Source organism: Gaiella sp. (assembly GCF_035710885.1).
Taxonomy (GTDB): Bacteria; Actinomycetota; Thermoleophilia; order Gaiellales; family Gaiellaceae; genus Gaiella.
On record NZ_DASTCS010000060.1, the window covers coordinates 1 to 41,039 of the forward strand.

The 41,039-nt window shown below is 71.4% G+C and carries 41 protein-coding genes; 10 read left to right on the forward strand and 31 right to left on the reverse strand.

The features are described 5' to 3' along the window. From metK to VFO26_RS14655, 8 genes are all read right to left on the reverse strand, one after another. Positions 1-1,081: methionine adenosyltransferase (metK, locus tag VFO26_RS14620; protein WP_325115781.1), on the reverse strand; the 1,081-nt coding region annotated here is incomplete at its 3' end. Between the two features lie 46 nt (positions 1,082-1,127). Next, positions 1,128-2,084, reverse strand: coding sequence for an NAD(P)H-dependent glycerol-3-phosphate dehydrogenase (locus VFO26_RS14625; RefSeq protein ID WP_325115782.1), 957 nt, complete (start codon positions 2,082-2,084; stop codon positions 1,128-1,130). Between the two features lie 13 nt (positions 2,085-2,097). Beyond that, positions 2,098-3,444 (reverse strand): ribosome biogenesis GTPase Der, encoded by a 1,347-nt coding sequence (der, locus tag VFO26_RS14630; RefSeq protein ID WP_325115784.1) that lies wholly within the window; start codon positions 3,442-3,444, stop codon positions 2,098-2,100. Then, on the reverse strand, positions 3,441-4,106 hold the full coding sequence (locus VFO26_RS14635) for a lysophospholipid acyltransferase family protein (RefSeq protein ID WP_325115785.1): 666 nt from the start codon (positions 4,104-4,106) through the stop codon (positions 3,441-3,443). Before VFO26_RS14635 ends, der begins: the two co-directional genes overlap by 4 nt. Continuing rightward, entirely contained in the window at positions 4,103-4,729 is a 627-nt protein-coding gene (gene cmk / locus VFO26_RS14640) for a (d)CMP kinase (RefSeq protein ID WP_325115786.1), read from the reverse strand. Before cmk ends, VFO26_RS14635 begins: the two co-directional genes overlap by 4 nt. Positions 4,730-4,740: 11 nt before the next feature. Beyond that, positions 4,741-6,072 (reverse strand): 3-phosphoshikimate 1-carboxyvinyltransferase, encoded by a 1,332-nt coding sequence (aroA, locus tag VFO26_RS14645; RefSeq protein ID WP_414653105.1) that lies wholly within the window; start codon positions 6,070-6,072, stop codon positions 4,741-4,743. Positions 6,073-6,232: 160 nt separating this feature from the next. Further along, complete coding sequence (locus tag VFO26_RS14650; protein WP_325115788.1) at positions 6,233-7,330, reverse strand: prephenate dehydrogenase/arogenate dehydrogenase family protein; 1,098 nt, start codon at positions 7,328-7,330, stop codon at positions 6,233-6,235. Positions 7,331-7,372: 42 nt separating this feature from the next. Then, the gene (locus VFO26_RS14655; RefSeq protein WP_325115790.1) at positions 7,373-8,725 is read right to left on the reverse strand and encodes a class II 3-deoxy-7-phosphoheptulonate synthase; all 1,353 of its coding nucleotides are present in this window, start codon (positions 8,723-8,725) and stop codon (positions 7,373-7,375) included. A gap of 174 nt (positions 8,726-8,899) precedes the next feature. On the opposite strand from VFO26_RS14655, the gene trpS reads away from it, so the two are divergent. Both trpS and VFO26_RS14665 read left to right on the forward strand, forming a co-directional pair. Continuing rightward, on the forward strand, positions 8,900-9,883 hold the full coding sequence (gene trpS, locus VFO26_RS14660; RefSeq protein WP_325115791.1) for a tryptophan--tRNA ligase: 984 nt from the start codon (positions 8,900-8,902) through the stop codon (positions 9,881-9,883). Between the two features lie 138 nt (positions 9,884-10,021). Further along, positions 10,022-10,921, forward strand: a complete 900-nt coding sequence (locus tag VFO26_RS14665) for a PASTA domain-containing protein (RefSeq protein WP_325115792.1) — start codon at positions 10,022-10,024, stop codon at positions 10,919-10,921. Positions 10,922-10,961: 40 nt separating this feature from the next. On the opposite strand, the gene VFO26_RS14670 is transcribed toward VFO26_RS14665, so the two are convergent. Beyond that, positions 10,962-11,654 (reverse strand): pseudouridine synthase, encoded by a 693-nt coding sequence (locus VFO26_RS14670; protein ID WP_325115793.1) that lies wholly within the window; start codon positions 11,652-11,654, stop codon positions 10,962-10,964. 35 nt (positions 11,655-11,689) lie between these two features. On the opposite strand from VFO26_RS14670, the gene VFO26_RS14675 reads away from it, so the two are divergent. Further along, entirely contained in the window at positions 11,690-12,895 is a 1,206-nt protein-coding gene (locus tag VFO26_RS14675; RefSeq protein WP_325115794.1) for an aminopeptidase, read from the forward strand. Positions 12,896-12,911: 16 nt separating this feature from the next. On the opposite strand, the gene VFO26_RS14680 is transcribed toward VFO26_RS14675, so the two are convergent. Then, entirely contained in the window at positions 12,912-13,553 is a 642-nt protein-coding gene (locus tag VFO26_RS14680) for a TetR/AcrR family transcriptional regulator (RefSeq protein ID WP_325115795.1), read from the reverse strand. Positions 13,554-13,627: 74 nt separating this feature from the next. Here VFO26_RS14680 and VFO26_RS14685 point away from each other — a divergent pair, with 74 nt between their 5' ends. Continuing rightward, on the forward strand, positions 13,628-14,443 hold the full coding sequence (locus tag VFO26_RS14685) for a class I SAM-dependent methyltransferase (protein ID WP_325115796.1): 816 nt from the start codon (positions 13,628-13,630) through the stop codon (positions 14,441-14,443). 98 nt (positions 14,444-14,541) lie between these two features. On the opposite strand, the gene VFO26_RS14690 is transcribed toward VFO26_RS14685, so the two are convergent. Genes VFO26_RS14690 through VFO26_RS14710 form a run of 5 tightly spaced genes read right to left on the reverse strand, consistent with a single transcriptional unit; the run spans position 14,542 to position 17,854 of the window. Then, entirely contained in the window at positions 14,542-15,129 is a 588-nt protein-coding gene (locus VFO26_RS14690; RefSeq protein WP_325115797.1) for a DJ-1/PfpI family protein, read from the reverse strand. Further along, positions 15,126-15,743 carry an SMC-Scp complex subunit ScpB gene (scpB, locus tag VFO26_RS14695; RefSeq protein ID WP_325115798.1) on the reverse strand — a complete coding sequence of 206 codons (618 nt, stop codon included), beginning with the start codon at positions 15,741-15,743 and terminating at the stop codon, positions 15,126-15,128. Before scpB ends, VFO26_RS14690 begins: the two co-directional genes overlap by 4 nt. Further along, positions 15,722-16,504 carry a segregation and condensation protein A gene (locus tag VFO26_RS14700; RefSeq protein ID WP_325115799.1) on the reverse strand — a complete coding sequence of 261 codons (783 nt, stop codon included), beginning with the start codon at positions 16,502-16,504 and terminating at the stop codon, positions 15,722-15,724. Before VFO26_RS14700 ends, scpB begins: the two co-directional genes overlap by 22 nt. 9 nt (positions 16,505-16,513) lie before the next feature. Beyond that, positions 16,514-17,392 carry a prolipoprotein diacylglyceryl transferase gene (gene lgt, locus VFO26_RS14705; RefSeq protein ID WP_325115800.1) on the reverse strand — a complete coding sequence of 293 codons (879 nt, stop codon included), beginning with the start codon at positions 17,390-17,392 and terminating at the stop codon, positions 16,514-16,516. 12 nt (positions 17,393-17,404) lie between these two features. Further along, positions 17,405-17,854 carry a VOC family protein gene (locus VFO26_RS14710; protein ID WP_325115801.1) on the reverse strand — a complete coding sequence of 150 codons (450 nt, stop codon included), beginning with the start codon at positions 17,852-17,854 and terminating at the stop codon, positions 17,405-17,407. 100 nt (positions 17,855-17,954) lie between these two features. Here VFO26_RS14710 and VFO26_RS14715 point away from each other — a divergent pair, with 100 nt between their 5' ends. Further along, positions 17,955-18,317, forward strand: coding sequence for a hypothetical protein (locus VFO26_RS14715; RefSeq protein ID WP_325115803.1), 363 nt, complete (start codon positions 17,955-17,957; stop codon positions 18,315-18,317). A 239-nt stretch (positions 18,318-18,556) separates the two neighbouring features. Here the strand turns inward: VFO26_RS14715 and VFO26_RS14720 are convergent, their stop codons facing one another. Continuing rightward, positions 18,557-18,973 (reverse strand): cyclic nucleotide-binding domain-containing protein, encoded by a 417-nt coding sequence (locus tag VFO26_RS14720; RefSeq protein ID WP_325115804.1) that lies wholly within the window; start codon positions 18,971-18,973, stop codon positions 18,557-18,559. Between the two features lie 183 nt (positions 18,974-19,156). On the opposite strand from VFO26_RS14720, the gene VFO26_RS14725 reads away from it, so the two are divergent. After that, positions 19,157-19,357, forward strand: coding sequence for a hypothetical protein (locus VFO26_RS14725; RefSeq protein ID WP_325115805.1), 201 nt, complete (start codon positions 19,157-19,159; stop codon positions 19,355-19,357). Positions 19,358-19,371: 14 nt separating this feature from the next. Here VFO26_RS14725 and VFO26_RS14730 read toward each other — a convergent pair whose 3' ends face one another. Then, positions 19,372-22,761: a DNA polymerase III subunit alpha gene (locus VFO26_RS14730; RefSeq protein ID WP_325115806.1), complete on the reverse strand. Its 3,390-nt coding sequence runs from the start codon at positions 22,759-22,761 to the stop codon at positions 19,372-19,374. Between the two features lie 221 nt (positions 22,762-22,982). Here VFO26_RS14730 and VFO26_RS14735 point away from each other — a divergent pair, with 221 nt between their 5' ends. After that, complete coding sequence (locus VFO26_RS14735; RefSeq protein ID WP_325115807.1) at positions 22,983-23,870, forward strand: SDR family oxidoreductase; 888 nt, start codon at positions 22,983-22,985, stop codon at positions 23,868-23,870. Between the two features lie 234 nt (positions 23,871-24,104). Then, positions 24,105-25,184 carry a ribosome small subunit-dependent GTPase A gene (gene rsgA / locus VFO26_RS14740; RefSeq protein ID WP_349259090.1) on the forward strand — a complete coding sequence of 360 codons (1,080 nt, stop codon included), beginning with the start codon at positions 24,105-24,107 and terminating at the stop codon, positions 25,182-25,184. A gap of 212 nt (positions 25,185-25,396) precedes the next feature. Here rsgA and VFO26_RS14745 read toward each other — a convergent pair whose 3' ends face one another. The 4 genes from VFO26_RS14745 to VFO26_RS14760 form a co-directional block, all read right to left on the reverse strand. Then, positions 25,397-26,209, reverse strand: a complete 813-nt coding sequence (locus tag VFO26_RS14745) for an isocitrate lyase/phosphoenolpyruvate mutase family protein (protein ID WP_325115809.1) — start codon at positions 26,207-26,209, stop codon at positions 25,397-25,399. Positions 26,210-26,213: 4 nt separating this feature from the next. Next, on the reverse strand, positions 26,214-28,874 hold the full coding sequence (aceE, locus tag VFO26_RS14750; RefSeq protein ID WP_325115810.1) for a pyruvate dehydrogenase (acetyl-transferring), homodimeric type: 2,661 nt from the start codon (positions 28,872-28,874) through the stop codon (positions 26,214-26,216). A gap of 138 nt (positions 28,875-29,012) precedes the next feature. Then, on the reverse strand, positions 29,013-29,519 hold the full coding sequence (locus VFO26_RS14755) for a hypothetical protein (protein WP_325115811.1): 507 nt from the start codon (positions 29,517-29,519) through the stop codon (positions 29,013-29,015). After that, positions 29,519-30,013: a hypothetical protein gene (locus tag VFO26_RS14760; protein ID WP_325115813.1), complete on the reverse strand. Its 495-nt coding sequence runs from the start codon at positions 30,011-30,013 to the stop codon at positions 29,519-29,521. The genes VFO26_RS14755 and VFO26_RS14760 overlap by 1 nt, the downstream gene beginning before the upstream one ends. Positions 30,014-30,097: 84 nt before the next feature. On the opposite strand from VFO26_RS14760, the gene VFO26_RS14765 reads away from it, so the two are divergent. Continuing rightward, positions 30,098-31,072, forward strand: a complete 975-nt coding sequence (locus VFO26_RS14765) for a YafY family protein (RefSeq protein ID WP_325115814.1) — start codon at positions 30,098-30,100, stop codon at positions 31,070-31,072. A gap of 71 nt (positions 31,073-31,143) precedes the next feature. Here the strand turns inward: VFO26_RS14765 and VFO26_RS14770 are convergent, their stop codons facing one another. From VFO26_RS14770 to VFO26_RS14815, 10 genes are all read right to left on the reverse strand, one after another. Beyond that, positions 31,144-31,848, reverse strand: a complete 705-nt coding sequence (locus VFO26_RS14770) for a haloacid dehalogenase type II (RefSeq protein WP_325115815.1) — start codon at positions 31,846-31,848, stop codon at positions 31,144-31,146. A 52-nt stretch (positions 31,849-31,900) separates the two neighbouring features. Beyond that, positions 31,901-32,374: a zf-HC2 domain-containing protein gene (locus tag VFO26_RS14775; protein ID WP_325115816.1), complete on the reverse strand. Its 474-nt coding sequence runs from the start codon at positions 32,372-32,374 to the stop codon at positions 31,901-31,903. Next, positions 32,374-32,712 (reverse strand): hypothetical protein, encoded by a 339-nt coding sequence (locus tag VFO26_RS14780; RefSeq protein WP_325115817.1) that lies wholly within the window; start codon positions 32,710-32,712, stop codon positions 32,374-32,376. Before VFO26_RS14780 ends, VFO26_RS14775 begins: the two co-directional genes overlap by 1 nt. Next, positions 32,709-33,794, reverse strand: coding sequence for a dipeptide ABC transporter ATP-binding protein (locus VFO26_RS14785; RefSeq protein WP_325115818.1), 1,086 nt, complete (start codon positions 33,792-33,794; stop codon positions 32,709-32,711). The genes VFO26_RS14780 and VFO26_RS14785 overlap by 4 nt, the downstream gene beginning before the upstream one ends. Before the next feature lie 106 nt (positions 33,795-33,900). Continuing rightward, entirely contained in the window at positions 33,901-35,055 is a 1,155-nt protein-coding gene (locus tag VFO26_RS14790) for an ABC transporter ATP-binding protein (RefSeq protein ID WP_325115819.1), read from the reverse strand. Further along, complete coding sequence (locus tag VFO26_RS14795; protein WP_325115820.1) at positions 35,052-36,023, reverse strand: ABC transporter permease; 972 nt, start codon at positions 36,021-36,023, stop codon at positions 35,052-35,054. Before VFO26_RS14795 ends, VFO26_RS14790 begins: the two co-directional genes overlap by 4 nt. Before the next feature lie 66 nt (positions 36,024-36,089). After that, on the reverse strand, positions 36,090-37,733 hold the full coding sequence (locus VFO26_RS14800) for an ABC transporter substrate-binding protein (RefSeq protein WP_325115821.1): 1,644 nt from the start codon (positions 37,731-37,733) through the stop codon (positions 36,090-36,092). 37 nt (positions 37,734-37,770) lie between these two features. Beyond that, on the reverse strand, positions 37,771-38,853 hold the full coding sequence (locus tag VFO26_RS14805; RefSeq protein ID WP_325115822.1) for an ABC transporter permease: 1,083 nt from the start codon (positions 38,851-38,853) through the stop codon (positions 37,771-37,773). After that, positions 38,850-39,380 carry a hypothetical protein gene (locus tag VFO26_RS14810; protein ID WP_325115823.1) on the reverse strand — a complete coding sequence of 177 codons (531 nt, stop codon included), beginning with the start codon at positions 39,378-39,380 and terminating at the stop codon, positions 38,850-38,852. Before VFO26_RS14810 ends, VFO26_RS14805 begins: the two co-directional genes overlap by 4 nt. 294 nt (positions 39,381-39,674) lie before the next feature. After that, positions 39,675-40,160, reverse strand: a complete 486-nt coding sequence (locus tag VFO26_RS14815; protein WP_325115824.1) for a LysR family transcriptional regulator — start codon at positions 40,158-40,160, stop codon at positions 39,675-39,677. A gap of 363 nt (positions 40,161-40,523) precedes the next feature. Here VFO26_RS14815 and VFO26_RS14820 point away from each other — a divergent pair. Next, positions 40,524-41,039 (forward strand): PspC domain-containing protein (locus tag VFO26_RS14820; RefSeq protein ID WP_325115825.1); only part of this gene is annotated, 516 nt, incomplete at its 3' end.

Genomic DNA, 41,039 nt, shown 5'->3' on the forward strand with positions numbered 1-41,039 from the left:
GGTCCATGACTCCCGCCACCGCCTTCTCGATCGCCGCCTCGGAGACCTCGCCGGTGCCGAAGGTGTCGGCATAGATCGACAGCGGCCGGGCGACGCCGATCGCATAGGAGAGCTGCAGCACGCAGCGCTTCGCGAGCCCGGCCGCCACCACGTTCTTGGCGAGATACCGCGCCGCATAGGCGGCCGAGCGGTCGACCTTGGTCGGGTCCGTGCCCGAGAACGCGCCCCCGCCGTGGGGCGCAGCGCCGCCGTAGGTGTCGACGATGATCTTGCGCCCGGTCAGGCCCGTGTCGCCCATCGGCCCGCCGATGACGAACTTCCCGGTCGGGTTGACGAAGAAGAAGTCCTTGGAGCCCAGCTTGTCCGGGTCGTAGAGGTTGCGGTAGTCCGCGTGCAGGATCGGCTCGACGACGTGCTCGAGCAGGTCGGGCTTGATCAGGGACTCGGCGTCGAGCCCGTCGCGGTGCTGGGTGGAGATGAGCACGCGCTCGATCTCGACGGGCCGCTGGATCCCGTGCGCGTCGACCTCGTAGCGCACCGTCACCTGGGACTTCCCGTCCGGGCGCAGGTACGGCAGCACGTCGGCCTTCCGCACGGCGGCGAGCCGCTTGGCCAGCTTGTGCGCGAGCATGATCGGGAGGGGCATCAGCTCCTCGGTCTCGTGGCTCGCGTAGCCGAACATCATCCCCTGGTCGCCGGCGCCGATGCGGTCGAGCGGGTCGGTGTCCCCGTGCTGCGCCTCGAACGACTCGTCGACTCCCTGCGCGATGTCGGCGGACTGGTCGTCGATCGCGACCATCACCCCGCACGTCTCGGCGTCGAAGCCGTACTTCGCGCGCGTGTACCCGATGCCGGCGATCGTCTGGCGCACGATCGAGCGGACGTCGACGTACGTCTCCGTCGTCATCTCGCCCGCCACCACGACCAGCCCCGTCGTGATCAGCGTCTCGCAGGCGACGCGACCGTTCGGGTCGTCCCGGAGGACGGCGTCCAGCACGGCATCCGAGATCTGGTCGGCGATCTTGTCGGGATGACCCTCGGTCACCGACTCCGACGTGAACGGGAACGTGCGGGCGCTCATCGCGCGTCGAACCTTAGCCACGATCCGCGCAACCGCCAGAGGCGTCTCATTCGACGGTGGGGTCGCGCTGCATCAGCTGCGCGACCAGCTCGGTGAGCGGGATGCCGTCCAGCACGGCGCAGACGCCTTCTGCGATCGGCATCTCGACGTCCAGCCGGTGCGCGAGGTCGCGGAGCACGGGCGCCGTCGTCAGGCCCTCGACCACCATCCCGATCGAGCGGGCGGCCTCGGCCGGCGTGGCGCCCTGGGCGACGAGCTCCCCGCAACGGCGGTTGCGACCCGACTTCGACCAGCAGGTGACGATCAGGTCGCCCATCCCGGCGAGCCCCGCGAACGTCTCCGGCCGCGCCCCGGCGACCTCCGCCAGGCGCCCCATCTCCGCAAGCCCCCGTGCGACGAGCGCCGCCTTCGCGTTGTCACCGAGGCCGAGGCCGTCCGCTCCGCCCGCGGCCAGCGCGATGACGTTCTTGGCGGCGGCGCAGAGCTCGACGCCCACGAGGTCGTCGTTGACGTAGACGCGGAAGACCGTCGAGTTGATCGCCAGCTGGAGCTGCACCGCGAGGGGGAAGCTCTCGCACGCAATCACGGCCGCGGCGGGGAGGCCGCGGACGATCTCGTCGGCGATGTTCGGCCCCGAGAGGACCGCGACCGGTCGATCGCGAACGAGGGTCGAGAGCCGGTTGCCGGTGCCCGGATCGAGTCCCTTCGTGAGGCTCAGGATGGGGGCCCGGCCCGGAAGCTCGGCGACGACGCTCGCGAAAGCCGCGCTGGGCACGGCGACGACGACGAGGTTGGCGTCTTCGATCGGCGCGGCGCCGACGGTGGCCGCCTCCACCCCGGCGAGGTCGACCGACTGCACGTAACGGGGGTTGTGGCCGGTGTCGTGGATCGCGGCTACCTGCCCGGGATCGCGGCAGGCGAGTGTGACCGCATGCCCGTGGTCGGCGAGGAGCCTGGCGAAGGCGGTACCCCACGAGCCGCCTCCCACCACGACGACGTTCATCGGCCGCCCCGGGTCACTCGGAGCGCTGGAAGTCGATGGACACGGGGACCCCCTGGAGCTCGAACCGGGCCCGCAGCTCGTTCTCGACCCAGTAGCCGTAGTCGCGCGTCACGAGCCGGGGGTCGTTCACGTAGACGCGCAGGCGCGGCGGCCGGGTCCCGGTCTGGGTCGCGTAGAGAAGCTTCAGGCGCCGCCCCCGCTCCCCCGCAGGTCCCGGGCGCGCCTGCTTCAGCTCGGCCAGCGCCTTGTTGAGCGCCGGCGTGGGGATGCGCGCGACGTGCTTCGCGAAGAGCGCCTCGACGTGGTCCAGCAGCCGCCGGAGCCCGCGGCCGGTGGCCGCGGAGACGGCGACCGCCGGCGGGCGCTGGCGCAGGCGCCTGTTCAGGAGCCCCCGTACCTCCTGCAGGTCGACCGTGGTGATGTCCCACTTGGAGAGGACGACGAGGGTCGAGCAGCCGGCCTTGCGCGCGACGTCGGCGACGGCCAGGTCCTGCTCGACGACCCCCTCGGACGCGTCGACGAGGACGAGCGCCACGTCGGCGCGCTCGGCCGCTTCGAGCGCCCGCAGCTCGGAGTAGTACTCGATCCCCTGGCGCTGCCGGCGCTTGCGCCGTAGGCCGGCCGTGTCGACGAGCACGAACGTCGAGTCGGCCCGCGTCAAGACGGTGTCGATCGTGTCACGTGTCGTGCCAGGCACCTCGGAGACGATCACCCGCTCCTCGCCCAGGAGGGCGTTCAGGAGCGACGACTTGCCGACGTTCGGGCGCCCGAGGATCGCGACGCGAATCGCCTCGTCCCCGACGACGGCCTCGTCCCGTCCCGGAAGCCGGGCGACGATCTCGTCGAGAAGGTCACCGGTGCCGTGGCCGTGCAGAGCGGAGAGAGGCACCGGGTCGCCGAGCCCCAGACGGTGGAACTCGACCGCCTCCAGGTCGCGGCGCGGGTCGTCGATCTTGTTCGCGAGCACGATCACCGGCTTCCCCGAGGCGCGGAGGATCTCGGCGAGCTCCTCGTCCCCGGGCGTGATCCCGGCTCTCGTGTCGACGACGAAGAGGACGAGGTCGGCCTCACCGATCGCCGCGCGCGCCTGGCCGGCGACGTGACGGCCGAACGGCCCTGTGTCCGCCTCGTCGACACCCCCCGTGTCGACCAGCCGGAAGGTGACGCCGTTCCAGTCGCAGAGAAGCTCCTTGCGGTCGCGCGTGACGCCCGCCGTCTCGTGCACGACCGCCGCCCGGCTCTCCGTGAGCCGGTTGACGAGGGTCGACTTGCCGACGTTCGGGAAGCCCACGATCGCGACGGTGCCCGCGCTCTTCAGGCGCTCGGAGCCGGATGCGCTGGAAGTGACCTCGTCCGTCATCGTCTTCGGCGTCCCGCCTCGGGCGGGACGCCATCCGGGCGGCCGAGCCGGTGCACGTCGGCGAGCCATGCCCAGAGGCGGTGGATCTCCTCCTGGAGCAGCACCGAGGCCTCCTTGTAGCCCCGCCCTCCCTTCGGCAGCCCGTCGAGGGTCATCGGCGTGCCCCAGGCGAGCGACACCGGCTGCCGGCTCCCCGGCCTCCAGCCGTGGCTGCCGTGGATCGCGACGGGGATGATCGGAACGCTCTCCTGGAGCGCGACCATCGCGGCCCCCGGCTGCACCTCGCCGGGCACGCCCGAGCGCTGCCGTGTCCCCTCGACGAAGAGGCCGAGCGCGTGCCCCTCCGCCACGACCCTTCGCATCGTGCGTACCGCCTCGCGGTCCGACTCGCCGCGACGGACGGGGAAACAGCCGAACGCGCGGATGAAGGCGCCGAGCCCAGGCACCCGGTGCGCCTCGATCTTCGCCATGTAGTAGATGACGCGTGGGCTGGCGCCGCCGAGCACGACGGGGTCGAGCCAGCTGAAGTGGTTCGAGGCGACCACGAGACCGCCGTCGCGCGGGACGCGGTCCTTCCCGTAGACCTTCAGTCGGGAGGCGAGGCTCGCCGCGACGCCGATCGTGGGACGTCCCAGCGCCCAGGTCAGGTCCGGGAGGCTCATCGCGCAGCCTCGACGAGCGCCACGATCCGGCCCACCACGTCCGCGAGGGTCAGCTCGGTGGTGTCCACCTCGATCGCGTCGTCCGCCCGGTGCGTGTTGACCGCGTCGCGCTCGTCACGGCGGCGGAGCTCCTCCGACAGCTCGTCCATCGCGAGCCCGTCCCGCTCGGCGTGCCGTCGGCGCGCGCGCACGGCCGGGTCGGCCACCAGCCAGATCTTGACCTCGGCCTCGGGCACGACGACGACGCCGATGTCGCGCCCCTCGATCACCGAGTCGCCCGACCGCCCGAGCTCGCGCTGCCTTCCTCGCATCACCTCGCGCACCTCGGGATGCCTGGCGACGACCGGCACGGCGGCGTCGATCTCCGGCTCGCGGATGCGCGCGGTCACATCCTCGCCGGCGATCGACACCGTGCCGTTGTCTCCGAAGGCGACCGGGTGGGCCGCCGCGAGAGCCTCCAGCGCGGGCCCGTCGTCGAGCGCGACGCCATCGTGGAGCGCGAGCCACGTGAGCGCCCGGTACATGGCGCCCGTGTCGAGGTAACGGAACCCGAGCCGCTCGGCGAGCGCCCTTGCCACGGAGCTCTTCCCGGCACCCGCGGGCCCGTCGATCGCGACGATCATCGCGCTGGAGGCTACCGCCGGTCGTCCTCGACCACGGCCGAGGTGCGACGGAGCTGGTCGAGCATCTCGAAGAAGCCCGGGAAGCTCACGCCGACGGCGTCGGCGTCGTCGATCCGGACGCCGTCTCTCGAGGCGAGCCCGGCAACGGCTCCCAGCATCGCGAGCCGGTGGTCGCCGCGGCTCGAGATCCGCCCGCCGCGAATGCGGGTGGGCACGCCCGTCACGACCAGGCCGTCGTCGGTCCCGCGGGCTCGCACCCCCATCGCCCGCAGCGCGTCGACCGTCGCCTCGATCCGGTCGGTCTCCTTCGCGCGGAGCTCCTCGGCGCCGCGGAGCACGCTCTGGCCACGGGCGCACGCAGCGGCGAGGGCGAAGAGAGGCAGCTCGTCGATCGCGAGCGGCACCTCCTTCGCGCCGACCGTCGTCCCGACGAGCGGCGCCGAGTGAACCTCGAGGTCGCCGCCCGGCTCGCCCCCGATCGGCCTTCGGTTGTAGACGTTCACGCTCGCGCCCATCCGCTCGAGGATCACCAGGAGCCCCGTGCGACGGGCGTTGAGATTGACGCCGTGGATGTGCAGCTCGGAGCCCGGGACGAGCGTGGCGGCGACGACGAACGGGGCGGCGGAGGAGAAGTCGCCCGGCACCTCGACCTCGCCGAGCGACAGCCGGGCCGGGGGTCGAACCGTGGCGCTCGTCGGGTGCACCGTGACGCTCGCGCCCGCCGCCTGCAGCAGCCGTTCGGTGTGGTCCCGGGTCGGGGCGGGCTCGACGACGGTCGTCGACCCATCGGCATAGAGCCCGGCGAGGAGGATCGCGGACTTCACCTGCGCGCTCGCTACGGGCAGTACGTAGTCGATCCCGTTGAGCCCTCGACCCTCGATCCGGAGCGGGAGATGCCCCTCGGTCGTCTCGATGCGCGCGCCCATGCGGCGAAGCGGCTCCGCGACCCGCTCCATCGGCCGTCGCGAGAGGGACGCGTCGCCGGTCAGCTCGAACGTCTCTCCAGCTTGCCCGGCGAGCATCCCCGAGATCAGGCGTACGAGCGTGCCCGCGTTCGCGCAGTCGATCGCGCGGCCCGGCGAGGAGAGCCCGGTCATCCCCTTCCCGAACACGCGGAGCGTCTCCTCGCCGTGCTCGTAGACCTCGACTCCGAGCGCGCGGACGGCAGCGATCGTCGCCTCCGTGTCCGCCGAGCGCCCGAACCCGGAGATCCGCGTCTCGCCGTCGCAGATCGCGCCGATCAGGACGGCGCGGTGGGAGATCGACTTGTCGCCGGGGACGGCGAGATGCCCGACGAGCCGAGGCACCGGCTCGACGTGGAGGCCGGAGTCGCCGGCGGTCATGCGAACGGCCCGCGCGGACAGGGCCGGAGCGGCCATCTTGACAGGAAGCGGTGTCTGACACCGATCCTGTCAAGTGGCCGTTTCGGACCGCCGGAAGCCCTGCGTCCATCCCAATCCTCGTCGCGCGACGGCTCCGCCAGCCGTCCACAGGGCCGGTGGGTCATTCCTCGATCACCGGCGCGGCGACGACGCCGTAGCCCTGGTGCTCGAGCAGCTCCGCGGCCCGGCGGGCCTCCTCCTCGCCCGTCACGAGCATCGTCAGCGTCCCCCCACGCTCGGCCGAGACGTGATCGAGCTCGAAGTCCTCGACGTTGATCCGCTCGGCGCCGAGCGCCTGGAAGATCCCCGCGAGCACCCCGGGGCGGTCGGAGATGTGGATCCGCAGCCGGTGCAGCTGGCCGGGATCCGTGAACGCCGTCGCCAGCATCCGGCGGCGGTGGCCGCTCGCCTCGCCGATCCACCGGGCGAGAAACCCTGCGTCGCCGGACGCGAGCGCCCGCTCCACCTGCTCGAGCAACCGCCGCTGCTCCGCCAGCGCCCCCGCGAGGGCCTCGCGGTTGTCGAGGAAGATGTCCACCCAGATCCTCGGATTGGCACCCCCGATGCGGGTCATGTCGCGAAGCGATCCGCCGGCTCCGTGGAGCGGGTCGTGGCCCTCGATCCGCGTCGAGCCGGCCTGGTTGAGGAGAACGTTCGCGAGCACGTGCGGCAGGTGGCTCGTCACCGCCACGAGGCGGTCGTGCGCCTCCGGCCCGATCGCGACGGGCCGTGCCCCGAGCGAGCCGACGAAGCCGTGGAGGAGCCGCAGCCGCTCCGGCGGCGTCGCCGCGGTCGGTGTGATGAACCAGGTCGCGCCTTCGAAGAGCTCCGCACTCGCGCGACCGGGGCCGCGCGTCTCAGCCCCGCAGATCGGGTGACCGCCGACGAAACGGGGATCGTCGCCTGCGGCGGCACATACGGGGCCCTTCGTCGAGCCGACGTCCGTGACCGTGCACCCTTCCGGCGCACGGTCCAGGACTTCCCGCACGACCGGCGGGAGCTCGCCGACCGGGGCGGCGACGAGAACGAGAGCAGCGTCCGCCACGACCGCGGCGAGACTGTCGAGGGGCTCCACCGCACCACGCTCGGCCGCAACCGCCAGGTGCTCCGCGTCGGGATCCCACCCGACGACCTTCGGGATGCCCGCGCGCTGCGCGCCGAGCGCGGCCGAGGCGCCGATCAGCCCGGTCCCGACGACCCCGATACGCTCGATCATCATGAGGGGGCCCTAGCCGCAGGATCGCCGGAGGCGATCCGCGGATCATGCGGCCCGCATCAGCTCCGCGACGCGAAACGCGAGGTCGAGCGACTGACGGGCGTTCAGGCGTGGGTCGCAGAGGGTCTCGTAGCGGTGGTCGAGCTGCTCCTCGAGCACCTCCTCCGACCCGCCGAGACACTCGGTCACGTTCTCGGCGGTGATCTCGAGATGGACTCCGCCGGGCCACGAGCCGACCTCGCGGTGGGAGGCGAAGAACCCCTCGATCTCCCGGAGCACGTCGTCGAACCGGCGGGTCTTGTGACCCGAGGGGGTGACGAAGGTGTTCGCGTGCATCGGGTCGCAGGCCCACAGGACGGGAACCCCCGTCTCGCGCGCCGCGCGCAGGAGCGGCGGCAGAGCCTCCCTCACGCGATCCGCGCCGAGGCGGGCGACGAACGTGAGCCGGCCGGGGATCCGCCGGGGATTGAGCCGCTCGCAGAGTGCCGCGACCTCCTCCGGCGTCGTGGCCGGCCCGATCTTCACGCCCACGGGGTTCTCGACGCCGGTGAGGAACTCGACGTGCGCGCCGTCGACCTGGCGCGTCCGCTCGCCCACCCAGAGGAAGTGCGCCGAGCACGCGTACCAGTCGCCCGTCGTCGAGTCACGGCGGACGAGCGGCTCCTCGTAGTCGAGCAGGAGCGCCTCATGGCTCGTCCAGACGTCGACCTCGTGGATCGTCCGCTCGTCGCCGAGATCGATGCCGATCGCCTGCATGAAGCGGAGCGCGCGTCCGATCTCGTTCGCGATCACCTCGTAGCGCCGCCCCTGGAGCGAGCTCGAGACGAACTCCTGGTTCCACGTGTGCACCTGCGTGAGGTCAGCGAACCCGCCCTTCGTGAACGCGCGCAGGAGGTTGAGCGTCGAGACGGCCTGGTAGTAGGCCTGCACCATCCGCTCGGGGTCGGGCACACGCGCCGCCTCGGTCTGCTCGTCCGAATGAACGGCGTGCCCGCGGAACGACGGCAGCTCCACCCCGCCCACCCACTCGGTCGGCGCCGAGCGCGGCTTCGTGAACTGTCCTGCGATCCGCCCCACCTTGACCACGGGGAGGGTCGCGCCGTAGGTCAGCACCGCGGACATCTGCAGGAGCACCTTCAGCCGCTCCCGGATCGCGACCGCCGAGACGTCCCGGAACGACTCCGCGCAGTCGCCCGCCTGGAGCAGGAACGCACGGCCCTCTCCCGCCTCGCCGAGCGACCGGAGCAGCGCCCGTGCCTCGCCCGCGAACACGAGCGGTGGCAGCTGGCCGAGTCGCCCGCGCACCGACTCGACGACGGCGGAGTCGGGCCAGTCGGGCTGCTGGAGCGCGGGGCGCGACCGCCACGAGGACGGCGTCCAGGGCTGGGCAACGGCCATGCGTCGAGTGTATCCCGCGGCCGTTTTGGCGCCTCGCGCCGGAAAACGCTTAGATAGGGAGATGCCGAACCTCGACCGCCTCACCGTCTTCTGGCGCGCGAACGCGTCGAATGTCGTGGCGGCCGGGGGCGCGATTGGGTTCCTTCCGGCCGCGTAGCGGACGAAAGGAGCCCCATGAAGATCTTCTCCGGCATCCAGCCGACGGGTGACAAGCACCTCGGCAACTACATCGGCGGCTTCCGCCAGTACGCTGCCACACAGGAGCTCGGCGAGGCGTTCTTCTGCATCGTCGACCTCCACTCGATCACGGTCGAGTACGACCCGCGCGACCTGCACGACCGCACGCTCGACCTGTTCGCGATGCTGATCGCAACCGGGCTCGACCCGGACCGGTCGACCGTCTTCGCGCAGAGCCACGTCACGGCGCACGCCGAGGCGAGTTGGCTGCTGTCGGCCGTCACGAGCTTCGGCCAGCTGGGCCGGATGACGCAGTTCAAGGACAAGGCCGAGAAGCGCGAGTTCGTCTCGGCCGGCCTGTTCACGTATCCGGTCCTGATGGCGGGCGACATCCTGCTCTACCGCACCGACCGCGTCCCGATCGGCGACGACCAGCGCCAGCACCTCGAGCTCGCCCGCGACGTCGCCGAGCGGTTCAACGCGCGCTTCGGCGAGACGTTCGTCGTCCCGGAGGGGATCTACCCCGAGGTCGGGGCGCGGATCATGGACCTGCAGGAGCCGACCCGCAAGATGTCGACCACGGGGGGCACGGAGCAGGGCACCGTCAAGCTGCTCGAGGAGCCCGACGTGATCCGCAAGAAGTTCCGCTCCGCCGTCACCGACTCGGGCCGTGAGATCCGCCGCGGGGACGACAAGCCCGGCGTCTCGAACCTCGTCGACATCCTCGCCGTCGCCACGCAGCGCACGCCGGGTGAGATCGAGGTCGCATACGACGGCGCCGGCTACGGCGACCTGAAGCGGGACGTCGGCGAGGCGGTCGTCGAGCTGCTCGCCCCGGTACGCCAGCGCTACCTCGAGCTCCGTGCCGACGAGCCCGAGCTCTTGCGCCTGCTCTCCGTCGGGGCGGAGAAGGCGCGTGCCGCCTCCGCGCCGACGCTCGAGGCGATGTACGACCGGATGGGCTTCGTGCGGCTCGGTTGAACGGGGGCACGGCCCGGCCGCGCCCCCGTCGACCGGAAGGGCAGCCGTCGACGCGGCAGTTTGGCGCGCCCCGCCTCGGGGTATCCCGTTCCGGCGTGCGGCGCACCCCGCCGCACCGACACCGAGGAGGGGAACGAGATGCGCGACGATCGCGACGAGCACCGCGTGGAATCGGACGTCACCGTCGACCAGGTCGACGTGGAAGAGCGGGTCGTGCCGCCGGGAGAGCCGATGGGGCCGCCGCTGGGCGAGCCCGAGCTCGAGCAGGCCGTCGTGCACGAGACGGAGACCGTGCGGCAGCGCGAGGACGGCGCGCTCGAGCGCGAGACGGTCACGCAGGAGCGACGCAGACGCTCGCGGGGCAACCAGATCGGCGCGGCGCTCGCCGTGCTTGCGCTGCTCCTGGCGGCGGGCGCGGGCGCATGGTGGTACTTCACCCAGGAGGACACCGCGCAGGTCCCGGCGGTCGAGGGCCTTCCGCTCGACCAGGCGGTGAGCAGGCTGCAGGAGGAGGGCCTCAAGGCCGACATCGTCACGCAGGCCAACGACGCCCCGAGCGGCACCGTCTACCAGCAAGACCCCGCCGCGGGGTCCGAGGTCGACGAGGGCGCGTCCGTCCAGGTCCTGGTCTCGGGCGGGCCCGCGACGAAGCCGGTGCCGAACGCCGTCGGCCTGGCCGAGGCCGAGGCGCGCGACCGGCTCGTGGACGCGGGGTTCCAGGTCGACTCCCGTGAGGTCTTCGCCGAGCAGGAGCCCGGCACCGTGGTCTCCCAGGATCCGGCCGCCGGAGCGGACGCCGAGGACGGCGCGAACGTGACGATCGAGGTGTCGAAGGGGACGGGCATGGTCGACGTGCCGAACGTCGTCGGCCTCACCAGGGCCGAGGCCGAGGCGGAGCTCTCGTCCGCGAAGCTCGAGGCGAACGTCGTGGAGGTGCCCTCGACCGAGCAGGCCGGGACCGTCGTGGCCCAGAACCCCGTCGGTGGGCAGGCCCGCGAGGGATCCTCCGTCCGGCTCAACGTCGCGCAGGGAACCTGAGGAACGCGAGCGTCCGGGCGGCAGCGGCGCCGCCCGGACGCTACAAGCCCACGAGACTTCGGAGGGCCCGCACCTCGTCCCGCGTCAGCTCGCGCCAGTCGCCGGGTCGCAGCCGCCCCGGCCCGAGGCCGGCATAGCGCGAGCGGCGAAGCCGCGTGACCGGATGACCGACGGCCTCGAGCATCCGCCTCACCTGGCGGTTCCGGCCCTCGTGCAGCACGAGCTCGAGCTGCGACGGCCCGAGCCGCCGGACGCGTGCCGGGGCGGTAGGCCCGTCGTCCAGTTCGACCCCCTGTGCCAGTGCGGCGACGATCTCGTCGCCTGGCTCGCCGACGACGTCCACGACGTAGGTCTTCTCGACCCCGTAGCGCGGATGGGCCAGGCGGTGAGCGAGAGGGCCGTCGTTCGTGAGCAGGAGCACGCCCGTCGTGTCGCGGTCGAGCCGGCCGACGGGGACGACGCGGACATCGCCGCCGACGAGGTCGACGACGGTCGGCCGGCCCCTGGGGTCCCGCGCCGTCGTGATCGTCCCGCGAGGCTTGTTCAGGAGCACGTGACGGAGCGCCTGCCTCCCGACCTCCCGGCCGTCCACGCGGACCGCGTCGGTTGCCGTGACGAACGTGTTCAGCTGGCCCGGCGCGCCGTTGACCGTCACGCGCCCGGCCTTGATCAGCTCGTCGGCCCCGCGTCTCGACGCGACTCCGGCCCGGGCGAGGTAGGCGTTCAGGCGCACATGCGCATTCTGTCCTCGCTACCCTCCTGCGGCCGATGGCCGACCACGCCGAACTGACGCGCCGCCTCGCGGATCTCGTGGTCGGGTACGGGGCCAACGTGCAGCCCGGGCAGATCGTCGGCGTCACCACGTATACGGGCAAGGAAGCGCTGACCCGCGAGGTCGCACGCGCCGCGTACCAGCGCGGCGCCAGGTGGGTCGACGTCCTCACGTTCGACCCGTGGGTCAAGCGTCAGCGTCTCGCGTACGCCGACGAGTCCACCCTCGACTACGTCCCGGGGTGGATGGTCGACCGGCTGGAATGGCTCTCGGACGAGCACGCAGCGCGCGTCACGCTGACCGGTCCCGCCGCGCCGGAGGCGCTCGACGGCATCGACCCCGCCCGGGCCGGGCGCGACCTGCTCCCCTACCTCCGGAACACGGGTGACGTCATCAACCGGTCGACGACGAACTGGTGCGTCGCCCCCGCGCCGACGCCCGGCTGGGCCTCCCTCGTGTACCCCGACCTCGACCCCGACGAGGCCCTCGACCGGCTCTGGGACGCGATCGCGCACGTCTGCCGCCTCGACGAGGACGACCCCGCCGCCGCCTGGCAGCAGCGGGCGGGCACGCTCGAGGGCGTGGCGGCGCGGCTGACGGGGCGGCGCTTCGACGCGATCAGGCTCCACGGCCCGGGGACCGACCTCACGGTCGGGCTCCTTCCCTCCTCGACGTGGCACGCGGCGGACTTCACGACCGTCGACGGGCTGCGCCACTTCCCGAACATCCCGAGCGAGGAGACGTTCACCACGCCGGACCCGGCCCGCGCCGAGGGCCACGTGACGGCGACCCGGCCGCTCGAGGTGTACGGCGCCATGATCGATGGGATCCGCGTCGAGTTCTCCGGCGGCAAGGTGACCAGGATCGACGCCGACCGCGGCGCAGACACGCTCCGCTCGATCGCGGCGAAGGACGAGGGCTCTGCCCGCCTCGGTGAGCTGGCGCTCGTCGACAAGGAAGGACGGATCGGACCGCTCGGTACCACCTTCTACGAGACCCTGCTGGACGAGAACGCGGCGAGCCACATCGCGCTGGGCAACGGGTACGAGCTCGGGGTCGGCGAGGACGCCGATCGCGCGAAGGTCAACCAGAGCCAGGTCCACGTCGACTTCATGATCGGCTCGCCGGAGCTCGACGTCGACGGCATCCCCTCGGCCGGCGAGCCGGTGCCGCTGCTCCGCGGCGGCGCCTGGCAGCTCTGAGCGGCCGCTCGGCCGCCTACGCGCCGGCCGGGACGAGCGCGCGGTCGAGCCGGTCGGCGATCGCGCGCCGTGCGACGGCGAGCGCTTCGGGAGAGCCGCTCGCGACGAAGTTCGCGTTCGCCAGCAGCAGGTAGGCGTTGACCTCGAACGCCAGCTGTGAAGCCTCGGTGTCGTGATCGAGCAGTCCGTCGGCCTGCGCATCGCGCACAGCCTGCTCGAGCAACGCCCTCCAGTCATCCGCCACACCGAGCGCGAGGTCGCGTACGGGCCCCGTGCGTGTGTCGAGCTCGGCAGCAGCCGAGGCGAAGAAGCACCCTCCGGGGAAGACGCCATCTTCGACGTGCCGCAGGAAGCCCTCTGCCAGCGCGCGCAGTCGCCCGAGCCCGTCGGTGGCCGTCAGCGCCGGCCGCACCACGATCTCTTCGAATATCTCCCTCGCCGTCTCGACGGTCGCGAGCTGGAGCTCCTCCTTCGAGCCGAAGTGCGCATAGAGCCCGCTCTTGCTCATGCCGACCTCGTCGGCGAGGCGCGCCAGCGAGAGGCCGTCCAGGCCCTCGACGGTCGCGAGCCGTGCCGCTTCCTCGAGGATCGCCCGCCGCGAGCGAATGCCGTCACTGCGAGGTGTCCGCCGAACGCGGGCTGTCGCCTGCGAGCTCATGCTTGACAAGTTAGCACGACCGGTCGTATAGTGCAATTGGCACGACCGATCGTACTAACTAGAAGGAGAGAACGATGACGACCACGACCGAACGCCCGAGCGACCTCGCGGCGGTCAAGCAGCGGCAGCAGACCGTCTGGGCGAGCGGCGACTTCGCCGAGATCGCCACCCTGATCGTCCCCGCCGCCGAGCGGCTGGCGGACGCGGCCGACCTCCGGGCCGGCTCCGACGTCCTCGACGTGGCGACGGGAAGCGGGAACGTCGCGATCGCCGCAGCGCGCCTGGGCTGCCGCGTGGTGGGGATCGACTACGTCCCGGCCCTGCTCGAGCGGGGACGGGAGCGCGCCCGGGCAGAGCGGCTCACGATCGAGTTCGTCGACGGCGACGCCGAGGCGATCCCGTTCGGCGACGGCTCGTTCGACGCCGTCGTCTCGGCCTACGGGTCGATGTTCGCGCCCGACCACCGCCGCACCGCGGCCGAGATCCTCCGCGTGACCCGCCCGACCGGCAGGGTTGCGCTGGCGAGCTGGACGCCGGAGGGGTTCCTCGGCGCCCTGTTCGGAACCGTCGCCGGTCACGTCCCACCGCCCGCCGGCGTCCAGTCCCCGATGCTCTGGGGAACGGAGGAGCATCTGCTCGAGCTGTTCGGCGACGACGTCGCCTGGGAGCACCACCGCCGTCGCACGTTCACCTTCCGGTTCACCTCCCCGGAGGCGTTCGTCGAGACGTTCGTCCGCTACTACGGGCCGACGCTGAAGGCGGCCGAGGCGGCCGGGCCCGCGCTCACCGAGGACCTGCAGGCGCTCGTGCGACAGTGGAACCGGCTCCACGAGGGCGGGCCGATCGCGGTCCCCGGGGAGTACCTCGAGTCCGTCGGGACGAGACGGTAGGCGGGCCGGTATGACGGGCGCCGCCAGACCACCTCCGCTCTCGCGCTTCGCCGTGGCCGGCGACCGGCCCGGCCACGGGACGCTGGGGCCCGCCGCCCTCAGACGGGAGGCTCGGGGTCGTACTGGATGTACCGCCGCACCTCACGCGCCCGCTCGGGTGAGTGGAGCCGCGCGACGAGGTGCAGGGCCATGTCGATCCCTGCCGAGACACCGGCCGCGGTGACGATCTCGCCGCTGTCGACGAAGCGGTCGTCGGGTCGGACCTCGATCGTCGGGTCGAGCTCCGCCAGCACGTCGAGGCTGCCCCACCAGGTGGTTGCTGGCCGGTTCCGGAGCAGCCCGGCCGAGGCGAAGACGAGCGCCCCCGTACAGACGCTCGTCATCAGCGTCCCGGCCTCGCGGAGCGAGCGGAGCCGACCGAGTACCTCGTCGTCCGCGAGCTCGCGGCGCGTGCCACGGCCGCCGGGATAGACGAGCACGTCGATCGGCGGTGCCGACGCCCACGTGTGGTCGGCGAGGACGCGCAGCCCCTTCGCGGAGCGCACGGGCTCGGGCGAGTCGGCGACGGTGAACACCTCGACCCCGTCGTCGGGCCACTGCGTCGCCCACGCTGCCAGCACCTCCCACGGCCCGGCATAGTCGAGCTCCTCCGCGCCGTCGAAGAGGACGACGGCGACCACGGTCACGACGCGCGCGCCTCCGCGACGGCGAGCAGCCGCTCGCGGATCGCCTCGCGCTCGCCGCCGAGATCGTCGAGCCGTGGCAGCTCCGCGAGGGTGTCGAGCCCGAACACACGCTCGAAGAGCGGCGTCACGCGATAGCGGACGGCGCCGCCCGGTGCGCTCTCGCGCCCTGCCTCGGCGACGAGCCCTCGCTCCACCAGCGAGGCGACGGTCGAGTCCGCCGCGACACCGCGGATCCGGGCGATCTCGGGCCGCGAGACCGGGCCCATGTAGGCGACGATCGCGAGCGTCTCGAGCGCCGCCTGCGAGAGGCCCCGCTCCACCGGGCGCTCGAACAGCCGTCCGCACGCTTCCGCGGCCTCCCGGGCGGCGCGAAACGCGTAACCGCCCGAGACGCGCTCGAGCACGATGCCGCTGCGCCCCTCGGCGTACCGCTCCCGCAGCAGGCCGAGAGCGGTCTCCACGCGCTCGGCGTCGTCCCCCGCGGCCGCGCTCAGCTCCTCGACGGAGAGCGGCTGCGAGGCGACGACCAGCAGGGCCTCGATCGTGCGGGCGAGGGCGTCGATCGGGGTCCCGACGATCGCGTCGGTAGAGATCAGGCGGAGCGGACGGTCCACTGGGTCATCCTTTCTTGCTCGTCGCGCGAGACGCGGATGGGGGCGAACGGCGCGGCCTGCGCGAGCGCAACCTCACCCGCCTTGCGGAGCTCGAGCAGGGCGAGGAAGGCGACCGCCTGCTCGACCCGGGACAGGCCCGCCACCTCGCCGTCGAAGTCGAACACGCGCCGCCGGCGGAGGACCGCGCGAAAGCGCTCGAGGAACTGGGCGACGGGCGGGAAACGGAGAGCCATGTGCGAGAGGGAGACCTTCGGCGGCGGGACAGCCAACCCTCTCAGGGCCGTCGCGAGGCCCTGGGGGTCCTGAGCCGCGAGGCGGCGCTCCGCACGCGGAGCGAGCGGGGCCGGCCCCAGGCGGAAATAGCGCTCCAGCTCGCCCTGCAGGCGCTCCCGCAGCCAGGTCGCAGCCTCCTTCATGCGCCGGTACTCGGCGAGGCGGCGGGCGAGCTCTTCCGCCGCCTCCTCGGGCTCGAGCTCGGCCAGCTCGGCACCCTCCTCCGGGAAGAGCTGCCGGGCCTTGATCTCGAGCAGCGCTGCGATCAGGACGAGGAACTCGCCGCAGGCGTCCAGGTCGATCTCCTCGCGGCCCTCGCGTCCCAGCGGCGTGGGGCGCGAGAGGCGCTGAACGAACGCCACGACGATCGCCGCGATGTCGATCTCGGCAGGCTCGAGCTGCTCCTTCAGGATCAGCGTGAGGAGGAGGTCGAACGGCCCCTCGAACGCGTCGAGGTCCAGCTCGAGGTCGCGAACCGCCGACGCCACCGCCTGAATCTAGCCGGGGGGTCGGACGCGCCTCTGGCCCGGCACGGCCATCTTGCGGCGCGTGGGCTCGGGCCGCGGACGGGCCGGACGGCGCGGCCGTCCCCGCCGCTGGGAGAGGACGTACCAGGTGACGCCGGCGACGATCCCGAGCAGGGAGACCCACGCGTTGAGCCGGAGGCCGGCGATCTCGTGGGCCGGGTCGATCCGGAGCAGCTCCATCACGAAGCGGCCGACGCAGTAGAGCGCGATGTAGGCGGCGAAGAGGCCCGGCGGCTTCGGCCGGAGCCTCCGCTCGATCACGAACACGAGGACTGCCGCGACGCCGAAGTCCCAGAGCATCTCGTAGAGGAACGTCGGGTGGAACGTCGCCTGGTCGAGGTGCTCCAGGGGCCGGTTGAGCGGGTCGATCTCGAGTCCCCACGGAAGGTCGGTGGGCTTGCCGAAGAGCTCCTGGTTCCACCAGTTGCCGAGCCGCCCGAGCCCCTGCGCGAGCAGCAGGCCGGGCGCGAGACAGTCGGCCAGGAGCCAGACGTCGGCGCCCGCCCGCTTCGCGACGATGCCACCGACGAGACATCCGAGGGCGATGCCGCCCCAGACGCCGAGGCCGCCGCGCCAGATCGCGAAGGGGCCCCACCACTCGTCCGGGACCTCGTCCCAACTCGTCGCGAGGTGATACAGCCGCGCGCCGATGATTCCCGCGGCCACCCCCCACACCGCGCAGCGGAAGATGAGGTCCCAGTCGCCGCCGCGGTTGACCCAGCGGCGGCCGGTCACCCAGGTGCAGAGCGCGATCGCGGCGAGCAGCGTGAGGCCGTACATGTGGACCGTGAACGGCCCCAGGTCGAGCGTGCCGGAGCTCGGCGAGGGAATCGAGGCCAGGAGGCTCACAGCCGGGGCATTCTACGAATGCCCCGGCTGGGCCAGGCCCTTGGCCCGCAGCTCGGCGAGCGCCGCGTCCGTCTTCCCGAGCCCCGCGAGGCCCATGCCCGCGAGGATCTCCGGCGCCTTCGTGAACTGGACCTCGCGGTAGTCGACGATCTGGAGGAGGTTCCCCCAGGGATCGTGGAGGTCGAGCGCCGGAGGCGGCGAGACGCCGATGTCGGCCGCGACGGCCGCGGCGCGGACGGCTTCCTTGTCGTCCACGACGATCCCGACGTGACGGTGCACGTCGCGCGACTCGGGTTCGCGTCTCATGAGCGCGACGAACTGGTCGCCCATGTCGACGAACGCCATCGAGCGCGAGCGCCCGCGCAGGGTCAGCGGCCCGAACAGGCGCTCCCAGAACGCGAGCGCCTCGTCGATCGAGCCCACCTCGAGCGCAACGTGGTTGATGCCGACGAGGTGCCCCACGGGCCGAGCTTAGAGAACGGAGCCCTCCCGAACCGACGTCGCGGGAACCGGGTCGAGGCGCGCGGTGTACGGATGACAAAATCGGAGAGAAAGGAACGACATGCGCAAGCTCGTTGCTGCACTCGCGCTCGTCGCGGTGCTCGCCCCCGCAGCACACGCCGGTGGCTGGGCGACCGTGAAGCTGAGCTCGACTCCGAACGGCGCCCGCGCGGGCGCCCCCTGGATGGTCAACCTGACCGTCCTGCAACACGGCGTGACCCCGCTCGACGGCATCCAGCCATACGTGCGGATCTCGCAGGGGACGGTCGCCCGTTCGTTCATGGCCCGCCCGACCGCCACGACCGGCGTCTACCGCGCCCGTGTCGTGTTCCCGAAGGCCGGCATGTGGAAGTGGTCGATCTGGGACGGCTTCTCGCGGACGCACACCTACAAGCCCGTGAAGGTCACCCGAGCCGCGGTCTGACTCTCGGTGGGGGGAACCCGCGTTCCCCCTACCTCTTTCCCTGCGGCGCACGGGTTACCGCCTCCGCCTCCGGGAACGCCTTCAGGGCCAGCTCGGGGCTCGTGAACGTCCGAGTCGACATGACGCGGTCGTTGCGGCCCGCGAAGCGGGACGCCTTTAGGGATGTGCCCCCGCCGTAGGCGGGGGATCAGCGGCGGGAATCCGCTCGGCGGATTCCCGCTTCGCGGGACAAGTCTCGGTCATACGGCGTCGGCGTGCAGGCGCTCGCCGAGGCTCTGCAGCACCTTCGTCGCGATCGAGGGCATCTGCTCGACGAGGCCGCGGAACGCACGATCCGTCACGACGAGCAGGCGGACCGGAGAGGTCGCCGTCACGGTCGCCGTTCGGGGGACGTCGGAGACGAGGGCGATCTCGCCGATGAAATCCCCCGCCCCGAGCGCCCGGATCTTCTTCCCCTTGCGAGTCACGTCGACGGTCCCCTCGACCACCACGATGAACTCGCGGCCGCGCTCGCCCTCGCGGATCAGGGTTGCGCTCTCTCCGAGATCCAGCTCGTCGGCGAGCGACGCGATCCGCTGGAGCTCGGTCTTCGAGCAGCCCGCGAAGAGAGGCACCGCCTTCAGCAGGTCGATCTTCGTGTCCTTGTGCAGGCGCATCCGCCGATCCTATGAACCCGCACGGCCATGCCGCAAGTCGAGCGGCGGGCCGATGATTTACACCTCCTTCACCGGGGTACCTCAATTCCCAGACCTCCGTCGCGTACAACCTGACAACCGGAGACGACGTTCGTGCGAATACACGGGCGAGGCACGACGTTCGAAGAAGAAGAGACACAGACGATGTCGACGATCAACATCACCGAGACGAGCTTCGAGTCCGAGCGTGTCGAGCTGTGGCGCCTCGACTCCCTCGAGCGCGCCGGCTACGACGCGGAGTCCGCGGCCGTCCTCGCCGCCTCGCCCGAGGTCGACCTTCACCGCGCGGTCTCGCTGCTCGAGAGCGGCTGCTCGGTCGAGCTCGCGCTGCAGATCCTGCTCTAGAGCTCTCGTGTCGGCTAGGAGAGGAGCGCCGAGCCGCCGAGCACCGAGCGGGCCTCTGCGATGAAGTCCGGGTCGGGCCGCACCCGGAACTCGGGCCCGAGCGCGTAGGTCTTCGGCCCTTCCGAGGTGTCGAGCGACAGGTAGACCGGCGACTCGCCGGGGAACTCCCGCACGAGGCGGGCGAGCTCCCGGACGACGCCGGCCGGAGCTTCCCGTGCATCGAGCGAGAACCTGACCTCGCGGCGCTCCGCGACGGCCTCGAACGGCGTCACCTCGGAGGCGATCACCTTCGTCTCTCCCTGCTGCTTGTGGTCGACGCGGCCCTTGACGACCAGGATCCGGTCGGCGACGCAGAGCTCCCTCGCGGCCTGGTACGCCGAGTTGAAGACGACGACCTCGGCCGAGCCGGTGGGGTCGTCGAGCGTCAGGAAGACCATCGGATCGCCTCGCTTCGTCGTCAGGTGCTTCACGTCCGAGACGATCCCGCCCACGGTCACGACCTCTCCGTCGCGTCGGCGCTCGAGCTCGGCGAGGGTCGCGTCGGTCTTGCGTCGAAGCTGGTCGCGCACGCCCGAGAGGGGATGCTCGGAGACGTAGAGGCCGAGCGTCTCCTTCTCGAGGCGCAGCAGCTCCTGTTTCTCGAACTCGCCCGCAGAGATCGTCGGATGGTGCGTCGGCACGTCGGGCGAGGACGGCTCGCCCAGGTCGAAGATCGACGCCTGCCCCATCAGCCTGTCGGCCGCGAGCTTCTGGCCGTGGGCGAGCGCCTGCTCGAGTACCGCGAGCATCCCCATCCGCGTGGCACCCGTCGAGTCGAGGGCGCCGCACTTGACGAGCGACTCGAGCGAGCGCTTGTTGACGACTTGCGGGTCGACGCGCTCCGTGAACTCCCAGATCGAGGTGAACGGACCTCCGTCCTCGCGCGCGGCGACGATCCGCTGAGCGGCCGTCTCCCCCACGTTCTTCACCGCGTTCAAGCCGAAGCGGATCTTCCCCTCGACCACGGCGAAGTCGACCGCCGAGGAGTTGACGTCGGGCGGCAGCACCTGGATTCCCATCTCGTCGCAGGCGTTGACGTAGAGCGGGACGCGGTCCTTCGTGTTCATCACGCTCGAGATCAGCGCGGCCATGTACTCGCACGGGTAGTTGGCCTTGAGCCAGGCCGTGCGGTAGGCGATCAAGGCGTAGCACGCGGAGTGCGCCTTGTTGAAGGAGTAATCCTGCGACGACTCCATGTCCTTCCAGAGCTGATCGGCGACTGCGGGCGACACGCCGTTCGCCGCGCAGCCGTCGAGGAACTTGCCCTTCAGCGAGGCCATCAGCTCGTGGATCTTCTTCCCGATCGCCCGCCGCAACGTCTCGGCCTCGGCGGGCGTGAAGCCCGCGAGCTGCTTGGCGATCTGCATGTACTGCTCCTGGTAGATGCAGATCCCGTAGGAGTCGCCCGTGATCGGCTCGAGCCGCCGGTCGATGTACGTGACCGCCTCGCGCCCGTTCTTCCGCGCGGCATAGGTCGGGATGTACTGCATCGGGCCGGGGCGGTAGAGGGCGACGAGCGCGATCATGTCCTCGAACTGCGTCGGCTTCACCGCTCGGAGGGCGTCGCGCATCCCCGAGGACTCGAACTGGAAGACGCCCGCCGCGTCTGCGCGCGAGAGCATCTCGTAGGTCTTTCGGTCGTCGAGCGGGATCGCGCCGATGTCCAGGCCGCCGATCAGCTCGACCGCCTTGTCGATCACGTCGAGGTTGCGCAGGCCGAGGAAGTCGACCTTCAGGAGCCCGAGCGCCTCGACGTTCTTCATCGAGAGCTGCGTGACGACCTCGGCGTCCGCTCCCTTCTGCTGGAGCGGGACCAGGTCGATCAGCGGCTCCGCGCCGATCACGACGCCCGCCGCGTGGATCGAGTCCGCGCGGGTGAGGCCCTCGAGCGGGCGGGCGAGCTCGACGATCTCGCGCGCGACCGGATCCTCGGCGACGGCGCGGGCCAGCTCACCACCGGGCTTGAGCGCCTCCTCGAGCGTCTGCCCAGGGCCCTCGGGCACGAGCTTCGCGATCCGGTCGACGGCGCCGTAGGGGATCTCGAGCACCCGGCCGGCGTCGCGGAGCGCGGCGCGCGCGGCCATCTTCGAGAAGGTGATGATCTGTGCGACCCGGTCGCGGCCGTACCTCTCGGCGACGTAGTTGATCACGCGCTCGCGCCCCTCGACCGCGAAGTCGATGTCCATGTCCGGCATGTCCTTGCGGGCCGGGTTGAGGAACCGCTCGAAGAGCAGGCCGTAGCGCAACGGGTCGATGTCGGTGATCTCGAGGCAGTACGCGGCCAGCGACCCGGCGGCCGAGCCGCGTCCCGGGCCGACCGAGACTCCGTTCCGCTTCGCGAACCCGATGAAGTCGGCGACGATCAGGAAGTAGTCGGCGAACCCCATCTCGCGGATCGTCTTCAGCTCGAACCGCAGCCGCTCGTCGAGCTCCGGCGTCGAGGCGCCGTACCTCTTCACGAGCCCTCGCTCGCAAAGCTCGACGAGGTAGTCGAACGCGTCGCGCCCCTCCGGGACAGGGAACCGCGGCAGCCGGATCCGGCCGAGCTCCAGCTCCACGTTGCAGCGCTCGGCGACCTCCAGGCTGCGGCGGAGAGCGTCCTCGTGGCCCGGAAAGTCGAGCACCATCTCCTCGGGCGTCTTGAAGTAGAACTCGTCGGCGCCGAAGCGCCAGCGGTTGGGGTTCTTCAGCGAGTCGCCCGACTGGATGCAGAGGAGCGCCTCGTGGCTCGACGCGTCGGTGGCGTCGAGGTAGTGCACGTCTCCCGTCGCCACGAGCGGCAGCTGCCGGCGCGCGGCGAGGCCGGGAAGCGCGCGGAACGCCGCCTGCTGCACCTCCAGCCCCACGTTCTGGAGCTCGACGTAGGTGTTGTCCTGCCCGAAGATCTGGGCCAGCCGGTCGAGCTCGGCCTCGGCGTCCGACTCGCGATGCTCCGAGAGCGCCCGCGACACCCGTCCCGAGAGGCACCCGGAGAGCGCGAGCAGGCCCGGCGCGTGCCGCTCCAGGAGCTCCCAGTCCACGCGGGGCTTGTAGTAGTAGCCCTCGAGGTAGCCGAGCGAGCAGAGCTTGATCAGGTTCCCATAGCCCGTGTTGTCCGATGCGAGGAGCGTGAGGTGCGCGTGGCCCTTCGTCTGCACCCTGCGGTCATCGACGACGTACACCTCGCAGCCGAAGATGGGCTTGATCCCCTGCTCGCTCGCGGCCTTGTGCAGGTCGATCGCGCCCGCCATCGAGCCGTGGTCGGTGAGCGACACAGCCGGCATCTCCAGCTCCGCCGCCTTCTTCGCGAGAGCCGGGATCCGGCACGCCCCGTCGAGGATCGAGTACTCCGAGTGGACGTGGAGGTGGACGAACGGGGCGCTCACGGGAAGGCCATCGTAGTGCGACGGTCCGCTGGACAACCTCGCCGAATCTGCCGATAACCGGTGTATGCGGCAGATTCCGATCTCACTCAAGCTCATCGCGGTCCTCAGCGTGCTCGCGGAGGCGGCGGCGGCGGCGCTCGTCTTCTGGCACACCGGCCCGCGCGCTCGCTGACCGGGCGCGAGCGCCACGCGGCCGGTCAGCGTCGCGTACAACTACGGCGATGATCCTCGTCACCGGTGCCACGGGATTCGTCGGCGGCCACGTGGTGAGCTCGCTGCGCCGGGCGGACAAGGCGGTGCGGTGCCTCGTCCGCGACACACGCGGCGCGGGGAGCCTGGAGTCCATGGGCTGCGAGCTGGCGCAGGGCGACCTGACCGACCCCGGCAGCCTGGAACGCGCCGTGGAAGGCGTCGAGGGCGTCGTTCACCTCGTCGCGATTCGGCAGGGGAAGGAGGAACAGTTCGAGCGGATCATGACCCGTGGCACCGCCGGTCTGGCCCTCGCCGCGCGGCAGGCGGGCGTCGGGCGCTTCGTGCACATGAGCGCCCTCGGCGTGAGCGAGCAGACGAAGGATCTCGTGCCCTACTACCGGGCGAAATGGGAGACGGAGCAGACCGTTCAGGGCTCCGCGATGCCCTACGTCATCCTCCGGCCCAGCTTCGTGTTCGGTCCCGACGGCGGGATCCTCCCCACGTTCCGCAAGCTCGCGAAGCTCTTGCCGGTCACCCCGATCGCCGGTTCCGGCCAGCAGCGCCTCCAGCCGATCTGGGTCGATGACCTCGCCGCGCACGTCGGGCAGGCGCTCGAGCTCGGAGCCGCGACGAATCGCACGTTCGAGCTCGGCGGGCCGGACATCGTCAGCTGGAACGAGCTCTGGGCGCGGCTCAAGCTGGCACTCGGGCTGCGAAGGCCGAGCGTTCACGTGCCGATGGCCCTCATGCGGGCGAACGCACTGGTGACGGAGCGTCTACCCGGCAACATCCCGCTCACGCGCGACCTTCTGAAGATGATGGAAGCCGGGGACAACGTCGTTTCCAACGACGATGCCGCGCAGACCTTCCAGCTGCCTCTGCTCGCGCTCGACGATCAGTTGCGGCGCGCTGCCTGACCCTTGCGCCGGGCCCGGAAGCGCACCACGCCTCGAGGTACGGCCGCGCGGCCTGCGCCCAGCGCGAACCTCGGGCATACTGGCCGGGTCCCCGACGAAGGAGGTCGCCGTGATGACCGATACCGCTTCCTCCCGGCCGCGCCCCGCGCGGCCCGTCGGCTGACACCGAAGACGGGCCTCTCGCGACGGGCGCGCGGCTCCGCGTCCTACGTCACGTAGTCCGAGAGGAGACCCATCACCTTGTTCGACCTCAGCACCCTCGGCTGGAACGAGATCCTTGCCGAGCAATTCGAGCCGCATGCCACCGCCGGCCTCGTGCCCGGCCGGGTGACGGTGCAGCACCGCGGCGCCTACGACGTCCTCACGGAGCTCGGCGAGCTCCGCTGCGACGTCGCCGGCCGCCTCTACGACGAGTCGTCCTCCCCCGCCGACCTGCCCGCGGTGGGCGACTGGGTGGCCGTCGCGCCCCGTGCGGAGGAGAGCGCCGGCACGATCCAGGCGGTCCTGCCCCGGCGCACGAAGTTCTCGCGCAAGACGGCCTGGCAGGCGGCCGAGGAGCAGGTGCTCGCCGCGAACGTGGACGTCGTCTTCATCGTGACCTCGCTCAACGAGGACCTGAACCTCCGCCGGCTGGAGCGGTACCTCATCCTCGCCCGCGAGAGCGGCGCCCAGCCGGTCGTCCTGCTCACGAAGACCGACCTCTCCGGCGACGTCCCCGGGGCCGTCGAGGCCATCCAGTCGATCGCGTTCGACGTCCCGATTCTCGCGCTCTCGAGCGTGACGGGCGAGGGTCTCGACGACGTCCGCTCGTACCTCCGGCCGGGAGTCACCGCCGCGCTCCTCGGCTCGTCGGGCGTGGGGAAGTCGACGCTCGTCAACACGCTGGCCGGCGAGGAGCTGCTCACCACCCGGGAGATCCGGGACGACGGCCAGGGCCGACACACGACGACGCGCCGCGAGCTCGTCCAGCTGCCGGGCGGAGGGCTCGTGATCGACACGCCGGGGATGCGCGAGCTCCAGCTCTGGGTCGCGGACGAGGGCCTCGAGGAGGCCTTCGAGGACGTCACGTCGCTCTTCTCGCACTGCCGCTTCTCGGACTGCCGGCACGAGAGCGAGCCGGGGTGCGCCGTGAAGGCGGCGATCGAGGACGGGACGCTCGCCCCGGAGCGCTGGGAGAGCTACCTCAAGCTCCAGGCCGAGCTCGCGCACCTCGAGCGGCGGCTCGACAAGCGCGCCGCGTCCGAGGAGCGGAAGCGCTGGAAGTCACTCTCCCGCTTCGCCCGCGAGGCCTCCAGGGCGAAAGGACGACGCTAGGGCGCGGGGGAACCCATGGTTCCCCCGCGAGCCCCTCCTTCGCACGGATCACCGGTCTCCCGCTCCGGGCCTCCCGGCCGGCCGAGCCGGCCTCCGGCCTCGTCAGGGCTGCGCACCGGTCACCCGTCCGACACGCGTCTGGCGACGGTCAGCTGCGGGTGCGGACGGCTACCACGCATCGCCACGTACGGGCCCGAGGGCCGACCCTGCGGTCAGCCGAATGCTGCCTGCTTGTCCGCGTCGGACATGCGTCCGGATGTGTAGCTCGACGTCCCGTCCGCGAGCAGCTCTCGCGCGCCGGCTGCGAGCGCGCCGTAAGCGGCGGCGGCGAGGAGGCTCCCCGTCGAGACCCGGCGCACGCCGATGCGTGCGAGCTCCGGGATCGGGGGCCCGGCCGGCACCGCGAGCACGTTGACCGGCACCCCGACGGCCTCGACGACCGCCGTGATCTGCTCGACGGTGGCGAGCCACGGCGCGTACACGCAGTCCGCGCCCGCGTCACGGTAGGCGACCAGGCGGGCGATCGTGTCGTCGAGGTCGTCGACGCCGTGGAGATGGTTCTCGGCGCGACCGGTGAGCACCATCGGATCCGCGAGCGCGTGCGCGGCCTCCGCTGCTTCGGCGACGCGCTCCACGGCGAGGCCGAGCTCCTCGATCCGCCCCGTCAGCGGGTTCCAGTCCTCGATCGAGCATCCCGCCGCACCTGATTCGGCCAGCAGGCGCACCGTCTCCCCCACGCCGCCCGGGTCGTCCGGGAAGCAGCGCTCGCTGTCGACATTGAGCGGCAGGTCGGTCGCGGCCGAGAGCTCGGCGACGTGCCCGACCAGCTCGGAGCGCGTGACCTGTCCGTCGAGCTTCCCGAGCGCCCAGGCGAATCCGGCGCTCGTCGTGGCGAGCGCCTCGAACCCGAGCGACGAGAGCAGCTTCGCGGAGCCGACGTCCCACGGGTTCGGCATGACGAACAGCTCGTCTCGCGCGTGAAGCTCGTGGAAGCGGGCCCGGCGGTCCGCGGCCGAGGACGTCACGCGCTCACCGCTTCCACGGGGGCGTGGGGTCCGTGTCGATCCCGTAGCGCTCGATCGCCGATCGCACGACCGAGGGCTCGACCGACCCCTCGTCGGCGAGCGCCTTCAAGGCGCCGACGACGACGTGGTGACGATCCACCTCGAAGAACTCCCGCAGCCTGGCGCGGTAGTCGCTCCGCCCGAAGCCGTCCGTGCCGAGCACCGTGTACCGGCCGGGGACGAACGGGCGGATCTGGTCCGCGAACGTCCGGATGTAGTCGGACGCTGCCACGGCCGGCCCTTCGCGACCGGCGAGGCACTCGTCGACATACGCCCGCCGCTGCGGCTCGGTCGGATGGAGCATGTTCCAGCGCTCGACCTCCATCCCGTCCCGCCTGAGCTCGGTGAAGCTCGTCACGCTCCACACGTCGGTGCTCACCCCGAAGTCCGCGTCGAGCAGCTCTGCGCCGGCCTCGACCTCCCTCAGGATCGCGCCCGAGCCGAGGAGCTGCACGCGGGGGGACTTCCCCGCCGGCGCCTCGCGCAGGAGGTGCATGCCACGCAGGATCCCCTCCTCCGCACCCTCCGGAAGCGGCGGGTGCCTGTAGTTCTCGTTCATCACCGTGAGGTAGAAGAAGACGTCCTCCTGCTCGGTGCACATGCGCCGGAGGCCTTCGCGCAGGATCACCGCGACCTCGTAGGCGTACGTCGGGTCGTAGGCCACGCAGTTGGGGATCGTCGACGCCAGGACATGCGAGTGCCCGTCCTCGTGCTGGAGCCCCTCGCCGTTCAGCGTCGTGCGACCCGCCGTCCCGCCGATCAGGAAGCCGCGGGCCCGGCTGTCGCCCGCCGCCCAGGCGAGGTCGCCGACCCGCTGGAAGCCGAACATCGAGTAGAAGATGTAGAACGGGATCATCGCGACGGCGTGGTTCGAGTACGACGTCGCCGCGGCGAGCCAGGAGGAGAACGCGCCGGCCTCGTTGATCCCCTCCTGGAGGATCTGGCCGTGCTGGTCCTCGCGGTAGAACATGAAGTCGCCCGCGTCCTCGGGCTCGTAGAGCTGCCCGACCTGCGAGTAGATCCCGAGCTGGCGGAACATGCCCTCCATCCCGAACGTGCGTGACTCGTCGGGCACGATCGGCACGACCCGCGGGCCCAGGACCGGGTCCCGCACGAGGGTGTTGAGAACCCGGACGAGCGCCATGGTCGTCGAGTTCTCGCGCTCTCCGCTCCCCTCGAGGACGTTGTCGAACGGCGGCGGGGTGGGAAGCGGCTCCGCGTCGGTGTGACGGGCCGGGATGCTCCCGCCCAGGGCCTTGCGCCGCTCGAGCAGGTGGCGGAGCTCGGGGCTGTCCTCGGGGGGGCGGTGGAAGAACGCCCCCGTCGCCTGCTCGTCCGTCAGGCGGATCCCGAGCCGGTCACGGATCGCGAGCCGCGCCTCCTCGTTCATCGCCTTCTGCTGGTGCGTGATGTTTCGGCCCTCGCCGGCCGTCCCCATCCCGTAGCCCTTGATCGTCTTGGCGAGGATCACGGTCGGCTGGCCCGTGTGCCTCACGGCGGCGTCGTACGCGGCATAGACCTTCTTCGGGTCGTGCCCGCCCCGCCGCAGCTCCCAGATCTCCTCGTCCGTCCAGTCGGCGACCATCGCCGCCGTCTCCGGATACCGGCCGAAGAAGTGCTCGCGCACGTACGCGCCGTCGTTCGCCTTGAAGGTCTGGTACTCGCCGTCGACGCACTCCTCCATCAGCCTGCGGAGCCAGCCGCCCTCGTCCGCGGCGAGCAGGGGATCCCAGTTCGACCCCCAGATCACCTTGATCACGTTCCAGCCCGCGCCGCGGAAGTTCGTCTCGAGCTCCTGGATGATCTTCCCGTTTCCGCGGACGGGCCCGTCGAGCCGCTGCAGGTTGCAGTTGACGACGAAGACGAGGTTGTCGAGCCGCTCGCGTCCCGCAAGCGAGATCGCGCCCATCGACTCCGGCTCGTCCATCTCGCCGTCACCCATGAACGCCCACACCTTGCGGTCGCCGTGCTCCACGATCTCGCGCGCGGAGAGGTACTTCATGAAGCGTGCCTGGTAGATCGCCATCAGCGGGCCGAGGCCCATCGAGACGGTCGGGAACTGCCAGAAGTGCGGCATCAGCCACGGGTGCGGGTAGGACGAGAGGCCGCCGCCGCCCACCTCCTGGCGGAAGCGGCGCAGCTCCTCCTCGCTCAGTCGCCCCTCGAGGAAGGCGCGCGCGTAGAACCCGGGCGACGAGTGGCCCTGCAGGTAGACGAGGTCGCCCAGGTGGTCCTCGGTGCGGCCCCGCCAGAAGTGGTTGAAGCCCATCTCGTAGAGCGTCTCCGCGGACTGGTAGCTCGCAATGTGCCCCCCGAGCTCGGTGGACTCGGCGTTCGCCTGGAGCACGATCGCGATCGCGTTCCAGCGGACGAGCGCCGTCGCGAGCCGCTCCAGCTCGGGGTCGCCGGGGAGCTCGGGCTCGTCCTCGACGGGGATCGTGTTGACGTACGGCGTCGAGACGCCCGCGCTGACGGGGACGTGGAGGTCCTGCGCGTGGTCGATCGCACGGTCGAGGAGGTACGCCATGCGCTCGCGCCCCTCCGTGTCGACGACCACGTCGACCGACTCGAGCCACTCCCGGGTCTCGACGGGATCGTTGTCGGGCGCCTGCACATCGGTGGTCATGCCCTCAGTGTGGCAGCAGCGGCGAGGGTCGTCGCGTGCCTACCGTCGCGGTCCTCGCGCGCAGGTCACCGCGGCACCGGCGTCGGCGGGCCGCCTGCGGCGGGGGCGGCGGACGCACGCGCACCGAGCCGGCTCGTCTCACACGACGCCCTCGTACGTGTCGCGCATGTAGGCCAGGCGCTCCTCGCGGCCCCTGCCCGAGCGCAGGTACCGGCTCCACGCCGTCCGCTCGTGCGCGACGGCGCCCAGTTCCCACACGCAGAAGGTCGGGCGATGCGAGCCCTCGAGCGGCCACGGGTGGAACCCGGGGTCGTCCGTCCCGTCCTTGGCCCAGACCGTCTCCCAGAGCTCGTTGTCGTTCTCCCACGTCGAGACGAGCAGGAAGTAGAACCCCTCGCCGCAGCGGTGGAGGATCACGAACCCCACCGAGCCGCGCAGCCGGAGCTCGCCGAGCCGCGCCGCGTCGGCGAGCCCCAGGCGCGCCAGGTCGGCGATCGTCGCCGGGACGGGCTCGTCGTCCGGGGCGATCTCGTACCACTTGAACAGCGTGTCTCCGAGGACGATGCTCTGGCCCGACCGCACGAGCTTCGCGATGTGCTCGTAGTCGTTGGCGACGCCGTTGTCGTTTCGCTCGAGCACGCTCATCACTCGCCTCCCGGCCGTCTGAAGTCCATCACCCAGTTCGTCTCCCACGTCCTCCCGCCGTCGTCCGAGAACGCTTGCTCCCAACGGGGCGTGCTCGTCGTCACCCCGGACCACGTGAAGCGGACGAGGATCGGCCGCCCCCTGTGGATGTCCTCGCCCTCGAAGACTCCGACGTCGCCCGAGAACCGGCCGAAGACCGGTGGGTCGAGCTCGCCCGGGCGTCTGCTGTCCGCCCAGTAGATCGACCACCGCCTGAGCTCCGGATCGAAGAACCGGAACGACATACCGACGAACCCGCCGTCGTGGTCGGTCCGGAACTCGTCCTCGTTGCCGAGGCCGTCGAGCAACGGACGGGCGACGACCGTGGCCTCGAACTCCTCCCAGTCGTCCGATCCTGCGAGCCTCCTTCGCAGCCGGCGATTGCCGACCTCCCAGCTGCCCATCCAGAAGTCGAAGTCCCTCGCGGTCGACTCGATCTGCACCGTCTGGCTCATGCCTGCCTCCCGTTTTGCTCTGCGCTCGACCCTATCGGCCAAATAGGGCGGAACTTGCCCTCAATACGTGCTTGACTGCGTGGCGTGCAGACGCCCACGTCACGGTTGCTGGAGCTGCTCGAGGTGCTGCAGACGAGGCCGCTGACGACGGGCCGCGAGATCGCCGACCGGCTCGCGATCGACCGGCGCACGGTGCGGCGCTACATCACGGCGTTGCAGGACCTCGGCATCCCGGTGGAGGGCCAGCGTGGCGTCGGCGGCGGCTACCGCGTCCGGCCCGGGTTCCGGCTCCCGCCGCTGATGCTCTCCGACGACGAGGCGGTCGTCGTCGTCCTCGGCCTGATCGCCGCCCGCCGGCAGGGGCTCGACACCGAGTCGGGCCCCGTCGACGGCGCGCTGGCGAAGATCCATCGAGTCCTCCCCGACCTCCTGCGTCGGCGCGTACAGGCGCTCGAGACGGCGCTCGGGTTCACCGCGACGCCGAGGGCCGGCACCCCGGTTGCGGGGGACACGGTTCTCCTGCTCGCCGACGCGGTACGACGCGGCCGGCGCGTGCGCACGGCGTACCGCTCGTACTCCGGCGAGCGGACCCGACGAGAGCTGAGCCCTTACGGCCTGGTCGTCCACGCAGGTCGCTGGTACCTGGCCGCCCACGACCACCTCCGCGACGACCTGCGCACGTTCCGGATCGACCGGATGCGCTCCGCGACGCTGCTCGACGCGCCGGGACTTCCCGCGCCGGAGGGCTTCGACGCGGTCGAGCACGTCAGCCTCTCGCTTGCGCGCGTCCCGTGGGGCTTCGAGGTTGAGGTGCTGCTCGACCTGCCCGTCGACCTGGCGGCGCGACGGCTGCCGCCGACGCTGGCCGAGCTCGTCGGAGCGGAGGGCGGGACGCTCCTGCGCATGCGGGCCGACTCGCTCGACTGGACCGCCGGCATGCTCGCGAGCCTCGGCTGCGGGTTCACGATCCGCGCGCCGGAGGAGCTGCGCACCAGCGTCCGGCAGCTCGCCGAGCGGCTCGCCGCGTCGGGTGGCCAGCTGGAACCGCGACCCGCGTAGACGGCGCCGCTCACATCGCCGACACCCGTCGGGGCCCTTGGCGGGCATGGGCAGGCGCTCGCTTCTTACGGTCAGCCGGTGGGACCGGTGGCGGCGTCCGCGAACGCACGCATGCTCGGGTAGGAGGCGTCGGGCTCGGCGTCCGCGGCCGGGGTCGCCCCTGAGCCGGCGCGTCCTCGGCGCCGGTCGATCCACACCGAGTCGAGGCCGAGCTGCTTCGCCGGCACGTGGTCGTGGAACAGGCTCTGCGCCACGTGGAGCATGCGCTCACGCGGCACGCCGATCGTCTCGAAGGCGAGCTCGAACCCTCTCGGGCTCGGCTTGTAGCTCCGTGCCGCCTCAGCCGTGACGACCCAGTCGAAGGCGACCCCCAGTCGCTCGTTCGAGGCGGCGAAGAGGTCGGTGTCGCAGTTCGTGATCACGCCGAGCCGGAACCGCTCCTCGAGGCGACCCAGCGCTCGTGCCGAGTCGGCGAACGCGGGCCAGTCGCGGACGCTCTCTGAGAACGCCGCCGAGGCGGCCCGCGTGACCTCGAGGCCGGCGTCCGCCGCGACGCCCCGCAGGCCGGCGGCGAGGACCTCGCGATAGCTCCGGTACGGCGGCCGCTCGGCCTCCGCCTCGTGGCGGCCGTACGACTCGAGCAGGGCGTCGTCCTCCACGCCGGACGCGTCCGGCAACGCGCGACGCAGCGCCTCGAGGAGCCCGGTCTCCCAGTCGATCAGCGTCCCGTAGCAGTCGAACGTGAGGACCTCGTAGCGGCCGAAGTCGATCGGCATCCCGGAGTCAGTGAACCACGACGGTGCGCTCGTCGGACGGCTCGGCCCCCGCTCAGGCGCCCGGCGGAGGCCCGTGGGCCGTGCCGCGGAAGTCGTCGACCGCAGACCGCTGGCCGATCGGCAGCTTGAAGGGGATCACCGAGTGCCGTGGCGCAGGAGCGCCCGCGACGGTCGAGCCCGGCGGAGGCGTCGGATCCGACGCGCCCGGGAGCGACGCCGTCGCGAGAACGAGCGCGAGGATGGCGACGGCCGCGCCCGCCCAGCCGCGGCCCCCCGGCGACGTGCACGAGCGAAGCACGCGGGAGCCTGCGAGCTCGCAGTGGACCCCCTCGAGCGGCGCGCCCCTCAAGAGCGAGACCACAGAGCCCATCTCGCCGACGAAGCGCACGCACGAAGCGCAGGCGTCGAGATGGGAGCGCAGAAGCGCCACGCCGACGTCGTCGAGCGCGCCGTCGAGCGCGAGCGACGCCCGCAGCCGCGCATCGTCGCAGGCGCTCTTCGGGGCGGGATGGGCGCAGGCCTCCATCAGCCCGACGTCCGGGGGTTGACGGCCACGCCGAGCAGGACGAGGCAGAGCCCGAAGCCGACGAGCAAGGCGGAGAGGTGAAAGGCCTCACCCCAGGTTGCCGGGCCGCTCGAGGAGGCGCCGCTCGCCGCCCGCCGTTCGCGGGAGCGCGCCGGGTCGCGGAGACCGACGACCGCGCCGGCGGTGAACAGAAGCGATCCGACGAGCATGAGCCCGCCCGAGACGGCGCGAGCCGCCGGAAGCCCTGCGGCCAGCCCCACGAGCAAAGAGGCCACGGCGGTGAGGCCGCAGAGAGCGACCAGGCCGAGCGAGAGGTCGCGCAGGCCGCGGACGATCACGCGACCGACCGGACGCCGACCGGCGCCGCCTCCGTCCGGGAGTCGTCGTCCGGCTCGCGTGGCGTGACCGCGCGGGACATCTCCTCGGCGGTCAGCGGCCACTTGTCGAGTGGGAAGAAGCATGCTGCCTCGTGCCCCGCTGCCTGCTCCGCGAGCGCTGGGTCGTTCAGCTCGCACGTCTCCTGGGCACGCGGGCAGCGCGGATGGAAGCGGCACCCGCTCGGCGGGTTGATCGGGCTGGGGACGTCGCCCTTCAGGACGAACGCGCTGCGACTCCTTCCGAGCCGCGGGTTCGCGATCGGGACGGCGGACAGGAGCGCACCCGTGTAGGGATGGCGCGGCGCTCTGTACAGGTCCTTCGAGCGGGCGAGCTCCACCAGCTTCCCGAGGTACATCACCGCGACGCGGTCGGAGATGTGCCGGACGACGCTCAGGTCGTGTGCGATGAAGACGTACGTCAGCCCGAACTCCGACTGCAGGTCCTTGAGCAGGTTCAGGATCTGCGCCTGGACGGAGACGTCGAGCGCCGAGACTGGCTCGTCGGCGACGATCAGCTTGGGGTTCACCGCGAGCGCCCGGGCGATCCCGATCCGCTGGCGCTGGCCGCCCGAGAACTCGTGAGGGAAGCGGTTGTAGTGCTCCGGGTTCAGGCCCACGACCTCGAGCAGGTCCTGGACGCGCCGCTTGCGCTCCGCGTCGGTGCCGAGGCCGTGGATCTCGAGCGGCTCGGCGACGATGAACCCGACGCGCTTGCGTGGGTTCAGCGACGCGTAGGGGTCCTGGAAGATCATCATCAGCTCGCGCCGCACCGACCTCAGGTCGCGCTGTGCGACGCTCGTGATGTCCCTCCCGTCGAAGCGCACCGTCCCGCTCGTCGGCTCGAGCAGGCGCATGACCACGCGGGCGAGGGTCGACTTCCCGCAGCCCGACTCGCCCACGATCCCGACCGTCTCCCCGCGGTTGACCGTGAGCGAGACGCCGTCGAGCGCCTTGACCGAGGCCACCTCGTGCTTGAAGACGACGCCCTTGGTGATGGGAAAGTGCTTCGTGACATTCTCGACCTCGAGGAGGGCGTCCGTCATGCGCGCCCCTCGCCGGCGTCGGCTCCCGGCCGGCGAAGCCGGCCTCCGCCGCCGCCTGACGCCGCCCGAGGAACGCGCATGGGCCGAAGCGCTGACACGGAACACCTCATGCAGCGGCCTCCGCGTCGAGCGCGAGGTCGGCGACGACGCGTCTCGACTCCTCCAGCTTCCGCTGCTCGTCGAGCAGGCATGCGTCCAGGTGACGCTCGTCGAAGCTGGCGGGCGCCGCCGGAGGAAGCACGGCGCGGCAGCTGTCGAATGCGTAGGCGCAGCGCGGCCGGAACCTACACCCGGCCGGAGGCCTGAGCAGCGAGGGCGGCTGGCCCCGGATCTGCGAAAGGCGCTCGAGCTCGACGTCGAGCCGGGGCAGCGAGCCGAGCAGCCCCCACGTGTACGGATGCAGGGGCTGCTCGAAGAGCGAGAAGACGGGCGCGTGCTCCGCGACCCTGGCGGCGTACATCACGACGATCTCGTCCGCGGTCTCCGCGACGACACCGAGGTCGTGGGTGATCAGGATGACTGCGGTCCCCCGCTCCTCCTGGAGCTCGCGGATGAGACCGAGGATCTGGGCCTGCGTCGTCACGTCGAGCGCCGTCGTCGGCTCGTCCGCGATCAGGAGGGCCGGCTCGTTGACGAGCGCCATCGCGATCATCACGCGCTGCCGCATGCCGCCCGAGAACTGGTGCGGGTAGTCGTCGATCCGGCGCTGCGCGCGCGGGATCCCGACCTCCTGGAGCCCGGCGATCGCCAGCTCTCGGGCCTCGCGCCCCGTGACGTCCCGGTGCAGGAGGACCGCTTCGACGAGCTGGCTGCCGACGCTCAGCACCGGGTTGAGCGAAGTCATCGGGTCTTGGAAGATCATCGAGATCTCGTTCCCCCGCAGGGCGCGCAGGCGACGCTTCGACGCCTCGAGCAGGTTCTCGCCGCGGAAGCGCGCCTGGCCCGTCGAGACCGACGTGTGCTTCTTCGTCCCCCGCAGGAACGCCTCCATCTGCTCGCCCGGCGACGAGCCGGGGTCGAGTGCGAGGCGGCCGGGCTTGGGGTTGAGGTCGAGGATCGACATCATCGTCACGCTCTTTCCGGAGCCCGACTCGCCGACGACGCCGAGCGTCCGGCCCGGCTGTACGTCGAACGAGACCCCGTCGACCGCCTTCACGATGCCGTCGTCCGTCTTGAAGTACGTCCGCAGGTCGCGCACCTCCAGGAGCGGCGCCTCCTCGGGCCGCCCGCGCTCGATCGACGGCGCCGCGGCCGCGGTCATGCGAGGCGGATCCTCGGGTCGATGACCGCGTAGACGAGGTCTACCGCGAGATTGAGCAGGATGATCGCGAGCGTCGCGAACACGATCACCCCCTGCATCGTCGGCAGGTCGAGGTTGAGGACGCTGTTCAGCGCCAGCCGGCCGAGCCCCGGCAGGTTGAAGATCGCCTCGGTGAAGATCGCGCCGCCGAGCGCCACCCCGATGTCCAGCCCGAGCATGGTGACGATCGGGAGCAGGGCGTTGCGGAGGACGTGCCGCCGGACGACGAGGCTCTCGGGCGCGCCCTTCGCCCGCGCAGTGCGGACGTAGTCTTCCCCGAGCGTGTCCATCACGTTCGAGCGGATCATCCGGGCGTAGCTCGCGGCGAAGAGGATCGCGAACGTGAGCCAGGGCAGGATCATGTGGTACGCCCAGTCGGCCGGCCCCCCGCAGCCCGCGCCCTCGGGCGGGGAGATGATGTCGCAGTACCCCGCGTTCGGCGTCAGGCCCCACCGGAAGCCGACGAAGTACTGCAGCAGCAGGCCGATCCAGACGACCGGCGCCGAGATCCCGATCAGGATGAAGATCATCGCTCCTCTGTCGAGGAGCGAGCGCGGCCGGAGCGCGGAGAGGATCCCCACCGGCAGCGCGATCAGCATCCACAGGACGGCCCCTCCCAGCACGAGCGCGGTGGTGACGGGGACGGCCTCGCCGACCATCTCGTTGACGGAGCGCCGATTGGCGTAGGAGCGGCCCAACGAGTGGTCGACCACGAGCCGCTTCAGGAACAGCGCGTACTGCTCGTGGACCGGGCGGTCGAGGCCGAGCTGGTGCGAGACGCGCGCGACGTCCTCGGCGGTGGCGGACTTCCCGGCGGCGAGGCGCGCCGGGTCGGCGGGCATCTGGAAGAAGAGGACGTACGTGATCAGCGTCACTCCGATGAAGAGCACGCCCGCCCAGAGAAGTCGTCGTAGGAGGTACTGGAGCATGTGGGGTCTCTCGCGCTGGTGAGGAGGGGCGGCCCCTGACGGGCCCGCCCCTCCCGTCAGAGGTGCTTACTTGAGGCAGATCACGTTGAGGAGCGGCCCGCTCCCGTGGGCCTCGTTGATGGTGATGCAGCCGACCCGGGCCGACATGAAGCTCCGGTCGTTCGAGTTGACGAGCGGCGCCCACGGCGGGTTCTCCCGCATCAGCGCTCCGTCGAGGGCGGCGTACGCCGCACCCCGCCGCGGCCCCGTGAGGAGCGAGGCCGACGTCATCTGGCGGTTGTACTTCGCGACGTTGAAGTACGCGTAGTTGTTGTGCTGCGGGTTCTTGACCTGCGCCCCGTCGAGCAGGATGTTCACGAAGTCGTACGGGTCCGCGTAGTCGGCGCCCCACCGCTCCATCGTCATGTCGAAGGTCGCGGTCTCGGGGTTGCCGGCGTTCGTGAACTGCTGCGCCCGCGGAAGCAGCCGGACCTCGGCGTCGAGCCCGATCTGCTTGAGGTTGTACTGGATCAGCTGCGCCTGGAGCGGGGCGATCCCCGTGTTCGACGACCAGAGCACGGCCTTGCCGCCGCGGAGGTTGCCGTCGGCGAGCTTCTTGGCCTGCTTGATCGTGTTCGCCGTGACCTTCAGCGGGTAGAGGCCTTGCGGCTTGTACCCGACCATCCCCGGCGGGAGGATCTGGCCGGTGCGCTTGCCGTACAGGTAGCCGCCCTGGGCCGAGAACGCCTGCCGGTCGACCGCCCAGTTGACCGCCTTGGCGAGGCCCGGATTGTTCCTGAACAGCGGCCGCCCGTGGTTCATCGCGACGTAGCGGATGTCGAACAGCGGCCGCACCTGCACGCGGCCGTCCTTCCGGTTGAGCCCGTACTTCCCGACCACGTTCTTCCACTCGGTGGGCGGGATGCCGCTCGAGGCGTAGTCCGATGTTCCCTTCTCGACGTTCTGGAACTGGACCGCGATGTCGTTGCCGACGTTGACCTGGATCGTGTCGGCGTTGGCCGCGCGGCCACCCTTGTAGTGCGGGTTGCGCCTGAGCGTGATCGAGCGCCCCGGCGTCCGGGAGGAGAAGTAGTACGGCCCGCAGGAGGCGTACTGGTTGATCCCGTTGGCGTCGATCTGGCGAGCGAGGTTCGTGTCGATCGCCTGCATGAACGGCATCGTCAGCCGGGCGAGGAAGTCCGGCGAGGCCTTCGTCAGCCGCACGACGAGCTTGTTGCCCTGGGCACGGACGCCGGAGATCGTGCGCGCCTTGCCGTCGATCACGGCCTGGGCACCCTGCACGATGTCGAGGAACTGCACGCCCGTCGACTGCATGCGCGGGTTCGCGAACCGGTTGAACGCATCCACGAAGCTCCGCGCCGTCACGGTCTGGCCGTTCGAGAACCTGAAGCCCGGCTTGATCGTGAACGTGTAGGTCTTGCCGTCCCGTGAGATCACGGGCAGACCGGCGGATACCTCGGGCGTCGCCACTGCACCGGCTGCGCCCTCCTTGTCCTGCCAGTTCATCAGCTTGCAGGCCGTCGCGGCCTCGAGCTTCCACGTCTCGCCGTAGTACGAGAGCTGCGGGTCGATGTAGTCGACGTCGGTCGAGATGTCGAGCACGATCGTGCCGCCGCGCTTGGCGGTCGGCGCGGCCGTCGAGGCGGCGGCGACGAGCAGGGCGATGCCCGTGATCGCGAGGACGATCCCGAGCAGGCGTTTCCCGTTCATTGGGCTCCTTTCGGTCGGACGGTCTGTGGGCAGGGCATCAGCGGGAGCCCCTCGGGTCGAAGGCGTCGCGCAGGCCGTCGCCGAGGAGGTTGAAGGCGAGCGTGGTCAGGAGCAGGGCGACGCCGGGCCAGACCATCAGGAGGGGCCGGGAGGTGTAGTACTGCGGCGCGTCCGCGAGAAGCGTCCCCCAGCTCGCGGTCGGCAGCTGGATCCCGAGCCCGAGGAACGAGAGCCCGGCCTCGGCGAGGATGAATGCCGCCACGTTGAGGGTCCCGAGGACGATCAGAGGCCCCACGAGGTGCGGGAAGACGTGCGAGCGGACGATCCGCCAGTTGCTGGCCCCGACCATGCGGGCGGCCTCCACGAACTCCTTCTCGCGGATCGACAGCGCCACGCTGCGCATCACGCGCGCCGAGTAGAACCACCCCAGCAGCCCGAAGACGAGGACGAGCGTGACGACGCCCTCCCCAAGGAAGCCGAGCGTCACGTGGTTCAGCCTGGTCCCGAGCGTGCCCGCGAGCGTGATCACGAACAGCAGGTAGGGGAACGCCATGGTCAGGTCGACCATCCGCGAGATCGTCGTGTCCACCCAGCCGCGGAAGAACCCGGCCAGCGCGCCCAGCAGCGTGCCGAGGAAGAGCGAGAGGCAGGTTGCGCCGATCCCGACCTCGAGTGACACCTGCGCCCCGTAGAGCAGCCGCAGGAACTCGTCTCTGGCGAGCGTCGAGTCCGAGCCGAGGACGAACAGCTGCTGCTCGAGCTCGCCGTCCTCGGTCAGCTTGCCGACGTGGGTCCACGGCCCGGCCGGCAGCTGGTCCTCGTCGAGACCGCCGGAGACGAGGAACGGCTCGTTCGGGCCGTGCCCCAGGAGCTTCGCCGCGAGCGGCGCTCCGGCAAAGGCGATGACGAACAGGAGCACGATGAACACCCCGCCGGCCAGCGCGAGCTTGTCGCGCCGGAGCCTCAGCCAGACTCCCGCCCAGTACCCCCGCGCCTCGACCTCGGCCGCCAGCTCCTCCTCGAGGAACAGGTCCGCGGGCGGGGACGGGCCGGCGCCGCCGAGGAACGAGGCGAGCTGCCCGCCGGACGGCGCAGCGGCGCTGTCGGCGACGTTGCTCACCGTGGGACGACCGCCGACGCTCTCGGCACCCAGTTGTCGACCACCCAGCGGGCCCGCTCGCCGGACCCCAGCTTCCTCAGCTCCAGGAAGAACACCTGCGACCGGACGCCTGACCCCTTGCGCGGGAGCAGAGCGACCTCCAGCAGCGCCCGTGTCGAATACGACTCGTCGACCTTGTACGGGGCGACGTCCAGCTCGTCGATCGGGTACGGGACGACGGGGTTCTCGCCCGTCAGCCAGCGCTTCCTGCTCAGCCCGCCGCGCAGGTTCGGGCCGACGAGCGCCCACGCCTCTTCGAGGTTCTCGCGGGCGACCGCCGTCTGGATGAACCGCACCGCGACCCTCCGCGCCTCCGATGCCAGCGGCGCCTCGACCAGCCGCTCCGGCTCCTGGGCGGGCGTCGCGCTCAGGCGCTGCTCGGGCGGGTCCGTGTCGGGCCCGAGCACGAGGGCGAGGACGATCGCGGCGCAGGCAGCGGCTCCGGCCGAACCCCACGCGAGGCGCCGCCGCAGGCGCCGTGAAGCCATCTCAGTCGAGCCCTTCCGAGAGCGTGGAGACCGGCCCCGCGGGAGAGGCCACAACCCTGGGCTCGTCGCTCTGGCTGGTGCTCATCGCCGTGCCGTCGTCCGGATCGGGGCTCCGGCCCGGGGGTCATCCCGCAGGCCGGATCGCCCGACGTCTGACGGCGCATCGTGTTTACACGAGCGGCGACGCGAATCCCAGGAAAGGTCGACAACTTCGACGTTTGGCAGACCCGCGACCCGGGCGCGGGACGGCGCACGCTCGGTGTCCGGCTTCAGCCGGACACGCGGGAAGGGGGATCAGCCCGCGGCGGGACGCGGGGGAGCGACCGGGTCCCAGCGCCCCGGGGCAGGCGCTCGCCGCCCCAGCTCCCGGCGTGCCAGCTCGCCGAGCTGGTTCTCGGCGTTCTCGAGCAGCCGGAGCACCGCCCGCCCGTGCGCGACGACGACACGGCCGGCCGGGGTCACCGTGACCGACCGCGAGCCGCTGCCCCTCACGACGAGCGAGACGCCGATCGCGGCCTCGAGCTGTGCGATCTGATGGCTGATCGTCGAGCGGGAGTAGCCGAGGCGGGTGGCGGCGCGAACGAAGCTCCCTTCCTCGGCCACGGCCACGAGCGCCAGCAGCGAGCGGATCTGCAGCCCGAGCCACCGAGAGCGCTCGAGCGGCCGCCGGTCGACGGCCTCGGCGACCTCGTCGTCGAACGAGCTCGTGGGGATGCGCGCCTGCTCGGCCCGCTCGCGCGCGAGCTGGATCGCCCACTGCCGGCGGAAGGTGTCATCCATGTGCAGTCGCGCCGCCCGCGCGCCGTGATCGATGACGATGGTGGGCGCCGCCGCTGACGATCGCCTCCACGGGGCGGGTATACCGCGCCCGCGTGACGACATCGGGCCGAGCCCGGCCTGCGACGACTTCCGCGCACGCCGCGACGGTGTGGAGCCCCTGGGACCTACCGAGGAAATGCCCGAGGTGACTTATGCCACGTATGACGACATCGAGGCGGGAAGGTTGGCCGGAATGGACGTGCCGCCACTCACGAGGAGCACGGCGGGGGGCCGGGCCATGCCGTGCGGCCCCCGGGTCAGCTCAGGGTCGACTCAGGGTCATTCCGGATGGTCTCCGCGGGCGACCGGGGCCATCCTGAAGTCATGAGCGAACACACGACACATATCCCCGAGATCCGCCGGCTGCAGCGCAGCGGGTCGGATCGCATGCTTGCCGGCGTCAGCGGGGGCCTGGCTCGCTACTTCGACATCCATCCCGCTGTCTTCCGCGTCGGGTTCGTCGTCCTCACCCTCCTGGGCGGGGCCGGCATCCTCATCTACGCCGTCGCGGCGCTCGTCATGCCCGACGAGGGAAAGAAGGACTCGGTCGCGACGGCGGCGCTCCGCAACCGCCGTGACCGCCCGTGGCCGCTGATCGGACTGGGTCTCCTCGCAGTCGCAGTCGCCATCCTCCTCTCGCGGGCGACGCTGTGGTTCGACGGCGACTCGTGGTGGCTCTTCCTGATCGCCGGCGGCCTGATCCTCTGGATCACGCGCCAGCCGGCGACAGAGCCAAGCACCGATGCGAAGCAGCTCGCGGCCGAGGACTCGCGCCGCGTGCGGCGCCTGTTTCGCAGGCTCGCGATCGCGGTTGCCGCTCTCCTCGCCCTCGTCATCGCG

Excerpts from the sequence above, each read along its gene's own strand:
- der (WP_325115784.1), bottom strand. The coding sequence starts at position 3,444 with ATGACGGACGAGGTCACTTCCAGCGCATCCGGCTCCGAGCGCCTGAAG.
- VFO26_RS14650 (WP_325115788.1), bottom strand. The coding sequence starts at position 7,330 with ATGATGATCGAGCGTATCGGGGTCGTCGGGACCGGGCTGATCGGCGCC.
- VFO26_RS14815 (WP_325115824.1), bottom strand. The coding sequence starts at position 40,160 with ATGGATGACACCTTCCGCCGGCAGTGGGCGATCCAGCTCGCGCGCGAG.
- trpS (WP_325115791.1), top strand. The coding sequence starts at position 8,900 with ATGAAGATCTTCTCCGGCATCCAGCCGACGGGTGACAAGCACCTCGGC.
- VFO26_RS14685 (WP_325115796.1), top strand. The coding sequence starts at position 13,628 with ATGACGACCACGACCGAACGCCCGAGCGACCTCGCGGCGGTCAAGCAG.
- VFO26_RS14725 (WP_325115805.1), top strand. The coding sequence starts at position 19,157 with ATGTCGACGATCAACATCACCGAGACGAGCTTCGAGTCCGAGCGTGTC.
- cmk (WP_325115786.1), bottom strand. The coding sequence starts at position 4,729 with ATGATCGTCGCGATCGACGGGCCCGCGGGTGCCGGGAAGAGCTCCGTG.
- VFO26_RS14720 (WP_325115804.1), bottom strand. The coding sequence starts at position 18,973 with ATGCGCCTGCACAAGGACACGAAGATCGACCTGCTGAAGGCGGTGCCT.
- VFO26_RS14665 (WP_325115792.1), top strand. The coding sequence starts at position 10,022 with ATGCGCGACGATCGCGACGAGCACCGCGTGGAATCGGACGTCACCGTC.
- VFO26_RS14755 (WP_325115811.1), bottom strand. The coding sequence starts at position 29,519 with ATGAGCGTGCTCGAGCGAAACGACAACGGCGTCGCCAACGACTACGAG.
- VFO26_RS14635 (WP_325115785.1), bottom strand. The coding sequence starts at position 4,106 with ATGAGCCTCCCGGACCTGACCTGGGCGCTGGGACGTCCCACGATCGGC.
- VFO26_RS14770 (WP_325115815.1), bottom strand. The coding sequence starts at position 31,848 with ATGCCGATCGACTTCGGCCGCTACGAGGTCCTCACGTTCGACTGCTAC.
- VFO26_RS14675 (WP_325115794.1), top strand. The coding sequence starts at position 11,690 with ATGGCCGACCACGCCGAACTGACGCGCCGCCTCGCGGATCTCGTGGTC.
- VFO26_RS14810 (WP_325115823.1), bottom strand. The coding sequence starts at position 39,380 with ATGGCTTCACGGCGCCTGCGGCGGCGCCTCGCGTGGGGTTCGGCCGGA.
- VFO26_RS14800 (WP_325115821.1), bottom strand. The coding sequence starts at position 37,733 with ATGAACGGGAAACGCCTGCTCGGGATCGTCCTCGCGATCACGGGCATC.
- VFO26_RS14775 (WP_325115816.1), bottom strand. The coding sequence starts at position 32,374 with ATGGAGGCCTGCGCCCATCCCGCCCCGAAGAGCGCCTGCGACGATGCG.
- VFO26_RS14735 (WP_325115807.1), top strand. The coding sequence starts at position 22,983 with ATGATCCTCGTCACCGGTGCCACGGGATTCGTCGGCGGCCACGTGGTG.
- VFO26_RS14625 (WP_325115782.1), bottom strand. The coding sequence starts at position 2,084 with ATGAACGTCGTCGTGGTGGGAGGCGGCTCGTGGGGTACCGCCTTCGCC.
- VFO26_RS14655 (WP_325115790.1), bottom strand. The coding sequence starts at position 8,725 with ATGGCCGTTGCCCAGCCCTGGACGCCGTCCTCGTGGCGGTCGCGCCCC.
- VFO26_RS14715 (WP_325115803.1), top strand. The coding sequence starts at position 17,955 with ATGCGCAAGCTCGTTGCTGCACTCGCGCTCGTCGCGGTGCTCGCCCCC.
- VFO26_RS14785 (WP_325115818.1), bottom strand. The coding sequence starts at position 33,794 with ATGACGGACGCCCTCCTCGAGGTCGAGAATGTCACGAAGCACTTTCCC.
- aroA (WP_414653105.1), bottom strand. The coding sequence starts at position 6,072 with ATGACCGCCGGCGACTCCGGCCTCCACGTCGAGCCGGTGCCTCGGCTC.
- VFO26_RS14760 (WP_325115813.1), bottom strand. The coding sequence starts at position 30,013 with ATGAGCCAGACGGTGCAGATCGAGTCGACCGCGAGGGACTTCGACTTC.
- aceE (WP_325115810.1), bottom strand. The coding sequence starts at position 28,874 with ATGACCACCGATGTGCAGGCGCCCGACAACGATCCCGTCGAGACCCGG.
- VFO26_RS14790 (WP_325115819.1), bottom strand. The coding sequence starts at position 35,055 with ATGACCGCGGCCGCGGCGCCGTCGATCGAGCGCGGGCGGCCCGAGGAG.
- VFO26_RS14795 (WP_325115820.1), bottom strand. The coding sequence starts at position 36,023 with ATGCTCCAGTACCTCCTACGACGACTTCTCTGGGCGGGCGTGCTCTTC.
- VFO26_RS14680 (WP_325115795.1), bottom strand. The coding sequence starts at position 13,553 with ATGAGCTCGCAGGCGACAGCCCGCGTTCGGCGGACACCTCGCAGTGAC.